At 57.8% G+C, this 57,671-nt stretch carries 44 protein-coding genes, 2 pseudogenes and 1 riboswitch (2 of these 47 running past the window's edge); of the genes and pseudogenes, 36 read left to right on the forward strand and 10 right to left on the reverse strand.

What is annotated here, in order from left to right:
• Window positions 1-545: the 5' portion of an elongation factor G gene (gene fusA / locus BVU99_RS15380; RefSeq protein ID WP_099817227.1), read on the reverse strand. It extends 1,561 nt beyond the left edge of the window; only the first 545 of its 2,106 coding nucleotides appear in the window; it begins with the start codon at window positions 543-545; its stop codon lies beyond the left edge, outside the window.
• A gap of 848 nt (window positions 546-1,393) precedes the next feature.
• On the opposite strand from fusA, the gene tssB reads away from it, so the two are divergent.
• The 28 genes and pseudogenes from tssB to BVU99_RS15525 all read left to right on the forward strand — a co-directional run bounded on the left by tssB (window position 1,394) and on the right by BVU99_RS15525 (window position 37,966).
• Window positions 1,394-1,891: a type VI secretion system contractile sheath small subunit gene (gene tssB / locus BVU99_RS15385; RefSeq protein ID WP_060447722.1), complete on the forward strand. Its 498-nt coding sequence runs from the start codon at window positions 1,394-1,396 to the stop codon at window positions 1,889-1,891.
• 31 nt (window positions 1,892-1,922) lie between these two features.
• Window positions 1,923-3,470 (forward strand): type VI secretion system contractile sheath large subunit, encoded by a 1,548-nt coding sequence (gene tssC, locus BVU99_RS15390; protein WP_060447721.1) that lies wholly within the window; start codon window positions 1,923-1,925, stop codon window positions 3,468-3,470.
• Window positions 3,471-3,487: 17 nt separating this feature from the next.
• Window positions 3,488-4,828: a type VI secretion system baseplate subunit TssK gene (gene tssK, locus BVU99_RS15395; protein ID WP_060447720.1), complete on the forward strand. Its 1,341-nt coding sequence runs from the start codon at window positions 3,488-3,490 to the stop codon at window positions 4,826-4,828.
• Window positions 4,825-5,514 (forward strand): type VI secretion system protein TssL, short form, encoded by a 690-nt coding sequence (gene tssL / locus BVU99_RS15400; RefSeq protein ID WP_099817228.1) that lies wholly within the window; start codon window positions 4,825-4,827, stop codon window positions 5,512-5,514. Before tssK ends, tssL begins: the two co-directional genes overlap by 4 nt.
• A pseudogene (locus BVU99_RS15405) lies at window positions 5,511-7,225 on the forward strand (OmpA family protein). Before tssL ends, BVU99_RS15405 begins: the two are co-directional and overlap by 4 nt.
• 4 nt (window positions 7,226-7,229) lie before the next feature.
• Window positions 7,230-7,721 (forward strand): type VI secretion system effector Hcp, encoded by a 492-nt coding sequence (gene hcp, locus BVU99_RS15410; protein ID WP_060447717.1) that lies wholly within the window; start codon window positions 7,230-7,232, stop codon window positions 7,719-7,721.
• A 171-nt stretch (window positions 7,722-7,892) separates the two neighbouring features.
• The gene (gene tssH, locus BVU99_RS15415) at window positions 7,893-10,547 is read left to right on the forward strand and encodes a type VI secretion system ATPase TssH (RefSeq protein ID WP_099817230.1); all 2,655 of its coding nucleotides are present in this window, start codon (window positions 7,893-7,895) and stop codon (window positions 10,545-10,547) included.
• A 518-nt stretch (window positions 10,548-11,065) separates the two neighbouring features.
• Complete coding sequence (gene vgrG, locus BVU99_RS15425; protein WP_099817285.1) at window positions 11,066-13,444, forward strand: type VI secretion system Vgr family protein; 2,379 nt, start codon at window positions 11,066-11,068, stop codon at window positions 13,442-13,444.
• A 6-nt stretch (window positions 13,445-13,450) separates the two neighbouring features.
• A complete protein-coding gene (locus tag BVU99_RS15430; RefSeq protein WP_244590508.1) occupies window positions 13,451-14,230 on the forward strand; it encodes a DUF4123 domain-containing protein in 780 nt (259 codons plus the stop codon).
• Between the two features lie 111 nt (window positions 14,231-14,341).
• Complete coding sequence (locus BVU99_RS15435) at window positions 14,342-14,875, forward strand: DUF3304 domain-containing protein (protein ID WP_099817232.1); 534 nt, start codon at window positions 14,342-14,344, stop codon at window positions 14,873-14,875.
• Window positions 14,876-14,983: 108 nt separating this feature from the next.
• Window positions 14,984-15,496: a DUF3304 domain-containing protein gene (locus tag BVU99_RS15440; RefSeq protein ID WP_099817233.1), complete on the forward strand. Its 513-nt coding sequence runs from the start codon at window positions 14,984-14,986 to the stop codon at window positions 15,494-15,496.
• A gap of 108 nt (window positions 15,497-15,604) precedes the next feature.
• Complete coding sequence (locus tag BVU99_RS15445) at window positions 15,605-16,138, forward strand: DUF3304 domain-containing protein (protein ID WP_099817234.1); 534 nt, start codon at window positions 15,605-15,607, stop codon at window positions 16,136-16,138.
• Window positions 16,126-18,576, forward strand: coding sequence for a DUF2235 domain-containing protein (locus BVU99_RS15450; RefSeq protein WP_099817235.1), 2,451 nt, complete (start codon window positions 16,126-16,128; stop codon window positions 18,574-18,576). Before BVU99_RS15445 ends, BVU99_RS15450 begins: the two co-directional genes overlap by 13 nt.
• A gap of 18 nt (window positions 18,577-18,594) precedes the next feature.
• Window positions 18,595-18,852, forward strand: a complete 258-nt coding sequence (locus tag BVU99_RS15455) for a PAAR domain-containing protein (RefSeq protein WP_060448531.1) — start codon at window positions 18,595-18,597, stop codon at window positions 18,850-18,852.
• A gap of 140 nt (window positions 18,853-18,992) precedes the next feature.
• The gene (locus BVU99_RS15460) at window positions 18,993-19,988 is read left to right on the forward strand and encodes a hypothetical protein (protein WP_244590503.1); all 996 of its coding nucleotides are present in this window, start codon (window positions 18,993-18,995) and stop codon (window positions 19,986-19,988) included.
• Complete coding sequence (locus tag BVU99_RS15465; RefSeq protein ID WP_099817236.1) at window positions 19,972-23,394, forward strand: ImcF-related family protein; 3,423 nt, start codon at window positions 19,972-19,974, stop codon at window positions 23,392-23,394. Before BVU99_RS15460 ends, BVU99_RS15465 begins: the two co-directional genes overlap by 17 nt.
• Before the next feature lie 206 nt (window positions 23,395-23,600).
• Window positions 23,601-24,128: a T6SS immunity phospholipase A1-binding lipoprotein Tli1-KP gene (gene tli1, locus BVU99_RS15470; RefSeq protein ID WP_099817237.1), complete on the forward strand. Its 528-nt coding sequence runs from the start codon at window positions 23,601-23,603 to the stop codon at window positions 24,126-24,128.
• 57 nt (window positions 24,129-24,185) lie between these two features.
• Window positions 24,186-24,713, forward strand: a complete 528-nt coding sequence (gene tli1 / locus BVU99_RS15475; protein ID WP_089180375.1) for a T6SS immunity phospholipase A1-binding lipoprotein Tli1-KP — start codon at window positions 24,186-24,188, stop codon at window positions 24,711-24,713.
• Between the two features lie 57 nt (window positions 24,714-24,770).
• Window positions 24,771-25,298, forward strand: coding sequence for a T6SS immunity phospholipase A1-binding lipoprotein Tli1-KP (gene tli1 / locus BVU99_RS15480; protein ID WP_099817238.1), 528 nt, complete (start codon window positions 24,771-24,773; stop codon window positions 25,296-25,298).
• A pseudogene (locus BVU99_RS25230) lies at window positions 25,286-27,736 on the forward strand (DUF2235 domain-containing protein). Before tli1 (BVU99_RS15480) ends, BVU99_RS25230 begins: the two are co-directional and overlap by 13 nt.
• Before the next feature lie 143 nt (window positions 27,737-27,879).
• A complete protein-coding gene (tssA, locus tag BVU99_RS15490) occupies window positions 27,880-29,475 on the forward strand; it encodes a type VI secretion system protein TssA (RefSeq protein ID WP_099817239.1) in 1,596 nt (531 codons plus the stop codon).
• Window positions 29,476-29,558: 83 nt separating this feature from the next.
• Entirely contained in the window at window positions 29,559-31,313 is a 1,755-nt protein-coding gene (gene tssF, locus BVU99_RS15495; protein ID WP_099817240.1) for a type VI secretion system baseplate subunit TssF, read from the forward strand.
• Window positions 31,277-32,362: a type VI secretion system baseplate subunit TssG gene (tssG, locus tag BVU99_RS15500; RefSeq protein WP_099817241.1), complete on the forward strand. Its 1,086-nt coding sequence runs from the start codon at window positions 31,277-31,279 to the stop codon at window positions 32,360-32,362. Before tssF ends, tssG begins: the two co-directional genes overlap by 37 nt.
• Window positions 32,340-32,885 (forward strand): type VI secretion system lipoprotein TssJ, encoded by a 546-nt coding sequence (tssJ, locus tag BVU99_RS15505; RefSeq protein WP_099817242.1) that lies wholly within the window; start codon window positions 32,340-32,342, stop codon window positions 32,883-32,885. Before tssG ends, tssJ begins: the two co-directional genes overlap by 23 nt.
• The gene (gene tssE, locus BVU99_RS15510) at window positions 32,885-33,340 is read left to right on the forward strand and encodes a type VI secretion system baseplate subunit TssE (RefSeq protein WP_099817243.1); all 456 of its coding nucleotides are present in this window, start codon (window positions 32,885-32,887) and stop codon (window positions 33,338-33,340) included. Before tssJ ends, tssE begins: the two co-directional genes overlap by 1 nt.
• 11 nt (window positions 33,341-33,351) lie before the next feature.
• The gene (locus BVU99_RS15515) at window positions 33,352-33,822 is read left to right on the forward strand and encodes a hypothetical protein (protein ID WP_099817244.1); all 471 of its coding nucleotides are present in this window, start codon (window positions 33,352-33,354) and stop codon (window positions 33,820-33,822) included.
• A gap of 45 nt (window positions 33,823-33,867) precedes the next feature.
• Window positions 33,868-35,238 carry a VasL domain-containing protein gene (locus BVU99_RS15520; protein WP_099817245.1) on the forward strand — a complete coding sequence of 457 codons (1,371 nt, stop codon included), beginning with the start codon at window positions 33,868-33,870 and terminating at the stop codon, window positions 35,236-35,238.
• A 52-nt stretch (window positions 35,239-35,290) separates the two neighbouring features.
• Window positions 35,291-37,966 carry an AAA domain-containing protein gene (locus BVU99_RS15525; RefSeq protein WP_210403909.1) on the forward strand — a complete coding sequence of 892 codons (2,676 nt, stop codon included), beginning with the start codon at window positions 35,291-35,293 and terminating at the stop codon, window positions 37,964-37,966.
• Window positions 37,967-38,199: 233 nt separating this feature from the next.
• Here the strand turns inward: BVU99_RS15525 and BVU99_RS15530 are convergent, their stop codons facing one another.
• On the reverse strand, window positions 38,200-38,448 hold the full coding sequence (locus BVU99_RS15530) for a CsbD family protein (protein WP_016927634.1): 249 nt from the start codon (window positions 38,446-38,448) through the stop codon (window positions 38,200-38,202).
• A gap of 221 nt (window positions 38,449-38,669) precedes the next feature.
• Here BVU99_RS15530 and BVU99_RS15535 point away from each other — a divergent pair, with 221 nt between their 5' ends.
• A complete protein-coding gene (locus BVU99_RS15535) occupies window positions 38,670-40,166 on the forward strand; it encodes an alpha/beta hydrolase (protein ID WP_099817246.1) in 1,497 nt (498 codons plus the stop codon).
• Window positions 40,167-40,196: 30 nt separating this feature from the next.
• Here the strand turns inward: BVU99_RS15535 and BVU99_RS15540 are convergent, their stop codons facing one another.
• The 3 genes from BVU99_RS15540 to BVU99_RS15550 are packed head-to-tail and all read right to left on the reverse strand — an operon-like array spanning window position 40,197 to window position 43,864.
• Complete coding sequence (locus tag BVU99_RS15540) at window positions 40,197-41,234, reverse strand: ABC transporter ATP-binding protein (RefSeq protein WP_025302920.1); 1,038 nt, start codon at window positions 41,232-41,234, stop codon at window positions 40,197-40,199.
• Window positions 41,231-42,814: an iron ABC transporter permease gene (locus BVU99_RS15545; RefSeq protein ID WP_099817247.1), complete on the reverse strand. Its 1,584-nt coding sequence runs from the start codon at window positions 42,812-42,814 to the stop codon at window positions 41,231-41,233. The genes BVU99_RS15540 and BVU99_RS15545 overlap by 4 nt, the downstream gene beginning before the upstream one ends.
• Before the next feature lie 33 nt (window positions 42,815-42,847).
• Entirely contained in the window at window positions 42,848-43,864 is a 1,017-nt protein-coding gene (locus BVU99_RS15550; RefSeq protein WP_043143486.1) for an iron ABC transporter substrate-binding protein, read from the reverse strand.
• A gap of 411 nt (window positions 43,865-44,275) precedes the next feature.
• On the opposite strand from BVU99_RS15550, the gene BVU99_RS15555 reads away from it, so the two are divergent.
• The 5 genes from BVU99_RS15555 to BVU99_RS15570 all read left to right on the forward strand — a co-directional run bounded on the left by BVU99_RS15555 (window position 44,276) and on the right by BVU99_RS15570 (window position 49,224).
• Entirely contained in the window at window positions 44,276-45,895 is a 1,620-nt protein-coding gene (locus BVU99_RS15555) for an ABC transporter substrate-binding protein (protein WP_099817288.1), read from the forward strand.
• Window positions 45,896-46,037: 142 nt separating this feature from the next.
• A riboswitch (M-box (ykoK) riboswitch) is annotated at window positions 46,038-46,211 on the forward strand.
• A 75-nt stretch (window positions 46,212-46,286) separates the two neighbouring features.
• Complete coding sequence (locus tag BVU99_RS15560; RefSeq protein ID WP_025302916.1) at window positions 46,287-47,309, forward strand: magnesium transporter; 1,023 nt, start codon at window positions 46,287-46,289, stop codon at window positions 47,307-47,309.
• 132 nt (window positions 47,310-47,441) lie between these two features.
• Complete coding sequence (gene mgtS / locus BVU99_RS25000) at window positions 47,442-47,534, forward strand: protein MgtS (RefSeq protein ID WP_004938109.1); 93 nt, start codon at window positions 47,442-47,444, stop codon at window positions 47,532-47,534.
• Window positions 47,535-47,641: 107 nt separating this feature from the next.
• Window positions 47,642-47,821 carry a hypothetical protein gene (locus BVU99_RS15565; protein ID WP_025302915.1) on the forward strand — a complete coding sequence of 60 codons (180 nt, stop codon included), beginning with the start codon at window positions 47,642-47,644 and terminating at the stop codon, window positions 47,819-47,821.
• Between the two features lie 26 nt (window positions 47,822-47,847).
• On the forward strand, window positions 47,848-49,224 hold the full coding sequence (locus BVU99_RS15570) for a cation diffusion facilitator family transporter (RefSeq protein ID WP_099817249.1): 1,377 nt from the start codon (window positions 47,848-47,850) through the stop codon (window positions 49,222-49,224).
• Here BVU99_RS15570 and BVU99_RS15575 read toward each other — a convergent pair.
• The 3 genes from BVU99_RS15575 to BVU99_RS15585 form a co-directional block, all read right to left on the reverse strand.
• Window positions 49,167-50,012 carry an inositol monophosphatase gene (locus BVU99_RS15575; RefSeq protein ID WP_025302913.1) on the reverse strand — a complete coding sequence of 282 codons (846 nt, stop codon included), beginning with the start codon at window positions 50,010-50,012 and terminating at the stop codon, window positions 49,167-49,169. The two genes, BVU99_RS15570 and BVU99_RS15575, sit on opposite strands and share 58 nt — an antisense overlap.
• 66 nt (window positions 50,013-50,078) lie before the next feature.
• Window positions 50,079-50,519 (reverse strand): GNAT family N-acetyltransferase, encoded by a 441-nt coding sequence (locus BVU99_RS15580; protein WP_099817250.1) that lies wholly within the window; start codon window positions 50,517-50,519, stop codon window positions 50,079-50,081.
• A gap of 47 nt (window positions 50,520-50,566) precedes the next feature.
• Window positions 50,567-52,297 (reverse strand): ABC-F family ATP-binding cassette domain-containing protein, encoded by a 1,731-nt coding sequence (locus tag BVU99_RS15585; RefSeq protein WP_099817251.1) that lies wholly within the window; start codon window positions 52,295-52,297, stop codon window positions 50,567-50,569.
• 450 nt (window positions 52,298-52,747) lie between these two features.
• On the opposite strand from BVU99_RS15585, the gene BVU99_RS15590 reads away from it, so the two are divergent.
• Window positions 52,748-55,177, forward strand: a complete 2,430-nt coding sequence (locus tag BVU99_RS15590) for a DUF3772 domain-containing protein (RefSeq protein ID WP_065424061.1) — start codon at window positions 52,748-52,750, stop codon at window positions 55,175-55,177.
• 48 nt (window positions 55,178-55,225) lie between these two features.
• Here the strand turns inward: BVU99_RS15590 and BVU99_RS15595 are convergent, their stop codons facing one another.
• Window positions 55,226-55,408, reverse strand: a complete 183-nt coding sequence (locus tag BVU99_RS15595; protein ID WP_025302909.1) for a hypothetical protein — start codon at window positions 55,406-55,408, stop codon at window positions 55,226-55,228.
• A gap of 114 nt (window positions 55,409-55,522) precedes the next feature.
• Here BVU99_RS15595 and BVU99_RS15600 point away from each other — a divergent pair, with 114 nt between their 5' ends.
• Window positions 55,523-56,338: an alpha/beta hydrolase gene (locus BVU99_RS15600; protein ID WP_099817252.1), complete on the forward strand. Its 816-nt coding sequence runs from the start codon at window positions 55,523-55,525 to the stop codon at window positions 56,336-56,338.
• Window positions 56,339-56,388: 50 nt separating this feature from the next.
• Here the strand turns inward: BVU99_RS15600 and BVU99_RS15605 are convergent, their stop codons facing one another.
• A protein-coding gene (locus tag BVU99_RS15605; protein WP_099817289.1) for a TonB-dependent siderophore receptor crosses the window boundary here: on the reverse strand, window positions 56,389-57,671 show its 3' portion. It continues 778 nt past the right edge of the window; 1,283 of the gene's 2,061 nt are visible here — the last part of the coding sequence; the start codon falls outside the window, past its right edge — the gene reads right to left on this strand; its stop codon occupies window positions 56,389-56,391.

Here is a 57,671-nt window from a genome sequence, read left to right on the forward strand (position 1 = left end):
ACGCCGCTGAAGCGGTCTTCGGCGCCGATAGGGATAACGATCGGCACCGGGTTGGCTTTCAGGCGCTCGATCATCATTTTGCGCACGCGGAAAAAATCCGCGCCGATGCGGTCCATCTTGTTGACGAACGCCAGCCGCGGCACTTTGTACTTGTTGGCCTGGCGCCAGACGGTTTCCGACTGCGGCTGCACGCCGCCCACCGAGTCATAGACCATCACGGCGCCGTCCAGCACGCGCATCGAACGCTCCACTTCAATGGTGAAATCGACGTGCCCGGGGGTGTCGATGATATTGATGCGGTGCTGCGGATAATTATGCTGCATGCCGTTCCAGAAGCAGGTGGTGGCCGCCGAGGTGATGGTGATGCCGCGCTCCTGTTCCTGCGCCATCCAGTCCATGGTCGCCGCGCCGTCATGCACTTCACCCAGCTTGTGGCTGACCCCGGTGTAAAACAGAATCCGCTCGGTGGTGGTGGTCTTGCCGGCATCGATATGCGCGGAGATGCCGATATTGCGGTAACGTTCGATAGGGGTGGTGCGAGCCATAATTAACCTTTCTTAGCCGCATGAAGGAGAGCGGCTTAAACAGCATGGATAATGATGATAATCCTCATAGGGTTATCCGCCGGATTGCAGAGCCTCGCTCTGGTCACAAACTAATCGTAGTTGAAGGCGTTAGTTTTTTTAAGCGATGGCTGTGATAGATGAAAGTTTGCGCGCATAACGGCTCGGGTAGAGGAAAGGGCGATAATGATCATACGGCAGCTACCTTTGTCGCGGAAATACAAAATCCATCGCGTGTATTCAGGCTAAAAAAAGTCAAATATATAAATTAAATTTACGATATCAAGTAAATATCATTTAAGTGAATAATAAAGAAAGTGACGACGTGGGTGGACATCAATTTTTCATAGGTATTAGTGATGGCCGAACGCTCATTTTTGATAAAAATAAAAAACCAGTTGGCTCACGCGATTGATAGTATTTAACCCATCTTTTAATTCCCATGTTGAATTGATCAACTTCCTAGCCGCCTTGCTCCACAAGGCCTGAAAGAGAAGTTGCAGGAAAAATCTTATAAATCATGGTGATGATCTTTTGTTGTTAAGTGCGTTTGATGTAATTTTTTGTTACAAATTTTTGTTTTTACTCGCTTAACTAATGTTTCTACACTCCCTGCTCATCGGTGTTTATCTGAATTTCTTCATTTCAGAAAACCTCCCGAAAATATCGTGTCATATCGCTAGTGAATGGAATGCGCTTGCTTTTTACTCCGGAAGTTTAATTCACGTCGGATAACGTGGCTCGGGGTGTTGTTATGGCAATATTAGCCTTTCTTATTTGTTTTTCACTGGCATTGACCGTATCTATTAATTCATAGAACAGGGACAGCCATGTCTAATTCCTACCAGTCCGAGATCCCCAAGGCTCGCGTCAATATCAAACTCGATCTGCACACCGGTGGCGCTCAAAAGAAGGTTGAATTGCCCCTTAAACTGATGGTCGTGGGGGATTACAGCAACGGTGCCGAACAGCGTACGGTGTCCGAGCGTGCCAAGATCAACGTTAACAAAAACAATTTTGACAGTGTGTTGGCAGAATTCGCTCCTGCCGTAAACCTCGCCGTTGAAAACACGCTGGCTGGCGACGGCAGTGAAGAAAACGTCAGCCTGACTTTCCGTGAAATGAACGATTTCACGCCGGAACAGGTCGCCCGACAAATTCCCCAGCTTAAAGCCATGCTCTCCATGCGTAATTTGCTTCGTGATTTAAAGGCCAATCTGTTGGATAACCAGGCTTTCCGCAAGGAGCTGGAAAAAATTCTTCTGGATCCGGCGCTAAGCGCAGAACTGCGCAGCGAACTGTCAGCCCTGGCGCCGAAACGGCCTTAACCATCAAAAAGTGATAACGGATTACCGAGGAATGCTCATGTCTGTACAAAATGAAAATACGGCGGGTGGCGAAAGCGTCATCCTGGAACGCCCTTCAGCGGATGGGGTTTACGTATCCCTGTTTGAAAAAATCAATCTGAACCCAGTGTCTGAACTCAGTGCGTTGGAGATCTGGCAGGATACGCAGGCGATGTCGGATGCGACGGCTGATGAGCGTTTAACGGCCGGGATGCAGGTGTTTCTGGAGTGCTTGACGAAATCAGGTTCGAAAATTGAAAAGCTGGATAAGACCCTGATTGACCACCATATCGCCGAATTGGACCACCAGATTAGCCGCCAACTGGATGCCGTCATGCATCATGAGGATTTCCAGGCAGTAGAGAGCCTGTGGTGCGGGTTGAAGTCGTTGGTGGATAAAACCGATTTCCGCCAGAACGTCAAAATCGAATTGCTGGATCTGTCGAAAGACGACCTGCGTCAGGATTTTGAAGACGCGCCGGAAATTATTCAGAGCGGGTTATACCAGCATACGTACACGGCCGAGTACGACACCCCAGGAGGAGAGCCGATTGCCGCGCTGATCTCCGCCTATGAGTTCGATGCGTCTGCGCAGGACGTTGCCCTGTTGCGCAATATTTCGAAAGTGTCTGCGGCGGCGCATATGCCGTTTATCGGCTCTGCCGGCCCGAAATTCTTCCTCAAGGCGTCGATGGAGGAGGTGGCGGCCATCAAAGATATCGGCAACTACTTTGACCGTGCCGAGTACATCAAGTGGAAGTCCTTCCGTGAGACGGATGATGCCCGTTATATCGGTCTGGTGATGCCGCGTGTGCTGGGCCGTCTGCCGTATGGCCCGGACACCGTGCCGGTTCGTAGCTTCAATTACGTCGAAGAGGTGAAAGGCCCGGAGCACGATAAATACCTTTGGAGCAACGCCTCATTTGCATTTGCGGCCAACATGGTACGCAGCTTCATCAACAACGGTTGGTGCGTGCAGATCCGTGGCCCGCAGGCCGGTGGAGCGGTTCAGGACCTGCCCATTCATCTGTACGATCTCGGTACCGGCAATCAGGTAAAAATCCCGTCGGAGGTGATGATCCCCGAAACCCGCGAATTTGAGTTCGCTAATCTGGGGTTCATTCCGCTTAGCTACTACAAGAACCGCGATTATGCCTGCTTCTTCAGCGCTAACTCCACACAGAAGCCGGCACTGTACGAGACTGCCGATGCGACAGCCAACAGCCGTATTAACTCTCGCCTGCCGTACATCTTCCTGCTGTCGCGCATTGCGCACTACCTGAAGCTCATTCAGCGTGAAAACATCGGCACCACCAAGGATCGCCGTCTGCTGGAGCTGGAACTGAACACCTGGGTTCGTAGCCTGGTCACTGAAATGACCGATCCGGGCGACGAGCTGCAGGCCTCTCACCCGCTGCGTGACGCGAAAGTGGTGGTAGAAGATATCGAAGACAATCCGGGCTTCTTCCGCGTGAAGCTGTATGCGGTTCCACATTTCCAGGTGGAAGGTATGGACGTCAATCTGTCGTTGGTTTCCCAGATGCCGAAAGCGAAATCGTAACGTAAAGCAGGAAGCCGATGAAAACGGAACAACCGTTATGGGGCAGGGGCCAGATGGTTTCTCCCCAGCACTTTCAGCAACAGGTCGCCTATGCGGCCTGGTCTGCGGAATGCATCGCCCAGATGGGCCTGGCCCACCCCTGGGGGGTGATTGATGCCACTTTCGAACCGGATATTCTGAAACTGAGCCGCCTGCAGGCCCGTCATCTGCACGTTCGTTTTCAGGATGGCACGCTGATTGATACCGACAATGCTGACTCACTGCCGCCGGCGTTATCGCTTGAAAATGAATCGCACGACGTGGTGGTTGTCTTGGCACTGCCGCTGCTGCGGGCGAACGGCGGCAACTGCCTGAAACCCGAGGAAGTGGCCGAGCGACCAGTGCGCTATCGCCAGCGCTGGCGAGATATCCGCAATACCTTTGGTGACGACACACGTCAGATCGCAGTGATGCAACCGGCGCTGACGCTGCGTTTTGCTCATCAGAACAACAGTGATTACCTGACCTGCCCGGTCGCCCGTCTGCGGCAAGATTCGCAGGGGCTCTGGGCGCTGGACGAAACCTTTCTTCCCCCTTTGCTGGCGGTGCAGGGTAGCCGCTGGCTGGTCGCCCAACTGGAGCAACTGATGACGCAACTGCGTGCCCGGTTGAGCCGCCTGATGGCGATGCGCCGGGAAAGTAACGAACGCATGGCTGATTTTGCCGTAGCCGACGTTTCTCTCTTCTGGTTACTCAACGCGCTGAACAGCGCAGAGCCGGTGCTGGGGCAGTTTCAGCGCAACTTGCAAAGCCCTCCCGAGCGGCTGTATCCGGAGCTGGCCCGGCTGGCCGGCAGTTTGCTGACGTTCTCGCTGGAGCATCAGGTGAGTGCCATTCCTGCCTGGCAGCATGAGCAACTCAATACGGTGTTTCCGTCGCTGTTTGATTTACTCGGTGACCTACTCGAAGCCAGCCTGCCGTCGCGGGTGGTGGCGATTGAACTTGAGCATGATGCCCGGCTTCACTTCTGGCAGGCTCGCCTGCATGACCCGCGTTTGCGCGAAGGGGCAGATTACTACCTCTCAGTGCGCTCCCCGATGCCGGTGGCGCAACTGCAGGAGCAGTTCCCGCGCCAGTGCAAAGTGGGCAGCCCGGATCACGTCAGGGGTATTGTCAACTCTTCCCGGATCGGGGTCCCTCTGACGCCCTTGCGGCACGTACCTGCAGCCATTCCGCTGCGCCTGGAAAACCAGTATTTCAGCCTGGATGTTGCGCATCCTCTGGCCATGGAAATGCTTCAGAGCGGCACCTGTATGTTTTACGTTCCCGGGATGCTCGGCGAGCCTGAACTTGAACTCTTTGCGGTACTGAGAACATGAGTGAGCGTAAACGCGGTACCGCCGCGTCCATTGATATCGATGCGCTGCTGCAGGATACCTGGCTGCAGGTTATCAGCCTACGCCACGGCCCGACATTTCAGGATGGGGAAGGGAGAAGGCTGTGGGAGCGTTGCATCGCCGATGTGGAACGCGTGCAGCGGGAACTGAAAGCGAGCGGGCTTGATGAGGCCGGCTGTCGGCATATCCTGACCGCGCAGTGTGCGCTGCTCGATGAAGCGGTCAAAGGCCGTGGCGTAGAGGATGATGCCTGCCTCCAATGGTATGACATTCCTCTACAGGGGCACTTCCTGGGCACCATGGATGCCGGTGACACGCTGTGCGATCGGATGCGTGATGTGCTGCGTGAGCCGGTGCCCGACAACGCCGTCGTCACCTGCTTCCAGCGGGTGATGATGCTCGGCTTCCTGGGGAGTTTCCACTCCCTGAACGCCCCGGAGCGTCAGGCGCTCATCAACGCCCTGAGTGAACATGTCATGCCCTTTAGCTATCCGCAGACCCATCCCGTATTGGCGGAAAACCGTACAGGGCGAGGCATGGGCGGCTGGCTGGTATCGTGGCCAGCACGCCTTGGACTGAGTGTGATCGTTGTCGTCGGCCTGTGGTGGGGGCTGAACCATTGGCTCGATCAGATGCTGCTGACCTTGCTGCCGGGAGCCGTGAAATGACGCCTGCACAACAGCGCGGGCTGGCGTTGTGGGCTGCTCTGTTGAGCGCGGTGGTTTGCCTGGGCTTTTTGCCGGTGTCCCGGCAGGTTTCCGTGCTTATTCTGCTGGCTGCCTTGGGGCTGACTGCGGTGTTCTGGTACATCACCGGCCGTGGTTCTGAAGACTGTGCCACTCTGCCGTTGGACGCCCTCCCGGAAGCCACATATCGCCGGCCGGTGGTTCTGGTCTGCGGCGATCTGCCGCTGGCCTGGCCACAGCAGTCACAGGTTATGACCGCCGCGCAAGGCTGCTGGATCCGGGTGGAAGATCATCAGGACCTGGAACAGGTGGCTCGCCGGCTCCTTTGGCAACGGCCGGAGTGGGGGCGTCAGCTGTCGGTGATGGTCAGTGTCTGCCCCCAAAAGCAGGCTGACACCGAAGCGCTGGCCCGCCGCCTGCTGGCACTGCGTTGGCAAATTAGCCGGCTGCGCAAGGCGATCGGCCATTGCGTGCCGCTGGTGCTGAGTGGCCAGATTGGCAGCGCGATGATGAGAGACAGGCTTTGGCAGGCGGCGATGCAGGGTGAAGGAGTGAGGGTTTGGCGTGAGTCAACGGCGCCTTGTTCGATAGCCACATGGGTCACCACCGGCGGGGCGCCTGCGATGCAGCAGCAGGTACTGATGAACAGCCTAATGAGCTGGTTCCATCAGCACGTAAAGGCGGTATTTATGGATGAAAATCCCGATGTGCCGGCCATGGCTCCCACCGCGGTGCTGTGGGGGATGGGGCCCATTCTTGTCGGGAGCCTGGCCTCTTCGGCCTGGACGACGTGGTTGTCCCACCACACGGCGATGCGGCAGGTGGCGGGCTGGCAGCCGGTGGGCACGGACAGCACGGTGATGCCCCTGTTTCCGGATTTTGTGTTGCCGCTGTTGCCTGAAGGGCAAGGATTAACGCCACGAGGCCGCGCCTGGCGCTGCGCCCTCAGGTTACTCACGCTGGCGGCCATCGCGGCGCTGCTCAGCAGTGGCTGGAACAATCGTCAGATGCTGCACCGGGTGAGTTTCGATATCGCCCGTTATGACCGGCTCTCAATGGATGATTCTGGCCCGAAGGCTGAGGCTGTCGCCGTTTTGCGAGAGGATGCCGCGCAGCTGGATAACCTGACGCGTAATGGCGCACCGATTCGGATGGGCCTGGGTTTGTATCAGGGAGAACGCCTGCGCATGCCGGTGCTGGATGCCATCCGTTCGTATGTGCCACCGCTATCGCTGCCACCTGAACCTCAATCAAAACCGAAGCTTGCACCGAAAATTGTGCGCCTCGACAGTCTGTCGCTGTTCGACTCCGGCCAGTCTGTGCTGAAGACCGGCTCCACCAAAGTGCTGATCAACGCCCTGGTCGATATTAAAGCGAAGCCAGGCGGGTTGATTGTCGTTAGTGGACACACCGATAACACCGGCAACCCGCAGCAGAATCAGACGCTCTCCCAGAGGCGCGCCGAAGCGGTGCGCGACTGGATGCGTGATACCGGCGACGTGTCTGAAAGCTGTTTTGCGGTCCAGGGTTACGGCGCAAGCCGCCCGATCGCCACCAACGAGACGTCGGAAGGGCGTGCGCTCAACCGCCGTGTCGAAATCAGTCTGGTGCCGCAGGCCGACGCCTGTCGGATGCCGGATACCCCCTGACGCCATCGCAGGATGATGGCGCATCACAACACAATGGAGAGTAATTTCATGGCAATTCCTGTTTATCTTTGGTTGAAAGACGACGGCGGTGCGGACATCAAAGGGTCTGTGGACGTTCAGGATCGCGAAGGCAGCATCGAAGTGGTGGCGCAGGCGCATAACCTGTACATCCCGACCGACAACAACACCGGCAAACTGACCGGTACGCGTATTCACACGCCATTCCTGTTCACCAAGGAAATCGATGCTTCCAGCCCATACCTGTACAAAGCGGTGACCACCGGTCAGACCCTCAAGTCTGCGGAATTCAAGTGGTACAAGATCAACGACGCCGGCCAGGAAGTGGAGTACTTCAACACCACACTGGAAAACGTAAAAGTGGTGAAAGTGAACCCCGTGATGCATGACATCAAGGATCCTGCCTACGAGAAACACAACCATCTCGAGCAGCTCGAACTGCGTTACGAAAAAATCACCTGGACCTACAAAGACGGCAACATCATTCATTCCGATTCCTGGAACGAACGCGCCACCGCGTAAACCCGATGCGGGCAGAGTCTCTCTGCCCGCTTTTTTGCTGAGCGCCTGCCTGGCACGGGTGTTGAGCAAAGAAACCCACTATCTGCCTGCCTGACCGTATGCGCTTTGGTCTCCCAAACGGGAAACAGCGAGGGGCGGTAGCGTGCCCGGAAGCCATCAAGAGAGAGAAAAATGGAAAACCCAGCCATCCTGTTACGTCGTTTGAATCCTTACTGTGCCCGCGCCCTGGAAGGCGCCGCCTCCCTGTGTCAGACCCGCGCCCATGCGGAAATTCTGCCGGAGCACTGGCTGCTTAAATTGCTGGAGCAGGGTGAGGGCGACTTGACGGTACTGGCGCGCCGCTATGAGTGGGATATGGATGCGTTATGGCAGGATTTGCTCCGTTGGCTGGACAAACAGCCGCGATCCGTGCGCCGCCGTCCGCAGTTATCTGACAGCATTCAACAGCTCATGCAGCAAGCCTGGCTGATTGCCTCGCTGAGGGGGGAGGAACAGATCCGCAGCGTCCATTTGCTGATGGCGCTGATTGATAAACCGCAGCAGGTGCGTTGCGATGGCCTGTGGCCGTTGCTGACGCTTGGGCAGAACCAGCTCGAACGTTTACGGCCATTACTGGATGCGCAGTCGGATGAACGCCCGGAGATGCAGCAAGAGGCTGCGCTGGCCCACCGTGGCGGGGAGGTGGAAAGCGCCGCACTTCCGGTAGCGGCCACTGCGTATAAAGAGGGCGAGCTGAGCCCGGCATTGCAGAGCGTGCTGGATAAATTCACCCTCGATGTGACCGCCAAAGCGAAAGAAGGCAAAATCGACCCGGTCTTTGGCCGCGATAGCGAAATCCGCCAGATGGTGGACATTCTTTCCCGTCGCCGCAAGAACAACCCGATCCTGGTGGGGGAACCTGGCGTCGGAAAAACCGCGTTGGTTGAAGGGCTCGCGCTGCGTATTGCCGAAGGCAACGTGCCGGAATCTCTCAAACCTGTCATCCTGCGCACCCTCGATCTCGGCCTGCTGCAGGCGGGGGCGGGCGTGAAAGGCGAATTCGAACAACGTCTGAAAAACGTCATCGAGGCCGTGCAACAGTCGCCGGTGCCGGTTCTGCTGTTTATCGACGAAGCGCACACCCTTATCGGCGCGGGCAATCAGGCGGGTGGCGCTGATGCGGCTAACCTGTTGAAACCGGCGTTGGCTCGTGGCGAGCTGCGCACCATCGCCGCGACCACCTGGAGTGAATACAAGCAGTACTTTGAACGCGACGCCGCGTTGGAGCGCCGTTTTCAGCGGGTGAAAGTGGATGAGCCGGATGACGATACCGCCTGTCTGATGCTGCGGGGCCTGAAATCTCGCTACGCGCAACACCACAACGTGCACATCACCGACGATGCGGTGCGTGCCGCGGTCACGCTGTCCCGCCGTTACCTGACCGGCCGCCAGTTGCCGGACAAAGCCGTGGATCTGCTGGACACCGCAAGCGCCCGCGTACGCATGAGTCTCGATACCGTTCCGGAGGCCATCGTTCGCCTGAAAGCGCAACTGACTGCACTGGAACTGGAAGAGCAGGCGCTGCTGGAAGATATTGCCGCCGGCAGTCGCCGTCAAGGTGACCGCCTGGGTGCCATTGCGCAGCAGCGGGCTGAACGGGAAGCGCGAATCCAGGAGCAGGAAGCCCGTTTCAGCAACGAAAAGGCGCTGGTGCAGCAGTTGATGACCAGCCGCCTGGACATCAGTCAGCAGGCTGACATTGCCGATTTGCAACAGCAGCTTGAGCAGGCGCAACAGGGTGATGTGCTGGTTCAGGCGGATGTGGATGCCCGCACTGTCGCGAATGTTATCGCCGACTGGACCGGCGTGCCGCTGTCCTCCTTGATGAAAGATGAGCAGACCGAACTGTTGAACCTGGAAAATGAAATCGGCCAGCGTGTGGTTGGGCAGGATGCCGCGCTCGACGCCATCGCTCAGCGCCTGCGCGCGGCGAAAACCGGGCTGACGGCGGAAAATGGCCCGCAGGGCGTGTTCCTGCTGGTCGGCCCGAGCGGGGTCGGCAAAACCGAAACCGCGCTGGCGTTGGCGGATGTGCTGTACGGCGGTGAAAAGTCCCTCATAACCATCAACCTCTCGGAATATCAGGAGCCGCACACCGTTTCCCAACTGAAAGGCTCCCCGCCGGGTTACGTGGGTTATGGCCAGGGCGGCATTCTGACGGAAGCGGTACGCAAGCGCCCCTACAGCGTGGTGCTGCTCGATGAAGTGGAAAAAGCCCACCGTGACGTGATGAACCTGTTCTATCAGGTATTCGACCGCGGTTTTATGCGCGACGGCGAAGGGCGCGAAATCGACTTCCGTAACACCGTTATTCTGATGACCTCCAACCTCGGCAGCGACTCCCTGATGCAGTGGCTTGATGAGCAGCCGGAAGCAACCGAAGGTGACCTGCACGAATTACTGCGCCCGATATTGCGCGACCATTTCCAGCCGGCCTTGCTGGCTCGCTTCCAAACCGTCATTTACCGGCCACTGGCGGAGACGGCAATGCGCACTATCGTCGGGATGAAACTCGGTCAGGTCAGCCAGCGTATGAACCGCCACTACGGTCTCAACACACATATCGACGAGAGCCTGTATGACGCGCTCACCGCCGCCTGTCTGCTGCCGGACACCGGCGCTCGCAATGTCGACAGCCTGCTTAATCAGCAAATATTGCCGGTGCTAAGCCGGCAGTTGCTGACTTATATGGCCGCGAAACAGAAGCCGCAGTCGTTACACCTTAGCTGGGATGAAGACGAGGGGATCGGGTTGGTGTTTGACGCTCTGCAACCGAACGTTTTGTGACGTGATATCAGACAGTTGCCACGCAATCGTAGTTCACCTCCACTCAGGAAAATAAAAATCATGAAAATGTTCAAAGCTCTATTTCTTGCCATGTTGATGACCGTACCAACGTTAGCGTTAAGCGGGTGTGGCACGCTGGACAGGGGAATGAGTTACCAATCGACATATCGAGGATTTGACAGGGATAAGACGGTGGGGAGTCAGGCTGTCCTATGGATATACACGTTAGGCGTTATACCTATTTTTTACATTGTGTCCATGCCCGTTGATCTCGTCGTTGATACGGTTCTGCTTCCTTGGGATCTTAATGCCAGCAGAGATAGCGATCGTAAAGCGCCAGCCTCAATAGTGACTCCCTTTCGGGAGTAGCAGGGAAGTAACGGTGCACTACAAATGATGCTGAACAACGCTGAGGTTTTGACGCGTTACGGAAACCGCCCGCGGTCTGATGGGCTCCGACTCAGCCGCAGGGAGTGGAAACGCCGGCGTACCGGCTGCAAAATAATAAGGACATCATCATGAGCGCAAACCCGATTTCTTTTTTCAGCCACAACCACCATCTGCTGACGGTGAAAGGCGGTGCGTCAGCGCTCGATGTGCTGGCGTTTACAGGCGATGAGGCACTAAGCCGGCCGTTCAGCTACCGTATTGAGTTCACAAGCTTTGACCCTGCCATCAGCAAAGAAATGATGCTGATGAAAGCCGCCTCCCTGACGCTGCAGGCCCCGGTGGACCAGGGCTGGGGCATCAAGGTGCAACAGCCGGTGCGCGTGGTGCAGGGGGTGATCACCGGCTTTGAGCGTTTTGGCACCTCCGCCGACCAGACCCACTACGCCGTTACCCTGCAGCCGCGCCTGGCGCTGCTCGACCGTTCGCACCAGAACGCCATCTATCAGGATATCTCCGTCCCACACATCGTGGAAAAAATCCTGCGTGAGCGCCACGGCATGCGCGGCCAGGATTTTCTGTTCTCGCTGACACGAGAATACCCGCGCCGCGAGCAGGTGATGCAGTACGGCGAAGACGATTTGCACTTTATTACTCGCCTGCTGGGCGAGGTCGGCATCTGGTTCCGCTTTACCACCGATACGCGTCTGAACATCGATGTGGTGGCGTTTTACGACAGCCGGCAGGGGTATGAGACAGGGCTGACGTTACCGGCGGTGCCGCCATCCGGCCAGCACTCAACCGGCGCGGACGCGGTCTGGGGGATGACATGCCACCACAAGGTGGTGCAGAAACAGGTCAGCACCCGCGATTACAACTACCGCCAGGCCACCGAAGACATGAATACGCAGGTCGACGCCACCCGGGGGGACACCACCACCTACGGCGATGCCTATCACTACGCCGACAACTACCTGACGCCGGGCAGCACAGACGATAACAACCCGGCCCCGGAGTCCGGGGCGTTCTATGCCCGTATTCGCCATGAACGCTACCTGAATAGCCAGACGCAAACGCAGGCCCTCACCAGTTGCCCGACGCTCTCCCCGGGCCAGCTACTCAACGTCACCGGCGGTGATGATGTGGCGGAGGTGTTTGCTCAAGGCGTAGTCATCACGGCGATGCACAGCCAGGCTCGCCGTGACCGGGATTTTGAGGTGTCATTCAGCGGTATCCCTGACGGCAACGATTTTAGCTTCCGCCCCGAGCCCGGCGCCCGTCCGGTGATGGCCGGCACGTTGCCGGCGCGGGTGACCAGTACCACCGAAAATGACACCTACGGTCATATCGATAAAGACGGCCGCTACCGCGTCAACCTGCTGTTTGACCGCGATAACTGGGAAACCGGCTTTGAAAGCCTGTGGGTGCGTCAGTCCCGTCCGTATGCCGGGGACACCTACGGTCTGCACCTGCCGCTGCTGGCGGGCACCGAAGTGGCGATTGGTTTTGAGGACGGCAACCCGGACCGGCCGTACATCGCCGGGGTGCTGCACGATTCGGCGCACGGCGACCACGTCACTATCCGCAACTATAAACGCAACGTGTTGCGCACCCCGGCGAACAACAAAATCCGCCTCGACGATGAGCGGGGGAAAGAGCACATCAAGGTCTCCACGGAATACGGTGGCAAGAGCCAACTGAACCTCGGGCACCTGGTAGACAGCGAGCGGCAAAAGCGCGGCGAAGGTTTTGAGCTCAGAACCGACGGGTGGGGGGCGATACGCGCGCAGAAGGGCCTCTTCATCAGCGCGGACGGCCAGGCAAAGGCGCAGGGGCAGGTACTGGCGATGGAGCCGGCCATCAGCCTGCTGAAAGGGGCGGTGAATCAGGTTGCAGAATGGGGAACGCTTGCCCAGACCCACTACAACTTTGCACCGGATGCGCAGCCTCTTCAGGCGCTTGCTTCAGCTGCCAGTGAGCTGAAAGAACCGACGGTGTTGCTCTCTGCGCCGAAAGGTATTGCCGCCGTCACACCGGAAACGGCATTGCTGCATACAGGGAAAGGTCTGTATCTGCAAAGTCTGGGCGAGGTGAATATCAGCGCGGCGCAGCGTTATTCAGTCAATGCCAGCCAGGCCATCTCCATACTGGCTCATCAGGAGGGCATGCGCCTGGTCTCTGCCAAAGGCCCGCTGGCGGTGGAATCCCACGCAGATACGCTGTCCCTGACGTCGATGAAAGATGTCACGGTACAGTCCACCCAGGGACATTTGCAACTGACGGCAAAGAATGGGATCACGCTTGCCTGTGGCGGTGCTTACATCCAACTGACCCCACAGGGCGAAATCAATGTGCATGGTCCTGGTCTGCTAAGCCTCAAAGGGCAGCACAAATTACAGGGCCCGACGAGTGAGGATTATCCGCTGCCTGAATTGCCTTCGTCGGTGTGCAAAGAGTGTCTGAAAAAGGCGCAGCAGGCTGCACAAGGCTTTGTGCCAAGGGAGGTATAAGTGAACATGACACGCATTGCTGACTGGGTGAATCTGCTGGAGCAAACCTGCGCTAATATTGAAATGGCCCACCTTGATTTTATTATCGACCAGTGCGGTATCGATTTTTCCGTCATTCCTGTACTCCGGAGTTTTTCACCGCCTTTAGCATGGCAGTCTCTCTACCAGGGGCTGCCGGAAGAGGCTTTACCCGATGAGTCGCCGCTGTTGATCAGGATTTCGCTGAATGATCCTCAGCAGAAACAGTGGTTTATTGAGTTAGCTCAGAAAATACAAAAGACCGCCCCGCTATTGGTTCTCGGTTCTCGTTGGCCTTTCGCTATTCTGGCTGAATGGTTAACGACCTGTACCGACGCGACCCATGAGGGGCGTGCCGGGCTGTTCAGATACTTTGATGCCCGTATTTTCCCTTATCTGTTTTCTCATATTTTGTCATCCGAACAGCAGGTTCAGTTGCAGCGTCCTGCACTGTTCTGGAGTTGGCTGGATCTTGACGAGAAGCCGGCATTATTGCTGGGGCAAGGGGCTCAACCCGCAATCAATGAGAAGTGCCAGAACATCGCTTTTAGCGATAGCCAGTTTGAATCCCTGATGTGCATCTGCGACGTAAAGTTGATGCTTCGCTATCGAGACGTTCCCGCTACTGGATTTACCTCTCAGGATGAACGGTTTACTGCCTGTTTCAACGGCATGCTTTCAGCCACTGCCGAAGGAATACTAGGGGATAAAGAGCGTCAAGACTGGGTGATAGATACCCTGAGCGAGCGGCCTGCTGAACAGGCCTAAACGCGGAGTTATGGTGCTGCTCATCTTCTGGAGGGGCAGCATTATGCCATCCCGAAAAGCCATGGCTAAGCAAAACGCACGTAACCTGTTAATTCATCAAAGGAATGGAAAATGAAAATACGGCATTACCTCGTGGTACTGGGTGCTCTGCTGCTGGCGGGCTGCAGCCAGCCGACGGCGAAAGCCAAAACCCGAAGCGGTGGCGGTGGGATTATTGTCGCCATCAATCACACCAAATGGGCGATCAACCATTTCAGCGTCGACGGTCAGTCGGGCATTGATGCTATTGGGCCCTATCAGGGCGGCGGTGGCGGCTGCTGCTATGGCGTGCCGGCGAAATGGCGACCGGGTATGACGGTAAAAGTCGACTGGGAAAGTGGTGAGGCATCTACAAAAGGGTTTCCGGGATTTGCAGATACGGAAAAGTACTTGGCTTGGGAAAAGAAAATGAGTGCGAATAACCAGCAGCACAGCACGGTGGTGCCGGTGCCTGACTATACGGGGCAAAAAAACTGTGGGATCACGGTGCATTTTATGCCCTGCGATGAGGTGAAAGTGACGACCAGCTGTGCCAACTACGGCCATCCGGAACATCCGATCAAAGAACCTCTTAAGATGCCGGAGCCAAAAGTATGTCCGAAATAATCACCGATCTGGCGTGGTTCCTCTTCTGCAATGCTTAGCCATGCCATCCCGAAAAGCCATGGCTAAGCAAGACGCACATAACCTGTTAATTCATCAAAGGAATGCAAAATGAAAACACGACACTACCTCGTGGCACTAAGTACGCTATTGCTGGCGGGGTGCTGCCTGCCGACGGCGAAGGCGGGAACCATAGAGGCAGTTAACCACACCAAATGGGCGATCAACCATTTCAGCGTCGACGGTCAGTCGGGGATAGACATTATTGGGCCCTATCAGGGCGGCGGTGGCGGCTGCTGCTATGGCGTGCCGGCGAAATGGCGGCCGGGTATGACGGTAAAAATCGACTGGGAAACCGGGGTTGGTGGCTCAAAGGGATTTCCAGGCTTTGCTGATTGGGAAAAGTACTTGGCCTGGGAAAAAAAAATGAAGGCCCAGAATAAGCAGCACAGCACGGTGGTGCCGGTGCCGGACTATACGGGCCAGGAAACCTGCGGGATCACGGTGCATTTCATGCCGTGCGATGAGGTGAAGGTGACGACCAGCTGTGCCAACTACGGCCATCCGGAACATCCGATCAAAGAACCTCTTAAGATGCCGGAGCCAAAAGTATGTCCGAAATAATCACCGATCTGGCGTGGCTCCTCTTCTGCAATGCTTAGCCATGCCATCCCGAAAAGCCATGGCTAAGCAAGACGCACATAACCTGTTAATTCATCAAAGGAATGTAAAATGAAAACACGACACTACCTCGTGGTACTGGGTGCGCTGTTGCTGGCGGGCTGCAGTCAGCCGACGGCGAAAGCCAAAACCCGAAGCGGTGGCGGTGGGATTATTGTCGCCATCAACCACACCAAATGGGCGATCAACCATTTCAGCGTCGACGGTCAGTCGGGGATAGACATTATCGGGCCCTATCAGGGCGGCGGTGGTGGCTGCTGCTATGGTGTGCCGGCGAAATGGCGGCCGAGTATGACGGTGAGGGTGGACTGGGAAACAGGGGTGGGATACTCGATGGATTTCCCTGGTTATGAAAATTGGGATAAATATTTGGTCTGGGAAAAAAAAATGAAGGCTCAGAATAAGCAGCACAGCACGGTGGTGCCGGTGCCGGACTATACGGGGCAGAAAACCTGCGGGATCACGGTGCATTTTATGCCCTGCGATGAGGTGAAGGTGACGACCAGTTGTGTGAGCCCCGGCCGACCGGGCTATCCGCTCAACGAGCCACTGCAGATGCCGGAGCCAAAAGTATGTCCGAAATAATCACCGATCTGGCGTGGTTTCCGCCGGCGTTTCCGGCTCAGGGGCGTTTACCTACTCAGGCTGCGCTGGTTGGAGCCAACTGCGCCCGGCAGGACAGCCATGAGCTGACTTACCGACAGGAGTTATGCCTGGCGGCCGGGCGGCGCGTGGCGCCCCCCTGCTGCAAGACCCTGCATATCAGCCTGTTTTTCGACGGCACCGGCAATAACCTCAATCACGACTTATATATTGCTAAGCCGAAGCACCCGACCAATATTGCCCGGCTGTTCCGCGCTACCATCGGCCAGGGCTACGCCGGGGGGTTGGCGGATAACACAGAGGAGCTACTGGATGCCATCGGCAGCGGCGAGGATAAATACTACAAATATTATATTCCCGGCGTCGGCACGCCTTTCCCCGAAGTGAACGATCTGGATTTCAGCATGATGGGGCTGGCGGCGGCGACCCACGGGGAGGATCGCATTAACTGGGGCCTGCTGCGGCTTATCGACGCGCTGAAGAGGACGATGGGGAGCGATCCCCTGTCGGACGACGAGAGCTGGAAGGCGGTGGACAAAATGGCGACCTCGATGGCGTCTTTTGGGCTGACCGGTAGCGCTAACCGTTTTGAGACCTTCCAACGCCTGCTGAAGGAGATGTCACCCGAGCTGCAAAAGGCGCTGATGCCCACCGGGCCCGACAAGCCGAAGCTCCTAGGGATCAAACTGTACGTGTACGGCTTTTCGCGCGGGGCGGCGGCGGCGCGGGCCTTTGTTCGCTGGCTCAGTGAGCTGCTGCCAAAGCCTGAGGAGGGGCAGGACAAGCCCGAACAGTGCCTGGCGGTGGGGGGGCTAAAAATCCCGCTCAGCGTCGAGTTTCTTGGCCTGCTGGATACGGTGGCCTCGGTGGGGGTGGCACATATCGCCCCGGTGGCGGAAGGGCACATGGGCTGGGCCGACGGAACCCAGGAGCTGCCGGCAGAGAAGACCTATGGCGGGTTGATCAAAAAGTGTGTCCACCTGGTCTCTTCCCACGAGCAGCGGCTGTGCTTCCCGCTGGATTCGATCCGCCGCCCGGATGGCATGTACCCGGCTCATAGCGAGGAAATCGTCTATCCGGGCATGCACTCGGATTTAGGTGGTGGCTACCCGCCGGGGGATCAGGGAAAGGCAAATGGTGATAACGATAGTTTACTGTTGTCACAAATTGCGCTGCATGACATGTATGCCTCTGCTTTTATTGCAGGCGCACCATTGAAAGTACCACCAGTTACATTACCTGAAGACTTGAGATCAAATAACTGGCGAATGATGCCTATGGATCTGCAAATTGAATTTGCAGTCGCACCTGAATTAATCAATCGTTTCAACGCCTGGCGGGAACTCACCCTCGGTTTGAGCACCTCCTCGGCCCCACTTTCCCCCGAACAGGCAGCAAAATACGATCCGCCGCGCGCGCCCGCCAGTCTGGAGAAAGCCATTGAAAATCAGCTGGGTTGGATCACGGCGTGGCGCATCAACCGCTATGCCGGGGGAAGCTACAAGACCCAGCGTTTTTATGTCGATTCGGCGGCGAATGGGCTGGATAAAGACAGCGATCCGCTGGTCAGAAAGCAGTCTGAGGCGGTCAGAAAGGCTTTACAGGAGGAAGTTGAGAAAAAGCGCAAGACCGATATTGCCAAACATAATCCGGATGATGGCTTCCTGAAGCTCCCGCCGGGGCTGAAGGATTTCGACGCGGCGCTGGGGCAGACGCAGCTGCGTCAGGCGGCGGAGGAGTTCAGAGAGGATTATCACGGCCTCTCGCGAACCAGTACCGGGAACTGGTATTTTAGTATTGCTGATTCAATGAGTAACGCTATTTTCCTGCTGAATAATGATAATGAGTACGGCGAGTGGCTGAGAATAAAAACGGCCGGAGACGATCGCGTAAAAGTGCTTTTCCCGCTTACCGGGGAAGCGAGTAATGCCACGCAGCCTGCCGGGCTGGTGCGGGCGCTGTTTGACGATCAGATCCACGATTCCCGCGCCTGGTTTATGCACAACGCCTTCGGCTCCCGTGAACCCTGGGGCAGCTATTTCCTCTACCGGATGATCTATTTCGGCAGCCGCAGCAGTAAACCGATGACGCCATTGATGATTGCCGGGGCGGTAGTGGGGGTTGCGACACTTGCAGCAGGCGCGGCCGTGATCATCAAACAGAAAAGCGCGAAGGGCAAACTGGCGGGCCTTGCCGGTACCGTAGGGGCTATTTATCTGGAAACTCAGGCGATCGATCTGCTTTCTGGTAAGCCTTTGCCTATGCTGCTCAATGCCGCACAGCTGCAGGCGCCGACAATGGAACCCGGTGTGATTGTCGCGCAGCAAACGCAGGCGATCGGTGAACAACGCTTGGCGCTGGCAAAGTCGCTGATTGAGTCCGGCTGGGCGGAAAAGCTTAAATCGACCGTGACGGCATAATTCATGGAGGGATGACGGATGAAAGCGATCATACGTGAGGGCGATACCCTGCGGGAGTACGGCGGGAAAGTGCTGGGCGGGCATTATCTGTGCTTCGGCAAAGGCATTGCCTGCAAAGGCGATGCGGTAAAGTGCAATAAGCATGGTATGACGGCCATCAGCGAAGGCAGTGCGTTATCGGAGGCAGACGGGCAGCCGGTGGCATTGCACGGCCACCGCTGCGCCTGTGGTTGCACGCTGGTGAGCTCTTTCCCTGATTGCGGCATTGCGCTGTGAGGCCGTTACCGAAGTATCCACCCTACCGGATCGCGCATCCGCCTGATGTTAAACGCTGGCTGTCAGTGGGTGCGCTGCTGGTACTGTTGTGCGCAGGCGGCGGTGCACTGCTTCATTCTGCCGGGAGCCGCGTTGGGCTGATGATTAAAGGGATGGCTGGCGCGGCGGTTCTGCTGGGCGTGCTCTGGTTAATGCGCTTGCTGTATTACCGGGTTTCGGCCTATAACGCCCGGTATTATGCGCAGCTGGTTGAACAGCAGCAGCAGGCCTGGTGGGAGCAGCATCAACGCCGTTTCGCGCTCAGTGAAATGGTGTTGCTGGGCCCGGCCGGAACCGATGCGCCACACTGGCTGCGGTTGTTACAGCGGGAGCATCGGGTTCCTGAGATAAAAAATGAGTCGAGCGGAAAAGCGCTGCGCATCGGCCGGACGTTGGTCGACTCGGTGGCTGAACGAGAGACTTTGTTGGCAAAAATGCTGGTGCTGCAGTGGCAGACGCAAAACGCAAATTCCCCCCTCCCGCACATACGGCGCTGCTACTGGCTGGGTTCCCTGGTGGCCTGGCGGGCATTTTGCGCGCAAATGCAGCTTTCGTTTGTTGACGCTGCGCTACCCGAAAAGCCGGAGAAATGGCAAGGCGAAGAGACGTTGTCAGTACTTGCCGCCGTCGCTCAAACGCTCCCGGAGACCGAAGCCATTCTGGTCGCCGGGTGCCATTCGATGACGGCCTCGTTTAACTCAGAGCAGCCTGCCGGTGAGTCTGCGGCTTTGTGTCTGGTGGCTCATAAAGGCCTGGTCAGCCTTACCCGAGGGGAGGTCTACGATCCCACCGGGAAAGAGGTTTTAACCGCAGTCAGCGAGCGAGCGGAGCAGCAAAGCGAAATCGAAAAGGCACCTGACGCTTGCATGCTGTTCTCACAGCCCACGTTACCCGTGCTGGCGCAAAGTGGCTGGAATGTGACTCATCACGTCCAAGATCTCAACTGGGGCAACCCGGGTGAGATGGAGATGCTCATCGTGCTGGTCCTGGCAGCCTTGTATGCCAAACAGTATCAAGAACCCTGCGGCTGGATAGCCAAAGATCCTCTACACACTCTCGCACTTGGAATTATTAAACCTTATGGAGAAGGAAAATAAACCCGCTGAATTTTCTGTGGTTTCCACAGCGGTGTTGTTTGTTGCTACTGTCACGTTGCTTGTGCTGGCAGGTGGATTGCTGTGGTGGTACTGGGAGAACGATCTCTCCACGGAATGGAATGTGCTACGCCAGATCATGACGGCCTGTTTTGTTGTCTGGGTAGCGTCGCTCTGTGTACTGGTACTGGGTTTTATCGCGTTTCATTTAGTGATTCGGGATAACGTGATGGGAGACGCTTCTTCCAGACCAGTGAAAAAGAAAAGCCCCTCCCGGTTGCCGCTCAAGGCAGACATCGCCAGTTATCTCCGCCAACGTTATACCTTCTTCTGGCGCCAAAAAGTCCGTCTCCTGCTTGTCACGGGCGATGAAGCCGTTATCGAACGGCTGGCACCGGGCCTTCAGCAGCAGCAATGGCTTGAAGGCAATCGCACGGTGCTGATTTACGGCGGCAGTCTGGCATTAGAGAGGGACAGTGATAAATACACCGCGCTGCGCAAGCTGCGCCGGGGCCGTCCGTTGGATGGCATCGTGCGGATGCTGGCTGAAGGCCAGGATCTTACCCCGCAGATGAGCGATAGCGATCTGCGGGGGCTGGAGAAAATTGGCGAGGCGCTACGCTATTCTGCCCCGGTCTATCTGTGGCAGCTGTGTGGCAGCAACTGGCCGCAGGCGGGGCGTAAATCTCAGCCAATTGGGGTGACGTTCCCGCCGCGAGCCGCGCCGGAAAATGTGGCTGCGCAGCTTAACGCGCTATTGCCGCAGCTGCGTGAACAAGGGCTTTCTCAGGTTGCGGAAAATCGCAGCTATGATTTTCTGCTGCGTTTGGCGCAACAGTTTGAACAGGGGGAAAGCGAACGCTGGAAAACGCGTCTGGCTCCCTGGCTCTACGGTTCCCAGCAGCAAGTCCCGCTACGAGGGCTGATGTTCAGCCTGAATGGCGAAGACGAACCGGCAATCGAGGCCGTTGGAATCGATGCTCGTCGCGCTCACCTGCATGCCCTGACCCTGCCGGTAACCTGGCAGGGCATCGTCGATGACTGTACCCGGGTTCGTGGGCGTCGGGTGGGGATGGCGTGGGAGCAGGCGCTCGTTTGGGCACTGTTGGGCATCATTGGCGTCTGGGGGACGGGGCTGTTGCTCTCCTTTGCGCTGAATTATAGCCAGATAACTTCCGTGGCAGGAAAAGCCCGCGTTTTGGTGGAACACCCTGCCATTTCCGATAGTCAACTGACCGCCCTGCATGATTTGCGTAATGAGGCTGGTCGACTGCAACAGCAGGTTGAGGATGGCGCCCCGTGGTACCAGCGTTTTGGGCTGGGCCACCATGCGCAGTTGCTGAATGCCATGTTGCCGTGGTATGGCGTGGCGAATAATCGTCTGATTCGTGACCCGGCGAATAATGCCTTGGCGCAGAAGCTCAGCGCCCTGGTCAATTCAGCGCCAAACAGCGACCAGCGCATCAAGCTGACGAAACCGGGTTATGACCAGCTTAAGGCCTGGCTGATGATGGCCCGTCCGGATAAAGCCGACGGTGCATTCTACGCGCAAACCATGAAAACGGTGCAGCCAACGCACAGGGGCATCTCAACCGGCCTGTGGCAAAGCCTGGCGCCGGATTTATGGGCCTTCTACATTTCCGAGCTGCCGAAGCAGCCCCAGTGGAAAGTTACCCCGGAGGCGCAACTGGTGAGCCAGGGGCGTCAGGTTCTGTTGCAGCAGATTGGTCGCCGCAACGCAGAAGGCGCGCTGTATGAAAACATGCTCAAGTCAGTACGCCGCAACTTCGCCGATGTGACACTGGAGGACATGACCGGCGGCACCGATGCGCGCCGCCTGTTTACCACCGATGAGGTGGTGCCGGGCATGTTCACCCGTCAGGCGTGGGAAGGCGGCGTTCAGCAGGCAATTGATAAAACGGCGAACACGCGTCGGGATGAGATCGACTGGGTGCTGAGCGACAACCGCAAAGCGCTATCCGCAGAAATCTCCCCGGAAGCACTGAAAGCGCGGCTGACCCAGCGTTACTTCGCCGACTTTGCCGGCAGCTGGCTGAACTTTCTCAACAGCCTGCGGCTGAACCCGGCGCATAACATCGCCGATGTGACCGACCAATTGACGTTGATGAGCGATGTGCGCCAGTCCCCGCTGATTGCGTTGATGAACACGCTGGCCTGGCAGGGGCAGACCGGGGAACAGGGGGAAGGACTGTCGGATTCCATCATTAAATCGGCAAAAGATCTGATCGGCAGTAAAGATAAACCGGTCATCGATCAACATGCTGCAGGCCCACAGGGGCCGCTGGATGAGACCTTCGGGCCGCTGCTGGTCCTGATGGGGAAAAACAAAGCCGGTAACGTGATGTCCGCGGATAACTCGCTCAGTTTGCAGACCTATCTGACCCGCATCACCCGCGTGCGATTGCGGTTGCAACAGGTGGCAAACGCGTCCGATCCGCAGGCGATGATGCAAACGCTGGCACAGACCGTTTTTCAGGGCAAAAGCGTGGATCTGACTGATACCCAGCAGTACGGCAGCCTGGTGGCGGCCAGCCTCGGGGAGGAGTGGAGCGGATTTGGCCGCACGCTGTTTGTGCAGCCGTTGACCCAGGCCTGGGAAACCGTGTTGCAACCGTCCGCCGCCAGCCTGAACGAACGCTGGCGCCGTTCGGTGGTCACGAACTGGCGCACGGCGTTTGATGGCCGCTTTCCGTTTAGCGTCGGCAAAAGCGATGCGTCCTTGCCGATGCTGGCCGAGTTCATCCGCAAGGATACCGGACGTATAGACCGCTTTCTGACGGCAGAGCTCGGCGGGGTGCTGCACAAAGAAGGCAGCCAGTGGGTGCCGGATAGCGCCCACAGTCAGGGCCTCACGTTTAACCCGGCGTTCCTTAAAGCCGTTAACCAGCTCAGCCAGCTGTCAGACATTCTGTTTACTGACGGTAGCCAGGGCATCAGCTTTGAGCTGCAGGCGCGCGCGGTGCCTCAGGTGGTGGAAACACAGCTGACGATCGACGGCCAAAAGCTGCACTACTTCAATCAGCTGGCCGACTGGCAGTCGTTCCGCTGGCCGGGGGAAAGCTACAAGCCGGGGACGATGCTGACCTGGACGTCAGTCCATGCCGGTGCGCGCCTGTTTGGGGACTATACGGGGACATGGGGGTTCATTCGCTGGCTGGAGCAGGGGAAACGTCAACAGCTTGACCGCAGCCAATGGATGGTGAGCTTTACGGCACCTGACGGAAGAACGCTGCAGTGGGTGCTGCGCACCCAGTTGGGCAACGGGCCGCTGGCGCTGCTGGGGCTACGCAATTTCAGTCTGCCGGATAGCGTATTCAGCGTAGAAACCTCAGCCGCCGAGCAGGCGCTGATCCGTTCGGAGTCCTCAAGCCTGGATGAGGAGGAATAATGGCCGCATTACAGAATGTACTTCACGCGTGTGGAGTGGGTGAAGATGCCTTGCTGAGCCAGGCCCGGGCGCGTAGCGCTGACTGGGCGAGCTGAGACATCGGGTTCGGGAGCCTGAGGATGAAGGGGCCAGAAGGCGGTTTGAGATAGCCTGTCTCCGGTTGTTGTTTCCCGATGAATGAACGCCACATCTACAAGGAAAGTCAGATGAAACATGCATTATTAAGCCCGCTGCTGGCGGGATTGCTGCTGCTAACCGGCTGCTCACAGCCTGCCGCTCAGGCAGGGGGCGGTGGTGGCACCATCGACGCCATCAACCACACCAAATGGGCGATTAACCACTTCAGCGTGGATAACCAGTCGGGCATCGACATTATTGGCCCGTTCCAGGGCGGTGGCGGCGGTTGCTGCTACAGCGTGCCCGCCCGGTGGACGCCGGGTATGACGGTGCGTATTGACTGGGAAACCGGGGTTGGTGATATGGATGGATTTCCCGGTTATCAGGACCGAGAAAAATATCTCGCCTGGGCTAAGAAAATGAAAGCCCAGAATCGCCAGCACAGCAAAACCGTCCCGGTACCCGACTATACCGACCAGGATGTCTGCGGCATCACGGTGCACTTTTTGCCTTGTGATGACGTGAAGGTCACGACCAGTTGCTACACCTACGGCAGTCCGGCCTACCCGATAAAAGAGCCCATCAGGATGAAGGAGCCAAAAGACCGTCCGAGATAGCCTGTCTCCGGTTGTTGTTTCCCTATGAATGAACGCCACATCTACAAGGAAAGTCAGATGAAACATGCATTATTAAGCCCGCTGCTGGCGGGATTGCTGTTGTTAACCGGCTGCTCACAGCCTGCCGCTCAAGCAGGGGGCGGAGGTGGCACCATCGACGCCATCAACCACACCAAATGGGCGATTAACCACTTCAGCGTGGATAACCAGTCGGGCATCGACATTATTGGCCCGTTCCAGGGCGGTGGCGGCGGTTGCTGCTACAGCGTGCCCGCCCGCTGGACGCCGGGTATGACGGTGCGTATTGACTGGGAAACCGGGGTTGGTGATACAGAAGGTTCCCCTGGATTTGGCGATGATGAAAAATATCTCGCCTGGGCTAAGAAAATGAAAGCCCAGAATCGCCAGCACAGCAAAACCGTCCCGGTACCCGACTATAACGGCCAGGATGTCTGCGGCATCACGGTGCACTTTTTGCCCTGTGATGACGTGAAGGTCACGACCAGTTGCTACACCTACGGCAGTCCGGCCTACCTGATAAAAGAGCCCATCAGGATGAAGGAGCCAAAAGACTGTCCGAGATAGCCTGTCTCCGGTTGTTGTTTCCCTATGAGTAAACGCCATATCTACAAGGAAAGTCAGATGAAACATGCATTATTAAGCCCGCTGCTGGCGGGATTGCTGTTGTTAACCGGCTGCTCACAGCCTGCCGCTCAGGCAGGGGGCGGTGGTGGCACCATTAAAGCCATCAACCACACCAAATGGGCGATTAACCACTTCAGCGTGGATAACCAGTCGGGTATCGATTCTATAGGTCCATTCCAGGGCGGCGGCGGCGGTTGCTGTTACAGCGTGCCCGCCCGGTGGACACCGGGTATGACGGTGCGTATTGATTGGGAAACGGGGGTGGGATATTCCATGGACTTTCCTGGCTATCAGAATAGGCAAAAATATCTTGCCTGGAAAAAAAACATAGATGCTCAAAAACGTCAGCACAGCAAAACCGTCCCGGTACCCGACTATAACGGCCAGGATGTCTGCGGTATCACGGTGCACTTTTTGCCCTGTGATGATGCAAAGGTCACGACCAGTTGCTGGTCACCGAGAAATGCCAACTACCCGATTAAAGAGCCCATCAGGATGAAGGAGCCCAAAGTATGTCCGAGATAAAGGAAACCGATTTAACCTGGGTGCCACCGCCGTTCCCAGCGCAGGGGCGCCTGCCGAACCAGGCGCTGCAGGTGGGGCAGAGCCTCTATCAGCAGGACAGCGCCGAGCTGCTCTACCGTCAGGAGCTGTGCCTGGCCGCCGGACGACGCGTGGCCCCACCGTGCTGTAAAACGCTGCATATCAGCCTGTTTTTCGACGGCACCGGCAATAACCTGAATAATGATTTACTTCTGTCAAACCCAAAACACCCGACCAATATTGCCCGTCTGTTTCGTGCCACTATCGGGAGCGGTACGGCAGGTGGGGTACCGACCAACGATCAGAACGCGCTGTTAGATGCTGCTGAAGAAGGTGAGGGGAAATATTTTAAGTTCTATATGCCTGGCGTGGGCACCCCGTTCCCGGAAGTGAACGACCCGGACTATTCCACTATGGGTTTGGTGGGTGCCACTAAAGGGGAGGAGCGGATTAACTGGGCGCTGCTGCGCATTATTGATGTACTGAAGTTTAGCGCCACGGAAAAGTGGCTGACTACTGCGGAGAGCCGCCGGTCTATCAACAACATGGGCACCAGCTGGAACCGCCTGTGGTTTGGTGGCAGCCACAACCGTTATGAAGAGTTCAGCCGCTTACTGAATGGTTTAGCCCCGCAGCTAAAGCCTTTGCTGACACAACCGGAGCCCGGTAAACCCAAGCTGTTGGGCATCAAGCTGTACGTCTATGGCTTTTCCCGTGGTGCGGCGGCGGCGCGTGCCTTTGTGCGCTGGCTGAGCGAGCTGCTTCCCCCGCCAAAGGCGGAAGGCGAAAATCCCCCGCAGTGCCTGCAAATAGGTGACATGCAGCTGCCCATCAGCGTGGAATTTCTCGGGCTGCTGGATACCGTGGCCTCGGTTGGAGTGGCGCACGTGGTGCCGATTGCCGAAGGGCATATGGGCTGGGCAGACGATTCGATGGAACTGCCGAGCGATGAAACCTATGGCGGGCTGATAAAAAAATGCGTGCACCTGGTATCCGGCCACGAGCAGCGCCTTTGCTTCCCGCTGGACTCGGTGCGCCGGGGTAACGGCAAATATCCGCTTTATGCTACCGAGGTGGTGTATCCGGGGATGCATTCAGATATCGGCGGTGGCTATCCGCCGGGAGACCAGGGGAAGGCGAATGGCGAGGATGATGCTTTATTACTCTCACAAATTGCCTTGCATGATATGTATGCTTGAGCATTTTCCACTGGTGCACCACTCAAAATACCTCCAGCGATGTTACCGCAAGAATTAAACCAGCAGCTTTGGCGAGCGATGTCACCAGACTTGCAGGCGGAATTTGTAATAGATTCACCATTAGTCCATCGCTTCAACGCCTGGCGCGAACTCACCCTGAACTTGACCACGCCAGAAAAAATCACTGCTGAAGAGGCCGCCAGCTACAACCCGCCGCGCGCCAGCAGCAGCCTGGAAAGCCTCGTCGACAATCAGATTGCCTGGATCACCGCCTGGCGTATTGACCGCTATGCCAAAGGGACGCTGGTGGAACAGCGGTTCTATAAAGCGGCGACGGATAAGGAAGCATTACCTGCTGCGCGCAAGGCGGCAGAAGAAGCACGGGATGCAAAGCAGCGAGAGGTGCTCAAAACGCGTCAGGGTCAGATAGCCAAACAGCCCGCCGACCAGATGGACGATCTGGTGCTCCATCCGGGCGTCAAGGATTTTGATCCGAAGATGGATAAGCCCCAGCTGTTCGAAGCGGCGAAGGAGTTTGGCAAGGATTACCACGACGGCTACCGCATTCCGGATAATCTGGCGCAGGCGGTGCTGGATACCGTGCTGCAACCGATGATTTTCGTGCTCAATACCGATGATGAACCGCAGGAATACCGGCGAATAAAGGCTGACGGAGATGCCCGAGTGGCTGTCCTGTTCCCCGCCGCCGGCGAGGCCAGCAATGCGCAGCAGCCCGCCGGGCTGGTCAGGGCGCTGTTTGACGATCAGGTGCACGACTCGCGCGCCTGGTTTATGCACGCCGCGCTGGGGACGCGCGAGATGTGGGCCGGCTACTTCCGTTACCGCATGATTTACTTCAGCGACCAGTGCAATAAATCGCTGTCGCCACTGGTGATCGCCGGGAACGTGGTCGGGTTCGCCACCCTTGTCACGGGTGTGGCGCTGAGCTTCAAGCAAAAGAGCCTGACCGGCAAGCTGGCCGGCCTGGCCGCCACCGGTGCGGTGCGTTCGCTGCAGGTCGAGGTGCTGGACAGGCTTACCGGCCTGCCATTGCCGGCGCTACCGGGGGGCGAACAGCTCAGGGCCTTTACCAACGAACCGGGCGTGGTGGTCGCTCAGCAAAAAGCCTTTGTGGCACAGCAGCAGCAACTGCGGCTGGCGCGGGCGCAAGCCGCGATCCCGGCCAGTTGGTTGGAACAAGCCCTGAAGACAATCACCTGAGATCACGGAAGGAGATCACGATGAGTAAAGTTATCCGCAAAGGAGAGCGCCCTGCGGGAATATGGCGGCGAGGGAAGAAGAATGCGCCAACGGTTTGACCGCGTGAGCTTTACGGCACACTCAACCCTGGATGAGGAGGAATAATGGCCGCATTACAGAATGTACTTCATGCGTGTGGGGTGGATGAACATGCCTTGCTGAGCCAGGCCCGGGCGCGTAGCGCTGACTGGGCGAACTGGCTGATGCCGGTGGCGGCGGATCGCCCTACGGGTGACGATCCCGGCTACGACGATGATTTCCAGCGGATCCGCGAGGAGGTTAATAAACTCTCCGGTATTGATACGGGATTGATTTGTGAACTGGCAGAAAAACTGCTGACCAACGTCTGTAAGGATCTGCGGGTGATCGGTTTTTACATCTGGGCGCGTCTGCACCAGGATGGGGAAATCGGGTTGGCGCAGGGGGTTGAACTGTTGGCGGCCATGCTTGAACGGTTTGGCAACGAGCTCCATCCTCTGCGCGCTCGCAGCCGTCAATCCGCGCTGGCGTGGTTGGCTAGCCGTCGCGTGACTGACAGCCTTGCTCTCTATCCTGAGGTGGATATGTCCGTCATGCAGCGCATCATGGGGGCGCTGTTATTGTCGGAACAGGCGTTTATCGCGCTGGATGAAGCCTCCCGCCCAGATCTTGGCGGGCTGTATCAGGCTTTAGATAACCGGCTGATCCAAAGCGGCGGGGCAAACACGCTGGTACCGCAAACCAGCCGTGAAGAGGGCGCGCCGGTTACCTCGGCGCTATCGTCAGCGCCGGCGTTGAATGCCGTGACGTCAGGGCGTGATTTGCTCGATCAGGCCAAAGTGTTGGCGAAATACCTGCGTGACCAGCCCGGTGGTTGGCTGGCCGGGCATCATTTGTTGAAAAGTGTCCGCTGGGACACGCTGACGGACCTTCCTCCTCTGGATGCCGCCGGTCGCACCCGCCTGGCCCCGCCCAAACCCGACAACAAAGCGCACCTCAAACGCCTGTTTTTGCAGAAAAACTGGTTAGAACTGTTAGAGCATACGGACTCGTTGTTGGCGCAGGGCGTTAACCACCTGTGGCTGGATGTGCAGTGGTATGCCTGGCAGGCACTGGCGAAACAGGATCATGACAGCGTGCGTGCAGACATTCTCTGCCGTGATTTGAAAGGCCTGCTGGCCCGCCTCCCAGGGCTGGAAGCGCTGGCTTTCAGTGACGGCACACCTTTCGCCGATGAAGTGACGCTGAACTGGATAAATGAAAGCGTGCTCGATGACATAGCCGGATGGAGAGAGGAGTCGGTATCCGTCGTGGCCAGCAGCCACGATGATGTGCTGGCACTGGAGCCGGAAGTGCTGGCGAAAGCCGACAGCGAGGGTATTGAAGCCGCGCTCAACTGGCTTCAGGTTCAGCCGGGTTACACCTCCTCCCGGGATCAATGGCTGATGCGCCTGCTGATGGCCCGGGTGAGTGAACAGTACGGAAAAAATGACATGGCGCTGCATCTGCTGCGCGAGCTGGACGACAGTGCCGGCACGCTTACGCTTGCGCAGTGGGCACCGGCGCTGATGTTTGAAGTCAAAGCCCGCCGGCTCAAACTGCTGAGAGGCAGATCCGGGCGCGGCGAAGTTGATAAAACCCGGCTGCAGACCGAAATGGATACGCTGCTTTCCGGGCTTATCGTGCTGGATCCCGCACGCGCAGTGGTGCTGTGCGGGTAACGCCTTTCATCCCGTTTTTCCCCTCTCGTCCGGTTCCGGTTTCCGCGATCCCCGACAGACATTCAGCCTCAAACAGAGACATTATGGACGACTTAACCCTGCGTTATTACGACGCTGAAATGCGTTACCTGCTGGAAGCCGGCGAAGAGTTTGCCCGCGCTCACCCGGAGCAGGCGGCAATGCTCAACCTCGATAAAGCGGGTGCGCGCGACCCGTATGTGGAGCGCCTGTTCGAGGGCTTTGCCTTCCTGATGGGCCGGCTGCGCGAGAAGCTTGACGACGATTTGCCTGAGCTGACCGAAGGGCTGGTCAGCCTGCTGTGGCCGCATTATCTGCGCACCATTCCGTCGATGTCGGTGGTGGAGTTCACGCCCGAGTGGCGCGAAATGAAAGAGACGATGCGTATTGTCAAAGGCTTTGAGGTGAACTCGCGGCCGATCGGTGAAAAGGGCACGCGCTGCCGGTATACCACCACCAAGGAAATAGATCTTCCGCCACTGGCGCTGGAATATGCCCGCCTGTCGACCGATGCGGAGGGCCGTTCGGTTGTTACATTGCGCTTTAACTGCAGCGAGCTGGCGGACTGGAGCCGTATCGATCTCCGCCATATTCCTTTCTATTTCAATGCCGATGCGCCGCTGGCCTGCGCCATGCATGAAGCGTTCACCCTAAATGTGGCCCGGATGGGGTTGCGGATGCCCGGCGATGTGGACTGCAGACCGCTGGAAGGGCATTTCACCTCGCTCGGGTTTGGCGAAAACGACACGCTTTGGCCGAGGAGCAACGGCAGTTTCAGTGGCTACCAGCTCTTGCTGGAGTACTTTACCTTCCGCGAGAAATTCATGTTTACCGGCCTGCGTGGGCTGGAAACCGTGGCTTTTCCGGCTGAACTTCCCTGGTTTGAGATTGAGATGGTGCTGGCCGAACGCTGGGCGCATGACTTCAGCTTTACCGAAAAGCATCTGCGTCTGAACTGCGTGCCGGTGATCAACCTGTTCCCGCTGGAATCCGATCCCCTGACGCTGAACTCGCTACAGACCGAATACATGCTGCGCCCAATGCGCGTGCAGGATGGCCATACCGAGATTTACGCCGTGGATTCGGTTATTTCTTCGAGTGGCCATAGTTACGTCCCGTTCTCGAGCTTCCGCCACAAAGGCGGGATGATGCGCCATGGGGCTCCCGAATATTACTACCACACCCGTGTGCGGCACGGCCCGTCCGGGTTGCATAACACCTGGCTCATCCTCGGCGGCGAAGCCTTTGATAACCACACCGTGCCCGAAGATGAGAGTCTGTCGTTGACGCTCACCGGCACCCACGGTCAGTTACCGCGGCGTGCGCTGCAAAGTACGGTGCTGGATACCGTGATGAAAACCACCTCGGTCAGTATCAGCGTACGTAACCTTTGCGCACCGACGCTCCCGTGTTATCCGCCGGCACAAGACCGCTTTCACTGGCGTGTACTGAGTCATCTCGGCAGTGGTTTTCTTTCGATGATGGATAACGCCGACGTGTTACGCGGCACGCTCGCGCTGTATGAATGGACAGACAGCGAAATGAACCGCCGCCGGCTGGAGGCCATCATCGACGTGAAGCACAGTGAAATTGAACGCTTTGAACAGGGCTACCTGGTGCGCGGTGTGCAGGTTGATGTGACCCTCGACAGCCACGGTTTTACCGGAAGAGGAGACATCTGCCTGTTCGGTGAAATGCTGAGCCGCTTCTTTGCGCTCTACACCGACATCTACCTGTTTAATCGCCTGATTATTATTCTGCAACCGACCGGAGAGCGTCTGGAATGGGAAGAGAAGCACAATCGCCGCATTCCCGGCTGACCCCACGGCTGGAAGCCGACCTTAACCGCATTAACTTCTACCGTTTCTGCCAACTGCTTGAAAAACTGAACCCGGACAGGCCGTTACTGGGCTCCACCAGCCACCCGGCGGACGATCCGGTGCGCTTTGCTCCCCATCCAGGGATGGGGTTTCCGGCCAGTGAACTGAAAACCGTCGAATATGACGAAGACGATGACAGTAAACCCCCGGTCATCCGCACGACCTTCATGGGGATGTACGGCGTCGATTCTCCGCTGCCGACCGCGTATCTCGATGATATCACCCAGCGCCGGGAAGGGCATGAGGCGCTGCAGGGCTTTTTGGATATCTTCAACCATCGCATCCTGACACAGTTTTATCGCATCTGGCGCAAATACTCCTACCCGGCCACGTTCGAACCCGGAGGGACCGACAGCCTCTCGCAGTCACTGTTGGGTCTGGTAGGGCTGGGCATTCCCGGCACCGCAGAACATATCGCCACGCCAGTGTCACGCTTTCTGTCATTGCTTGGCGTGCTGCAGCAGCCCGGAAAAACCCAGGAGGGTATGCAGGCTCTGGTGCAGTTGCTGGCGCCGGATACCACCGTGCATCTCAGCCCTTACTGCCTGCGGCCCGTGGAGGTCAGTAAACCATTGGGCTTTTACGATGATGAGGATGTTCTGCTGGATGGCAACATGCCGCTTGGCGACGAAGTCATGGATGCCGGCAGCCAATTGCTGATTGCACTCACGACAGAGAACGAGCAAGAGGCTCGAGGATGGAAACCGGATGGGCTGCTGTATCAGGATTTTCTGGTCATGCTCCGGGTCTATCTGGGGTGGCGCTTTAAGGCAAAAATCACCCTGACCACCCAGACCCACCTGCTGGCGCTCCCTCCGCTAGGCGAAGGGCCTTTCTGGCTCGGCATGAATGGGGTGTTGGGCGCCGATGAGAGTGAACTTCCTGACGATATCCCGCAGGCCTTTACCACAGAACTGGGTTATTACACCGGCCTGCAGTCTGCAACACCACAACAAGGAAACCGACGTGTTACATACAAGTTTGCCTAAATCGGCTTGCTGGTTGCCGGCGCTGCTGGCGTTGAGTCTGACAGGCTGCGGCCTGACTCAGGGCGTCAGTGACGGCACCAAATCGGCCTTCACCGCTGTATTCTATAAAAAAATCAAGGTACTGCATCTGGACTTCACGGCTCGCGAAGCGCTCAACACCGACTCCCGCGAGAGTCATTCGCTATCGGAACCGGTCATGGTGCGAGTTTACCAGCTGAAAGATCACAAAGCCTTCGACAAGACGGTGTACCAGCAACTGCTGAAAGACGATGAGAGGGCGCTCGAGGCTGACCTGTTGGCCACACGAGAGGTCGTGGTGAAGCCAGGTGGAGATGCAACCCTCGACATGCCGATGGCTGAAGAGGCGAAATATGTGGCCGTGGTGGGATTATTCCGCCATCCGGATACGGTGAAAAATACCTGGAGGTTGACGCTGAATCGTGAAGAACTCGATCCGGACAAGGCCCGGGTGGTTGAGGCCGGGGATAACCATCTGACGCTGCTGCCGGTAAAGGATAAATAATGTCCCAGTCTCACCACTCGCCCTCGCTATATGAAATGCTTGCCGGTAATTTCTCAGGCGGCCTCGATTTACATCAGGTCAGTGAAGAAAATCAGGTGATCCTCTCCGTCCTCGACAATATGCAACGTATTCTCAACTGCCGCGCCGGCACGCTGGCGCATCTGCCGGACTATGGTCTGCCGGATATGACCAAAATCCTCCAGGGAATGCCCGGTACCGCGCATGAGCTGATGGGGACGCTGTCGGCGGTGCTGCTCAAATACGAGCCTCGGCTGAAAAAGATAGCCGTGATACTTCTGGAGCAGGAAATTCCTGGGGAACTGCGTTACGCCGTCGACGCGGAACTCAACGGTATCGGGCTGGTGCGCTATGGCACGGAGTTTAGTCCCGAAGGACGGGTGCTGTTACGCCATCTGAAGCAACAGCAGCATCTCGACAAAGCAACACGGACGTAAGGCCAAACATCATGTCAGTAAAATCACAGTTCCTCAAAAAGCTACAGTCCCGACACCCTACATCCGCCGCTTCAAACAACAAAAGTCAGATCGATATCGCCACATTTCGCTGGGGAATGGAACAGCTTCAGGCGCAGATGGACACGTGGCTGATGGAGACTGGGCTGAATGCGCAAACGCTGACGGCCTCCATGATGGATTTGCTGGTGGAGGGCGGCGCTTTTGAGATCCCGGCTATTGTTCTGCATTATGAAGATCGGGTAATAAAATTTATGCCGATATTTCTGTACGGCCAGGGCGTGATGGGGTGCGTGGAGGCGACTCTCCATACGGGGAAAAGCGTTATCGCTTTGGGGCGCCTGTTCATGCGGGCAGGCCACGTGAGCGACTGGACGTTTACGCCCCCGGGCTCGTTGTCCCACACCGGGGACGTCTTCGATGAAGAGACATTTTATCACCTGATTGCCGGCCTCCTGCCATAACAATCACCGCCTATAGCGGTAGATACATCAGATGGACAATGGGTCATGAATGACAGTATCCCTCGTAAAATCAAAACCGGCGGCGACCCGCGCACCCTGCCGGACTATGTTGCTTTGCGCGATGAACTGAACAAACTGACACACCCGGCTCGCCCGGATGTGGATTGGCATTATGTCGAAAATCGCTGTCTCTCGCTGTTTGAGCAAAACGGTGTGGAACTGCAGACGGCAGCCTGGTACACGCTCGCCCGTACGCAACTGGCCGGGGTAGTCGGTTTGAACGAAGGCCTGACAATGTTGGAAGCCCTGATTGGCCATCAATGGGGCGTCTTCTGGCCTCAGCCTGCACATGCCCGAATGGAAATTCTCAGCAGTCTGAGCCGGCGATTGCAGCAACGAATGCGCATGCTTCCGCTGAATTACGGCGACCTCAGCGAGCTGTATCGGGCGGAGCAATTGCTTACCCGTCTGGGCAACGAGTTGCAGCGGCTGGAGCTTAAACACCTGAGCCAGATCGAGACATTGCGAACGGTGCTGCACAACAGTGCTGTCCGGCTGGAAAACAGTGACGATACATCCGGTTTTGACACTGCGGGTATCGTGCTGTCTACCACGGCGATGAATGGGCCGGAAATATCGGCTGATGCTCTGCCCGGTGTCGCGGCCAGAGAGAAAAATGCCCCGGACAGTACGGTGAGGTGGGAGTCTGTGCCACAGCCGGAACATCAGCCTAATGTCGACATCATCGCGGCGATCCCGGTGCCCGCAACAAAGTGGGCGTTCTTCGCCGCCGGGATGTGTACCATGCTGGTGCTCAGCGTGGCCGCGATGTGGGGCAGGCCTTATCTTCATCGGCCTGATCCGCTACAGGCCCAGCTTGCCGCCTCGCTGGCGCCATTACCTGCACCTCTCACGCCTGAACAGCTGAATATATTCCGCCAGCAATCGCCGTTACCGCAAACGACACAAACACAGCGGCAGATTACCCGCCTGAGTGAACTTCCTCCTGACTGGAATATCGTCTACAGCCGGCAGCTCGTCGAACAGGCTCAAGCGCTGTGGCCTGAACGTATTAACCCTCTGATACAACAGTGGCAGCAACAGATTAATCTCTCAGTACTGCCTGTTGATGCATTGAATGGTTGGCATGAGGGAATGATCCAGCTTCAGGCGCTGGCCGATAAACTGAATGCGCTTGACGGCCAGAAGGGAAGATACATCACCGTCAGTGAGCTTAAATCGCAGGTCTTTGGCATGATGACAAGTTTCCGACAGACCGTTCCGGTGGAAGAGCAGTTTCGACAGTTGAGACAGTTACCTGAAGATTCACCGCTGCGTCCGCAGCAGCTTCTGCAGGCTGAGCAACACCTCCGGGCACAAATCTATTCGCTGGTTCAGGAAAAACACCGTGACTGATATAAAGGTGCCTGGCGTGCCCTTTGTTAAACAATGATTATTGGGTGATAACATGGTTACGATTTGCGTCGAAGGGGAAAATAAAACCCACCAAATTACGGACTGGACTTTATGGCCAGGAAATGACACAGGCGAGATTATGCTGAGCTGTCACTTTCGTGGCGGAAAAAAATATACTCGCCCGCTTTCTGTCTGTCAGATAACACCGACCAGGCTCCTGCGAAATGTTTTTCTCGAGCGGGAGGGATGTTCTGTCACCTCATTGACTCAGAGGGTTATTATATATGGTAATAAATACGCAGTTGTTTATTATCCTGGAAGTAATAAGCCTTACGTTATGAGAACACTGGGGCTCGATTTCCAGGTATGCTCTGACTTTACGGATCACGCCGCTTTTAATTATTTTATTCGTGTGGCTAATGACCGCATTTTTCATGCTCGTGGAAACGACAGGAGTATCGCTGAGAATGTTCTTCGGCAGCTCAAGAGTGTTGTTCCTCATCCGGATACGGCTCTGCATGCATACTGTACAGGACAGAGTAAAAAACGCGAGTCTCCAGAGGGGATGATTTTTCCGTTTGGTCTTAATGAAAGCCAGTTACTTGCAGTAGAGCGGGCATTTTCTTCACAGGTTTCAGTTATCGAAGGGCCTCCGGGCACTGGCAAAACACAGACGATACTCAATGTTATCGCTAATATTTTGATTCAGAATAAAACGGTGGCAATTCTGTCCAATAATAACACTGCGGTCAGTAATATTTATGAAAAGATGGACAAGCAAGGGTTGGGGTATCTGATTGCCCGGCTGGGAAATGCAGAGAATAGACAACAGTTTTTTGCTACATCCGCTTCGCTTTCTGATGAGGCATTATCAGATTCGCCTCCGGCACGTGAAATTGATGATGTACTTCAGCAAGTGAAAAAACACCTGAATGCCATTAACCAGGTTGCTTCGCTGCAAGCCGAAATTAATGAGCTGAGTGTTGAATATGAATACCTGCAGCAATGGCAGGAACAGAATCCTTGGACGGAAGGTTCCTTTGCCGGCAGTTACCGCTTATCCACCCATAAAACAACCGATCTGATGGCTTACATTCATTATCTTTCCGATCGACGAATTGGGCTAAAAAATAGGATTGACTTGCTGTTGAATTTCAGGATTCTGAGAGTAAAGCCGTTGGGCAATCAGGAGAAAAGACGGGCGCTTTTTACCTTTCTTCAATTATCTTATTATGAAAGAGCTATCCAGGAAAAGAAAAAGGCTCTGACTGAATGCAATGCATTATTAGCGTCGGCTGATTTTACTTATTTACTGGGCCAGCTTACATCGTTATCCATGCTTTATTTAAAGAGACATTTGCGGGAGAGCATTTCAGCAACGTCCTCTTTTTCGGTGGATACATATCGGCATGACTTTGATAGTTTTATAAAACGCTTTCCTATTATCGGTAGTAGCACTCATTCGATTATTAACTCCATCGGTAAAGGTGCGATTTTTGACTATGTCATTATCGATGAGGCCTCGCAACAGGACATTGTTCCCGGCATCCTTGGGCTGGGGTGCGCACGTAATGTGATTATTGTCGGCGATCGCAAACAGCTCCCACATGTTCCGATATTACACCCGAACATACCACCGGCCCAGCACTATGATTGCGTAAAATACAGCCTACTTGATTCTCTTTGCATGCTATTCGGTGAAACGGCTCCGGTAACGCTTTTGAAAGAACACTATCGCTGCCATCCTAAAATTATTCAGTTCTGTAATAAGCAATTTTATGACAATGAATTGATCCCGCTGACGACAGATTCAGGCGAAGCCTCATTATCTTTAGTGGTCACGGCAAAAGGAAATCATACCCGTAACTTTTCAAACCTCAGGGAACTTGAATCCATTGAAGGGCATTACTGGGATGAGGAAAGCAGCAGAGGATACATTGCCCCCTATAATGCACAGGTTAATTTGGCTGAGACGGTGCTGCCGGCCGATTTTGTGAAATCGACGGTGCATAAATTTCAGGGGCGAGAGTGCGATGAAATTGTGTTTTCTACCGTGCTGGATAAGAAATGCGCTAGCCAGCAAAGTCGGAACATCGCATTTGTTGATGATCCTAATTTGGTGAACGTGGCTGTTTCCAGGGCCAGAAACAAATTTACGCTGGTGACCGGCGATGATGTTTTTGCAAATCACGGCAGACACATTGCCGCTCTGATTCGTTACATCAAATACTACGCTAACGACGGAGACGTTTTCGAGAGCCCGGTGATCTCCGCGTTTGATTTGTTATACAGCGAGTATGATAAATCATTGGAGCGGCTGAATAGCCGGTTGAATCCGGAGGATTCACGTTTTAAGTCAGAGCAGATCACAGCCAGTTTGTTGAGGGATATCCTGTCGCAGGAGAGCTACCGAAGTATGATGTTCCACTCACAGATAGCACTTAACCAGTTGGTATCATTGGAACAGGGAGATTTTTCCCCCAGAGAACTTTCCTTTATGCGTAACGGGGCCAGCTGTGATTTTGTGATTTACTATAAGGTCGGAAAGACCCCGGTAGGTGTTATCGAGGTGGATGGCGGCTATCATCGGGAAAAAGCTCAGATTGAGCGTGATGAACTTAAGAACAGCATACTGAAGAAATGTGATCTGCCATTGCTTAGGCTTCGCACGATAGACAGTGATATCACAGGAAAACTGGGTTCATTTCTATCAGGCCTGTCGGAGTAATCGGAGCAAAAGCTCAAGACGCCAATATCGTGTTCGGTATTACACGGCATTCTGTCGTTATTGATGAAAAGGGGCTAAAACCCCACAGAAAAGTTTGTGGTAAGATACACGAAAAGGCATAGAGGTGATCATATTGATTTTGTTAGCATAATCAGCAGATCGAAAAACTCTATGCCGGTCTTTTCTTGGGGCCTTAGCCAGTACGTCCTGTTGTCGTAGGGCGCATTCGCCGCTTATTTGCGTCCCAGCAGGAAGCCGAAAACGATGCCGACCGCTGCTGCAACGGCTACGCCGGCCAGCGGGTTGGCTTCCACCTGCGTTCTTACGCTGTCCGCTGCGTCACGGGCGGCATAGCTGGCCTGGGAGGCGTATTTGCGCGCCGCGCCGCGCACCTGATGCTCCGGCGAATCAACGGCTTTGCCGAACGCTTCTTGTACCGCGCCTGCGGCTTCATTGGCTTTGTCTTCCGCTTTACCAAACATGCTGCTCTCCTGTTCCTTGTGGGTTAACGAACACTAAGCCTAGCAGGTGAATGGCATTTTTTGCAGCATTCTGTGCGTTATAAGATCAATCTGAGCAAAGAAAAGTCTTTCCATACGCACGGCGTCGGCTTCACCCGCGCGTTTTTTTATGTTCTATTGGCTAGCGGTTTAACCGAGTATCTTTACCCTTTGACCGATTCGTTGAGTTGAAAGGACTCCCCATGTCAGTACTGCGTATTCTGGCGCTGTTCGCCGCGACCGCCGCCGCGTTGCCCGCCCTGGCCAAGCCGGCGGCTCACGGCATGGCGGTCGAGAACGGCATTCGTTGGCAATCTTGTCTCAACAGCGGTTTTCAGCGCTGGTTCGATGAGGCGCCACCGCCGGGGCTGCGCTGCGGTTACCTCGAGGTGCCGTTAGCCTACGCCACGCCGCACGCCCATGCGGCGCAGGCGGGCGAACAGACCGTGCGTCTGGCACTGACCCTGCAGCCCGCTACCGGGCCGAAAAAGGGCAGCGTAGTAATGATCAGCGGGGGCCCAGGCCTGCCGGGCATCAACCCCTATCTGGGCAACGACGCCCACGTCGCCAGACTGCGAAAATCCTACGATATCATCGGTTACGATCCGCGCGGCGTCGGTCAGTCGACGCCGAAAATTTCTTGTCAGCTGGCCGAAGGCGACGAAACCCCGACGCCGGACGATAACGACGTTGCCGGCGCGGAGAATCAGACGCGCACCCTGATTGCCGCCTGCATCAAACAGACCGGCGCGGACGTGTTGCAACACATCGGCACCGACGAGGCGGTCAACGATCTGAACGCGATCCGCCACGCGCTGGGCGAACCGGGGCTGACGGCGGTGGCATACTCTTACGGCACCAAGGTGGCGGCGCTGTATGCCGAACGTTTTCCGAAGAAGACGCGCGCGCTGGTGCTGGACGGGGTGGTGGATCTGGCGGAGGACGACTTCACCCAGCGCATGAACCAGGAGCGGGGCTTCCAGCAAAGCTTCCTGCGCTTCGCCGCCTACTGCGGCAAAACCGACAGCTGCCAGCTGGGCGGCGGCGCTAATCAGGCGCTGCAGCGCTATCATGCCTTACTGCGCAAGCTGCACGATCAACCGTTCGTCACTGCGGCGGGCTATGAAATCTCCGCCGACGATGTGCTGACGGTCACGCGTTCGCTGCTGCTGTGGCCGGAGCGCTGGCATGAGCTGGCGACCGTGCTGCGTCAACTCGATGCCGGCATCGCCGGGCAGCAGGTTTCCGATCTGATTGACGAAAGCTATTCGCCGGATGCCGATGATGCCCTGAACGTCATCACCTGCGCCGACGTCGCCAACCCGACGGCCGATCCGCAGCAGTTGCGCAGGCAGCGGCAGGAGATCAATACCGCCGCTTTGTACGCTCACTACCTGCCGCTACACGAGTATCCGCTGGAAATGTGCGATCTATGGCCGTACCGCGGCAAAGATCGGCCGCACACCCCGGTGGCGTCCGCCGCGCTGCCGCCGCTGCTGTTCGTCGCCCAGCGCTACGATCCGACCACGCCGTACCGCAACGCCCAGGTGATGGCCGCCGCCTTTAAAAGCCCGCTGATCACCCGCGAACGCGACGGACATACGCTGGCGCTGAACGGCATCGACAGCTGCGTTGACGAAAGCGTGGTGGAGTATCTGCTGGCGCCGAAAAAGCCGCGCCGCGACAAGGTTTGCCGCTGAGGAGGCCGGGGCAGCCCGGCCACAAGAGAGTCAGCCGGCGAAAATATGCGCCTGGCCCATCACGTTGAGATTGACCTGTGCACCGGGCCGCAGGCCTTCGCGGCTGACGGTTTTGATCTCGAGCTGTGCGCCGGTGGCCGCCATTTGCAGATTGAGGGTGGAGACGAAGCCGGCGAAATCGATGCCGGTGATCACCGCCTGGCCGCGCTGCGCCGGATCGGATAAACCGATTTGAATCTGCTCCGGGCGCAGCATGATGCGCGCTGAGCCGCTGCGTTGGCGATCGTCGACGGCGATGCGCCCCAATGCGCAGTCTGCCCAGCCCTGCGCCAGTTCGGCGGTCAGCACCAGCGTTTCGCCAAGGAAACTGGCGGTCGGTTCATCGACCGGGCGCAGATAGAGATCTTGCGGCGCGCCCACCTGCGCCAGCCGGCCGTTGCGCATCACCGCCACCTGATCGGCGAACGACAGCGCCTCGCTCTGATCGTGCGTAACCAGAATCGACGCCACTTTGGCCTCCGTCAGCAGTTCGGCCACCGCTTTGCGGGTGGCGGCGCGCAGGCCGGTATCCAACGCCGAGAACGGCTCATCCAGCAACATCAGCCGAGGTTGTTGCGACAAAGCGCGCGCCAGCGCGACCCGCTGCTGCTGTCCGCCGGACAACTCGTGCGGCCACAGCGCGGCCAGGCGGCGATCCAGCGCTACCATTTCCATCAGCGCCTCAATACGGTGCTGTTTCTCGCGTTTGCTTCCTTTAAGGCCAAAACCGATGTTGCCGGCAACGGTAAAGTGCGGGAACAGTGCGCCATCCTGCGGGACGAAGCCGATGCCGCGCAGATGCGCCGGCACCCAGCCGCCGCCGTTGCCCATGGCTTGCCCTTGCAGCAGGATCTGGCCGCCGTCGGGGATTTCAAAGCCGGCGATGATGCGCAGCAGGGTGGTTTTGCCGGAGCCGGAAGGGCCGACGATCGCCGTGCGGCTGCCGGCGGCAACCTGCAGGTCGATGTGTTCCAGCACCCTGATGGCATTGTAAGATTTTCCGATACCGTGCAGTTCGAGCGTGCTCATAGTCCCGCCGTACGTTTAGATTGAGAGTAAAGAAGCCAGGTGAGCGGCAGCGACAGCGCCACCATAATCAGCGCATAAGGCGCGGCGGCGACATAGTCTATCTCGCTGGTCAGCGCCCAAAATCCGGTGGCCAGCGTGCGGGTGCCGTTCGGCGCCAGCAGCAGCGTGGCGGTCAGTTCATTGGCGATCGCCAGAAACACCAGCGCGGCGCCCGCAGCGGCGCCCGGCGCCGCCAGCCGCAGCGTGGTGCTCCACAGCGCCTGCGCCGGCGATTTGCCGAGGCTGCGCGCCACGTTTTCCAATTCCACCGGCGCCTGTGCGATACCGGCGCGCAGATTGATCAGCGCCCGCGGCATAAACATCAGCAGATATGCCAGCAGCAGGGTGATTTCGGTCTGGTAAATCGGCCGGAAGCTGTGAATGGTGATGGTCACCAGCGCCAGCGCCACCACGATACCAGGCAGCGAGCTGGTCACGTAGTTGCAGCCTTCCAGCACCCGATACAGCCGGGCCGGATAGCGTACCGACAGCCAGGCCATCGGAATGGCGCACAGCGTAATCAACAATGCGCCAGCGGCGGACAGCGACAGCGTTTGCCACAGCGCGGGCCACAGCTCGGCGTTACGCCACACCTCGAATCCACCCAGCCAAAGCCAGCGGGCCAGGGTGATGAAAGGCACGCCCAGCGCCAACGCGGTCAGCGCGATCGGCAGCAGCAGCGCCAGTGCGGCGAACGGCGCTGACAGGCGACGCGGCGTTTGGCTGCGGGCGCTGCCGGAACCGACGCGGGCATAGCGCGCGCGGCCGCGGCTTATCGCCTCAAGCAACAGTAACCCCAGGCAGCACAGCACCAACACGCCGGCCAGCATGTTGGCCGCCGGGCCGTTGAAGGTCGACTGGAACTGATCGAAGATCGCGGTGGTAAAGGTATCGAAACGGATCATGGCGTACAGGCCATACTCCGCCAGCAGGTGCAGCGCGATCAGCAACGAACCGCCCCAGACCGCCAGCTTCAGCTGCGGCAGCACCACGCGGAAAAACACCGCCGGCGGCCGGGAACCAAGCGAGGTAGCGACGTCTTCGATACCGGGATCCAGGCGGCGCAGCACGGCGGCGGCCGGCAGGTAGATAAACGGGAAATAAGCGAGCACCGAGATGAAAACGCCGGCGCCCAGGCCGTGCATCGACGGCACCAGGCTGATCCAGGCATAGCTTTGCACGAAGGCCGGCACCGCCAGCGGCGCGGTCGCCAATACCGCCCAGAGACGGCGGCCCGGCAGCGTGGTGCGTTCGGTCAACCAGGCCAGGGCCACGCCCAGCACGGCGCAGATCGGCAGCGTCAACACCACCAACAGCAGGGTGTTCAACAGCAGTTCCGCCACGCGTGGGCGGAAAACCAGTGCTTTGACCATTTGCCAGCCGGTTTCAAACGCCACGCCGATAACGAATCCCAGCGGCAACAGCGCCAGCAGCGACAGCAGCACGGCGCTGGCCACCACGATCGCCCCTGGCCGCGGGTGACGGGGGACAACAGAATAACGCCGCGCGGTCTGCGCGGCGTGGGTACTCAGGTTTGACATAACGATCAAAAACTCTCGGTTTGCCGGCGGGCCTTACAGCAGGCCGGCCTCGGTCATCAGTTCGACCACTTTTTTACTGTTCAGCTGCGCGGCGTCTACTTTCGGTGCGTCCAGATCTTTCAGCGGCACCAGTTTCGGGTTGGAGGCCGCGCCGACGCCGACGGCGTATTCGAAGGCGTTGTTGGTGCGGAGAATCTCTTGGCCCTGTTTGCCGGTGATCCACTTGATGAACGCCTGCGCCTGCTGCTGATGCTTGCTGGAAGCCAGCACGCCGCCGCCGGAGATGCTGACGAACGCGCCCGGATCCTGATGTTTGAAGTAATACAGCTTGATGTTGTTGCTGTTCTCGCCGGTTTTCGCGCCGTCAACGAACGGGTAGTAATGATAGATCACGCCGCTGTCGATCTGGCCGGCATTGACCGCTTTCATCACCGTGCTGTTGCCTTTATAGGCGGTAAAGTTGGTTTTCATCGCTTTCAGCCACTCCAGCGTGGCTTTCTCGCCTTTCAGCGCCAGCAGCGCGCTGACGATCGCCTGGAAATCGGCGCCCGATGGCGAAGCGGCCCAGCGGCCTTTCCATTCCGGCTTGGCCAGATCCAGCAGCGACTTCGGCAACTGCGCGTCGGTCAGTTTGGCCGGGTTGTAGACGAACACGGTAGAACGGGCGGCGATGCCGGTCCAGCGGCCGTGGCTGGGGCGATATTGCGGCTCTACCTGGGCCAACGTCGCGGCGTCCAGCGGGGCGAACAGCTTGGCGTTATCCACCAACACCATCGCCGGGGAGTTTTCCGTCAGGAACACGTCGGCAGGCGAGGCGCTGCCTTCCTGCACCAGCTGATTGCCCAGCTCGCTGTCGCCGCCGTTGCGCAGCGTGACTTTGATGCCGGTGTCTTTGGTAAACCCGTCGACCCAGGATTTCACCAGATTTTCATGCTGGGCGTTGTAAATAACGATGCCCTGGTCGGCGGAGGCCGCCTGAGCGCCAAAGGCCAGCATCATCGAGGAGGCGAGCAGGGCGACGGGGCCGAGAGATGAAATACGCAGCTTCATGCAGTTATCCTTTTTAGCGTTCGAATGAAGAAAACGAATATCGCCTGGCAAGCGCAAGCAGGCCGATTTTAGCCAAGAACATCAATAATGATAGTGAAAACGATTCGTATTAAATTATTTTTGACGATCGCTCACAAAATGAATTGCCCTAAGGATACGTTAAGCTTCGGCTGGAATAATCTATATTGATTGCCTGAATTTATGTCACCGCCGATTCACGGCGTTCCCGGCGGCAATGCCGGTCTCCGCGTTTATCCTCGTGTTCTTTATCGTTCCGTCACCAGTACTCCTTTGATAATGAAAGAAATTCAACACCGCTTTTGGTTATGACTCATAGCGATTAATGATTTAATTTATTCCACTGCCTCATTGCATATTGAACGCGATAAAACACTCATCAGGGATATCGACGTGAAATATTCATTCAATGGCAAGAAATTGGCTGGTTTAATCATCCTGGCTTTTAACACGACGGTCGCACAGGCGGCCGAGGTGCCGGCGGGCGCTAAACTGGCGGCGGCGCAAGAACTGGTGCGCGCCAACGGGTATGAACCGGCGACGCTGGATCCAAACCTGGCCGAGAGCAATGTGGAGTTCTACATCTTCAACGATCTGTTCGAAGGCTTGCTGCGCGTCGGAAAAGACGGCGAAGTGATCCCGGCGCTGGCACAGAAGTGGGAGCACCAGGGCAACGTCTGGACTTTCCATCTGCGGCCGCAGGCCAAGTGGTCGAACGGCGATCCGGTCACCGCCGACGATTTCGTCTACAGTTGGCAGCGCCTCACCGATCCGAAAACCGCGTCGCCGTACGGCAGCTATCTGGCTTCGGCCTACGTGCTGAACGCGGCGGCGATCAACGCCGGCAGCAAGCCGCCGAGCGAGCTGGGCGTCAAGGCGCTAGATGCGCACACCCTGCAGGTGACGCTGTCGGAGCCCAACTCCTATCTGCTCAAACAACTGGTGCATTTTCCGGTCTTGCCGGTTAACCGCAAGGTGGTGGAGCAGTACGGCAAAAACTGGACTCAACCGGCGCATTTTGTCGGCAACGGCGCGTTCCGCCTCAGCCAGTGGGTGGTGAACGAAAAGGTGGTGGTGGAACGCAATCCGCAGTATTGGGATAACGCCAACACCGTGCTCAACAAGGTGACGTTCTTGCCGATACAGGGATTCCCGGAAGTGGCGCGTTTTCGCGCCGGCGAGGTGGAATTGGGGTATACCACGCCGCCGGAGCTGTATCAGCAGCTGAAAAAAACGCTCGGTGAGCAACAGCTGGTGACCTATCCGCTGCTCTCCACCAGCTATTTCGCCTTCAACAACCGCCAGGCGCCGTTCAACGACGTGCGGGTGCGTCAGGCGCTGAATCTGGCGCTGGATAAAGAGATCATCGCCGGCAAGGTGCTGGGATATGGCCAGCAGCCGGCCTGGACCTTTACCCCAACGGGGGCGGGCGGCTACCGCCTGCAGCCCGGCGCCGCGGCCGGCTGGACGCCGGAACAACGGCACGCCCAGGCGAAGCAACTGCTGGCGCAGGCCGGTTTCAACGCCGAGCATCCGCTGCGCTTTACCGTGCTGTACAGTAACGACGCCACCATCAAGAAGATCGTCATTGCCGCCGCCGCCATGTGGAAAAAGAACCTCGGGGTAGAGGCCACCTTGCAAAGCCAGGAGCGTAAAGTGACGCTGGATAATATCAACCGCGGGCAGTACGGCGTGGCCTTTACTCGATGGCTGGCGGATTACAACGATCCGTCTACTTTCCTGAACGTGTTCCGTTCCGACAGCAGCGAAAACAGCCCCAAATACCGCAATCCGGAGTACGATCGCATTCTGCATCAGGCGACGGCGGCGCCGACACCGCAGCAGGTGCAGCAGTATTTCCAGCAGGCCGAGGCGGTGCTGGCCGTCGATACGCCGGTCGCGCCGGTGTACTACGAAGCCAACGCCACGCTGGTCAAACCTTACGTGAAGGGGATCGACTTTACCCGTCAGGGCGCGCTATACGATAAAAACGTCTACATTCTCGCGCACTAAGAAATAAAAAAACGGCTGATTTATATCAGCCGTTTTTATAGATTCACATTTAATAAAATTATCCTAAATACTCCATAAACGACGGGCAATCTTTTCTTCCCGCCGGATAAAACAACGCCTATACTGCGCCGGTAGTTTATATGCAGTATCTCGTTTGGCGAGGCTCCTATACAAACACAGGTTACTGATCTGACGACATCGAGAGATGCCCAAGGTTAAGACAGGCTTTATCGGATTAAGGTTCAGCCCAAAGTAACTTCCGAGCAACAATTCGGATACGTTGTATAGTGCTAAAACCTGGACGCGGAGATAGGCAGTCTGCACTCCCTCTGTGGTTACGCCCCTATGCGATTCGCTGTTGAAGTTCACAACAGAAATAGGGACTGACAAAATGATCAAGTCACATCAATACTCTTCTTCTCCGGCGCTGCGCGCGACTGAAACTCTCGATGAAACTTCAGTTGCCGGTTATATGAACGCCGATTTTATTACCGTTCCCGCGACGATGACGGTCACGCATGCCCGGGAATATTTACTTTCGCAGCTAAAAACGGACGAAATTCCCACCCGGGTCTTTATTACCGCGGACGACTATCATTTGCGCGGCACGCTGTCGGTGAAAAAACTGCTGCAGTGCGACGATGAGGATAAAGCGGTCGGCGTAATGATGGATTACAGCTATTTCCAGGTTTCACCCGACGACGATCGCAATGACGTGGCGCATCTGCTGGGCAAAGGCGGTTTGGACGTGGTGCCGGTCGTGGCGAACAACACGCTGGTCGGCGTGCTGGGCGAGCGCGAGATCGCTCGGCTGGTCGAAGATGAAAACACCGAAGACGCGCAGCGTCAGGGCGCGAGCCTGCCGCTGGACAAGCCTTATCTGGAGACCAGCCCGTGGGCGCTGTGGCGCAAACGCTCGGTGTGGCTGCTGATGTTGTTCGTGGCCGAAGCTTACACCGGCAACGTGCTGAAAGCGTTTGAAGATCAGCTCGAAGCGGCGATTGCGCTGGCGTTCTTCATCCCGTTGCTGATCGGCACCGGCGGCAACAGCGGCACCCAGATCACCTCGACGCTGGTGCGTGCTATGGCGCTGGGCGAGGTCAGCCTGCGCAATCTGGGCGCGGTGATCCGCAAAGAGGTCACGACCTCGCTGCTGATCGCCGTCACCATCGGTCTGGCGGCCTGGGTGCGCGCCTGGATCATGGGCGTCGGCATGGAGGTGACGCTGGTGGTCAGCCTGTCGCTGGTGGCGATCACCGTATGGAGCGCCATTGTTTCGTCGATCATCCCGATGCTGCTGAAACGGCTCGGTATCGATCCAGCGGTGGTGTCGGCGCCGTTTATCGCCACCTTTATCGACGGCACCGGCCTGATTATTTATTTCAAAATCGCCCAGCACGTCCTGGGAATTTAAACGGGTCCCGCGCTTGAAAGCGCGGGAATGTTGCCAAAAAGAGGAGGACGTTAAAAAACCATGGATACCGACCAACCCCGATATTTAACGCAAGGGGCTTTTATCGATAACATTTAACCTGAGGACAAAATAATGGGAAACATGACTATTTTTATGGGATTCCTGGCAATGATCAGCTCGCTGGGCCTGTTGGCGGCCTATATGAGCACCAAATGGGATGATTGATGAACGCTAAAGATCCGCCTAGATGCATCCTCCCCGTAACCGCTATTTATTATGGGGAGGATTTAGTGGCGCGCTGAACGCGCGGCCTGATACGGGAGTTGATAATAATGACGATTCTTATTTTGGGATTGCTCTACGCCATTTTAATGATCTCGGTGGGCGTTAATGAGATTTATTTTTATTCCACCGGAAAATCCAATTTTCTTACTAGCCTCATGCTGACATTCTCTGGCAGTATGCTGCTGATCGCCTTTGTCTGGCAATTATCCGCTAAAGTAAAAAAATAAATCACCGTCTGAATGTGAGCAGCATCATGCAGAATGAAAAACAGGCCGTGGCCAGAAACTCGATGATTGCCAGCGGGGTGCTGGCCACGGGCAAATTCGTCGCCGGCATTTTTACCGGCAGTATTGGCCTGATATCCGAAGGGATCCACTCTTTCACCGATTTTATCGCCACCAGCATCACCTGGCTGGCGGTGCGCATCAGCGATAAACCCGCCGATGACGATCACCACTTCGGCCACGGCAAAGTGGAAAACCTGGCGGCGCTGTTCGAAGTGCTGTTGTTGCTGGGCGCCGCCGGTTGGATTGTCTATGAGGCGGGCAGCAGCCTGCTCGGGCAACCGCATGAGATCGTCGCGGCGCCGGTGGTGATCGCGGTGTTGCTGATCTCCATCTGCGTCGATTTCTTCCGCGTGCGGGCGCTCAACCGCGTCGCCAAAGCCACCGACAGCGCGGCGCTGGAGGCGGATGCGCTGCATTTCTTCTCCGACATGCTTTCATCCGGCGTGGTGCTGCTGGGCACGGTGTTTGTGCTGCTAGGCTTTGGCCGTGCGGACGCCATCGCCGCGCTGATCGTCGCCGGTTTTATCTTTGTCGCCGCAATCAAGCTCGGTAAACGCTCCTTCGACTCGTTGATGGATACTGCGCCCGCCGGAGCCACCGAAGCGATTCGCGCCACGCTGGACAGCTTTCCGGCGGTGCTGGCCTGCGACAGCGTGCGCATTCGCAACGCCGGCGCCGTAATGTTTGTCGAGATCACGGTGGCGGTGTGCCGCACCTTGCCGCTGGAGCGCATCGATACGTTGAAGCGAGAAATCATCGAACGGCTGCGGGAGCAGTACGCCAGGGCGGAATTCACCGTCATCGCGGTGCCGCAGACCCGCAGCGACGAAGACATGGCGACGCGCATTCGGGCGATTGCCGCCAACCACGGCGCGCAGGTGCAGAATGTGACCTTGCAGCAGTTGCCGACGCGTATGGCGATCGGCATGGATTTGGCGGTGCCGGCCCACGTCAGCGTGGCGCAGGCGCATGACATCGCCACGGAAATAGAAGGGATCCTGCGCCAGGCGATCGGCGAAGACACTGAAATAGAGACGCACCTGGAGCCGCAGACGCCGCACTGGCTGACCAGCGAGGATGTCGATGCGGCGGAGCTGGCTGCTATTCGCCGCATCCTGCAATCGGCGCTGGAGCAGGGGGAGAATGTGCAAGACGTACACAACATCCGTGCGCGCAAGACCGACGGCGGCATCATCGTCAACTTCCACTGCCGCGTGTCGCCGGCGGTAACCATCGCCGCCGCGCACGATGCGGTCGATCGGGTCGAGCGGCGGCTGCGCGCGCTTTATCCGGCCATAACGCGCGCGATAGGGCACGTCGAGCCGATCAAGCCCGGCATTTGAATCAGCTCGGCCAACTGCGGATAGAGCACCGCGTTGGCCAGCAGCAGCGGGTTGCCGCGCCGCAGCCCGTTGTTGTGCATAAAGTCATTCGCCACGCCGCCGGCTTCGCGCGTCAGCACCAGTCCAGGCAGACTGTCCCAGGCATTCATGTGCGGTTCGTAATAGCCCAGCAGCCGTCCGGCGGCCACCTGGGCGGTCATCAACGCGCCGGAGCCGCTGCGCACAAACATTCCTCCCGCCTGCAGCAGGCGACAGAGAAAGCCGCTGAATTCCGCCGCCGAGGCGCGCGGTGATATCCCGACGCCCATCACGCCATCCGCAACGCTGCGACCGGCATGCACGCCTATCGGTTCCCCGTTGAGGAAGGCGCCGCCGCCGCGGCAGGCGCGGAACATCTCGCGGTGGTTGGGATCGTAGACCACACCGATCGTCGGCTCGCCGTCGATCACCACGCCTATCGCGATACACCAGGTATGCAATCCGTTCAGGAAGCAGGCGGTGCCATCGATAGGATCGACGACCCAAACGCAGGCGGCGTGCTCGCCGCTGCTGCCGCTCTCTTCGCCGAGAAAGCCATCCTGGGGAAACCGGCGATTGATCATGCGGCGGATCAGCGCTTCGACGCGGCGGTCGGCTTCGCTGACCACGTCCTGCAGCCCCTGTTTAAAGTCGACCGCCAGGCTTTGCCGCCGTTGATAAAAACTGAAAGCGAGATCGGCGGCGGCGCGGGCGATCTCACGCGCGAAGCGGTAGCGCGCCTCGATGTCCCGTGGGGAAAGTGAAGTCATGACAGGCTCGATAGCAAAGAACGAATCGATTTACCCTGCCATAAAAGGATGAAAGTAATGTGTCGCTCAGGGCGGCGGGGATGAAAAGCGCAGCTGCATCATGGCATCGGGGGCCGAAAGTGGTTGAGTCATGGTCCCAGCCGGTATTACCGAGCGCCAAAACGCCAGCCCGCGCGGATTATCCTGGCTGACCGACAGCGACCAACCGCCGGGATGCTGCACGAACAAGGCGCGGGCAGCCCGTTGTCCCAGCCCGTTGCGTCGCCATTCGGGTTTGATGTAGAACTCCGCCATTTCGACGGTGGCGCTATCCAGGCGCCTGACCAACGCGAAACCGGCCGTTTGTCGATCGCTCAATATCAAATAAGGGTAGCGGCCGACCTCGCGCCAGTAGAGCGGCAGATAGGGGTAATCTCCATCGGCGCCCAACTCGCGAAGGCAATCGGACAGCATGGCCGCCAGCAGTGGCCGCTGCGAGAGTGAGGCTTGCTCAAGGGAAAATGCCATGTCGCACTCCATCAAAAAACAGGCCGCCGGATGGCGGCCTGTCAAGGTTAGCCCAGATGCAACCGGGCGGTGATGTCGGCAATCTCGCGGCGCCAGCGCGCCTGAAGCTCCGGTTTCTGATGCTTCGGCTTGCGCGCCAGGTCGGCCTCCAATTTGCTTTCGAGGGCAAACAGAGCGGTCAACAGCGCTTCTTCGCCTTCCAATCGATCGTCCGGCGTCGGGCCATCAGCATTAGCCCTGTCCGCCGTCGGCAGTGCCGGCGCTTCGCCCGCCAGGCGCTGATACACCGGCGCCAGATCGTGCCACTCCTCCAGTTTTTGCTGGTCGATCAGCCAAAAGCGGTTGCAGCTCTGTTCGATCAGCATCCTGTCGTGGGTAACCAGCATGACGGCGCCGGGGAACTGGCGCAGCGTTTCCGCCAGCTCCTCTTTGCCCGCCATGTCCAGGTGGTTGGTGGGCTCGTCCAGCAGCAGCAGCGAATGGTTGGCCAGCGTCAGACCGACGAACAGCAGCCGCGAACGCTCGCCACCGCTCAGCGAACGGATCTGCTGATGGTGGCGCAGGTAAGGAAAACCGGCGCCGATCAGCGCCAGTTTCCGCTGTTCCTCGGTCAGCGGTGCAAACTGCGCCAACGCGTCGCTCAACGTGTCTTCATCGCGCAGCTGTTGCAGGCTCTGATCGTAATAGCCGATGCGCACGCGCGGATGGAACAGCGCCGGGCGCTCTGTTTGTTGCTGATACTCACGCCACAACAGGCGCAGCAGCGACGATTTACCGCAGCCGTTGCGCCCGACGATGGCGATGCGATCGCCGCTTTTCACGCGCAGATGTTCGAGGCTGAACAGCACCGGCGCATCCGGCGCCGGGCGCACCGCCCAGTGCGGCAGCGCCAGCAGGCGATCGGCATCCAGCGCTTCTCCCTGCAGCCGCAACCGCCACGGGCTGCCGGCGGTCAGGGTGGTCTGTTCTTCCTTCAACCGATCGACGCGCTTCTCCATTTGCTTGGCCTTGCGCGCCAGATCTTCGTTGTCGTAGACCTTGCCCCAGGTCGCCAGGCGTTTGGCGCTTTTTTCCACCCGGTCTATCTCTTTCTGCTCGGCGTAGCGCCGCTGTTCGTCCGCGGCGTCCTGTTCCGCCAGCGCGGTGCGCGCCGCAGAGCAGGGCAAACGGAAGAACTGCAGCGTTTTGTCGCGCAGGATCCAGGTGCAGTTAGTCACCTGATCGAGCAGGTAGCGATCGTGCGACACCAGCACGAAGCTGCCGGCCCAGCTGCGCAAGAACTGTTCCAGCCACAGCAGTGTGGGCAGGTCCAGGTGGTTGCTGGGTTCGTCGAGCAACAGCAGATCGGGTTGGCGGATCAACGCGCGCGCCAACAGCAGCCGCGTATGCTGGCCGCCGCTGAGGGTGCCGGCGGTCAACGTCCAGCTCGCCGGTTCAAACCCCAGCTCGGCCAGTAACGCTTCACAGCGCCAGCGTTCACTGAGGTGTTGGCCCGCAGGCAGCCGCGCCAGCACCGCATCCAGCAGGGTGCAGGCGTGCAGCTCCGGCGGCAGGTGCTGCTCGATGCGCGCCATCAGACATTGGTGTGACAATGTCACTGAACCGGTGTGCGCAGGTAGGTCGCCGCTGAGAATTTGCAGCAGGGTGCTTTTGCCGCAGCCGTTATCGCCGATCAAACCGATGCGATCGCCTTTTTTCAGGCTGAAGGATATCTCGCTCAGCAGGACGCCGAACGCGTTGTCGTAACCGACAGATTGTGCAGACAGTAATGTGCTCATTGCTTACTCAAGAGTTACAGGCATGACAATGCCTATCGTCAAACATCGCTGACGACAACCCGGTAAGCCGGAGGGAAGATCCTGGATTTTAGTAAGCTTCGCTCAAGCTGGGTTATCGCAGCACGATACCGGTAATGCTTGAGCGGCGACGATTACCAAAGAAGTGTGAGTGAAAAACCAATTCACACGTCAGCATAGTAAGTCTCCTTTTATTGGTTGCAGGTTAATCGGTGGCTGGAGTATAGAGCGCTTCATGCCGTATCGCCAGTGTAAAAGCGCCTGAATAATCAGCAGGCTAAGGCGAGCACGGGCGCGTGGCACACAATGGGAATAATTACTGTATTTCGGCCGACATTAAGCAGCTATTATAATTAGCGTTTATGGTTAAGCGACGGTTCATCCGCCGCCTTTTCGTCTGTCTATCAGATAATGATGCTGAGCACTGAATTTATGTTAAAGCCCCGTTCGTTCCTGCTGTTGTTGTTATTGCTGTTGGGTTTGCAGCTGACGCCGCTCGGCGCCGTCGCCGCCCCCCAGGATGATCCCACCGCCGAAAGCGCGCCCGATCCCGCTACGCAGCTGAAAGCCGCGCAAAAGCAGTTGGACAGCATGAAGCAGCTGGTTTCAAAGGCTACCACCGACACCCAGCTCAGCAAGCTGCGGCTGGCGACCGACGATCTGGTCGCCAGCATGGATAAATTGTCTGCCGATCTGCAGCCGCTGCAGGAAAAGCTGCAGGCGCAGTTGGACGTGTTGGGGCCGGCCCCGGCGGCCGGCGCGCTGCCGGAAACCCCGGCTGTCGCCCAGCAGCGTAATGCGCTGAACAGCAGCAAGAAGCAGCTGGACGATGCGGTAAAACGTGCGCAGGCCATCAAGACCAGCGCTTTCGACCTGGGGCAGCAGATCAGCGATCTGCGCCGGGTAGCGTTTAAAACCCAGCTGGCGCTGAACACCGGCAGCATTTTGGGCGTCAAGTTCTGGACGCCGGTGGTGCAGCCGTCAGCGGATGACGTGCAGCGGCTGGACCAGTTCAACGCCGAGATGAAAGCGGCCTGGGACGCCAGTTGGCAGGACGAATGGCGGTACGGCACGCTGGCGTTGCTGGCGCTGGCGGTGATCGTCTGGTCCTGGGGGCGCTATTTGTCCGAGCGTTTCCTCGCCTGGGTCAGCATTCGCTTCCTGCCGGACGGGCGCCTGCGCCGCAGCTTTATGGCGATCATCACCGTGGCCGTGACGGTGTTCACTACCTCGATCGCGCTGAATTTGCTGTATTACGTTTTTATCCGCGTGCAGCCGCTGCCGGTGATGCTGGAAGACTTCGCCGAAGGCTTTAACCGTCTGGGGATTTTCTGCGCGCTGATCGCCGGGCTGGGGCGTGCGGCGCTGTCGCTGAATCGTCCGTCGTGGCGTTTGGCTTCGCTGGACAATGAAGTGGCCGCCGGGCTGCGTTACTTCTCGCCGCTGCTGGCCGGTCTGGCGCTGGCGTTCGGCACCGTTGAGCTGATCAACAACGTCGTCAGCGCCTCATTGGCCACCACCATCTTCGGCAACGGCCTGGTAGCGGGATTGATCGGCATGGTGCTGCTGGCGGCGCCGCTGCGCGGCCAGCGCATTCGTCGCCGTCTGGAGCAGCAGGGCGCGCACCTGGAAAAACGCACGCTGGTCGGCGGGCTGGTGCACATCGTCACCCTGGTGTGTTCGGTGGTGATCCTGCTTTCCTTGCTTGTGGGTTACATCGCCTTCGCCCGCTTCCTGACCTACCAGCTGATCTGGGTGGTGCTGGTGCTGATGGCATTCTACTTCATGGTGTTGTTCGCCACTGACCTGTGCGCCGCGCTGTTTTCGCCGCAGACCGTCAGCGGCAAGATGCTGAAGAAAACGCTCAGCTTCAAGGATCGCCATCTCGAACAGGTGGCGATCATCACCACCGCGCTGGCCAAATGTTCGCTGTTGCTGTTGATGATCGTCGCGTTGTTCAACGGCTCGTTCGGCAGCACCACGCCGGGGTCGTTGATGGAGAAAATCGTCTCGATCCTGACCGGCGAAGGCTTGCAGCGTTTCAACATCGTGCCCGGCAACCTGCTCAACGCCGTGATCTGTCTGGCGATCGGTATCTACATTCTGCGCGCGGTGCGGCGCTGGCTGGGCTCTGAGCTGCTGCCGAAAACCATTTCGGACGTCGGCATCCGGGCCTCGCTGGTGACGCTGTTCAGCAATATCGGTTATGTGCTGGTGATTCTGATCACCCTGGCGGCGCTCGGCATCCAGTGGAGCAACCTGGCGTGGATCGTCAGCGCCTTGTCGGTCGGTATCGGTTTCGGTTTACAGGAGATCGTGAAGAACTTTATTTCCGGCCTGATCCTGCTAACCGAGCGCCCGGTGAAGGTCGGGGATATGATCGGCATCGGCGGCGTGGAAGGCGACGTGCGGCGCATCAACGTGCGCGCCACCGAAATCCAGCTCAGCGACCGCTCCACCATGATCGTACCGAACTCGCAGCTGATCTCGCAGAACGTGCGCAACGCCACCATGGGCAACGCGCAAGGGGTAGTGACCATCGCGCTGACGTTCCCGACCTCGATCGATCCGGAGCAGGTGCGCAATATCTTGCTCAGCGCCTATAACGAGTACGAAACCATTCTGGAGACGCCGGCACCTTATGTGCGCTTTAGCCAGCTGGGGCCGGACGGTATTATCCTGAGCGTGACTGGCTACGTGCCGAGCCCGCGCATGGTCGGCGCCACCAAGAGCGAACTGCTGTTCAATATCCTCAAGCTGCTGCGCGCGCAGGAAGTGAGCCTGTCCAGCCCGCAAGAAGTGGTGTTTATGAAACAGCAGGCGACGCGGTATCAGGCCAACGAAGAGGAACACTCCTCCTAACTCAGCCCTGAGGCGGCGGGCCGTTAAGTGACGGCCCGCCGAACGTGGCTAGTACATCGACGGCTCCACCGATTGCGAGCAGTCGCTGTTGGCGCTGGATTTGGTGCAGGTGTAAGGTTCATTCGGCGATGCCGAAGGCGCATTCGATGGGCCGCCGCCTCCGCCGATACAACCGCTCAACATCAGCATCAAAAACACGAGAATTATCTTCTTCATCTCACCGTCCTCCATTGCGATTCCTCCCTTAAGTATATGTCGGGAAAGCGAACGGCACCGCTCACCGGTGCAATCTATACTCCTTTGATAACGTTTCGGCGCACAACGGCGGCGAACGAGGAGGGAAAGATGCAAACCGACGACGATTTGACCCACTTTGCCGCGCAGGGTGCGCCGCCGTTGCCGCCCTGTACCAAGCAGGGTGATGTCGAACATGACGGCGCGCGCATCTGGTATGCGGCCTATGGCGCGGATCCGACGGTGATCCTGCTGCACGGCGGCCTGGGCCACAGCGGCAACTGGGGGTATCAGCTGCCGACGCTGCTGGCCGCCGGGTACGGCGTGCTGGTCATCGACAGCCGCGGGCACGGGCGCAGCACTCGCGACGCCCGGCCGTATCGTTACGCTCGCATGGCCGATGATCTGTTGGCGGTGATGGACGCGTTGCGGATCCCGCACGCCGCGCTGGCGGGCTGGAGCGATGGCGCCTGTGTTGCGCTTATCGCTGCCCATCGGGCGCCGCAGCGGGTGGACGGCGTTTTTTTCTTCGGTTGCAATATGGACGCCAGCGGCGTTAAACCGCCCGCGTCCAACCCCATCGTGGAGCGCTGTTTTGCGCGTCATGCGCAGGACTATGCCGCCTTGTCGCCGACGCCGGAGGAGTTCGACGCGTTCGTCGCTGCCGTGAGCCTGATGATGAGCAGCCAGCCAGACTACCGCGTACAGGAATTGGCAGCCATTCGCGTGCCGGTGACGATCGTTCATAGCGAGCACGATGAGTTTATCCGCGTCGAGCATGCCGTCTACTTGAGCCGCAGCATCCCTGGCGCCCGTCTGGTGATGCTGCCGGGTGTCAGCCACTTCGCGCCGCTGCAGCGGCCGGCGGTGTTCAACCGCGCGCTGTTGGATTTTCTCGCCGATGTGATGTGTCGCAAGGCGTTTTGAGGGCCGCCGCAAAGAAAACGGGCGCCAAACGGCGCCCAAGGCGTGACAGGTTAGAAATCGACCGTCGCCTGCAGGCTCAGGCTGCGCGGCTCACCCTCAATCACGCGTAAATTACCGGCGCTGGAAGCATAGTATTCGCGGTTGAACAGGTTTTTCACATTCAGTTTCAGCTGAGTATGTTTCCCCAGCAGCTTGCTGTCCCAGGCGACAAAGGCATCCGCCACGGTATAGGCCGGCATGGTGAAACTGTTCTCCGGATCGCCGGCGCGGCGACCGACGTAGCGCGCGCCGCCGCCAATGCGCACCTCGCCGGGCACCACCGGCAGCGTCATGCGGCGGCTGAGGTACAGGCCGCCCATGTTGGTCGGGGCGTTGACCAGCCGATTGCCGACGTTGGTCGGATTGAGGTTGTCTTCGACGATCTCGGTTTTATCGTAGCTGTAGTTGGCGGTGAGATCCCAGTTGGGCGCCACTTCGCCGTTCAACTCCAATTCCGCACCGGTGGAGCGCGCTTTGGGAATGCTGCGGGTCACGCCGTTGATAAAGATCGACATATTGCTTTCATCGATGCGATAGAGCGCCAGCGTGGCGTCGAACGCCGGAGTGATCTGCCATTTTCCGCCCACCTCATAGGTGGTGCCGGTTTCCGGCGTGGCGACGTCGCCATTGTCGTCGATGGCGGTGGACGGCGTGAACGAACGGCTGTAATTGCCGTACAGCGACAGGCTCGGCGTCAGCTTATACACCAACCCCGCCTGCGGCAAAAACTGGTCGTCTTTGTCATTGAGCGTATTTTTCGGTTTCTGGAAACCGTTGCTGTTGTTCTGGTAATACGACTGATAGCGCGCGCCCAGCACCGCGATCCATTGATCGGTGAGATGAATGCTGTCCTTGGCGTACAGGGAACGGCTGAACAGCGTGGCGCGCAGGTTGCTTGACGCGTCACTGTAAGTGGTGCTGTCGGTGACCGGCGTTTCGCCATACACCGGATCGTACATGTTGAAGGTCTTCGAGACCTTGCCGCGGTAGGAATAGGCCTTGTAGGTCTGATTTTTCTCGTAGTCCACGCCCAGCAGCAGGTCGTGCTGCATGCCGAACAGCTGCGGCGAACCGGTCAGATCCCAGGAGTAATAGTGGGTTTGATGATTGAAACCGCGATTGGCGTCGGCGCGGCGCGAGACGATGCCGGTCGTGGTGTCGACCGCGGTGGCGCGCACTTCGTTGCTGTCGTAACGGCGTTGCAGCCAGGCGTAGTTGAAGCGGGTCGTCCAGATCGGATCCAGCGCGTACTCATAATGGGCGTTCAGACGTTTGTTCTTGCCCCAGGCATGGT

The organism is Serratia sp. OLAL2 (assembly GCF_002752475.1).
Classification (GTDB): Bacteria; Pseudomonadota; Gammaproteobacteria; order Enterobacterales; family Enterobacteriaceae; genus Serratia; species Serratia bockelmannii.

What these genes read in the sequence shown, in the direction of transcription:
- tssB (WP_060447722.1), top strand. Translation starts at nt 1,394, where the DNA reads ATGTCTAATTCCTACCAGTCCGAGATCCCCAAGGCTCGCGTCAATATC.
- tssC (WP_060447721.1), top strand. Translation starts at nt 1,923, where the DNA reads ATGCTCATGTCTGTACAAAATGAAAATACGGCGGGTGGCGAAAGCGTC.
- tssK (WP_060447720.1), top strand. Translation starts at nt 3,488, where the DNA reads ATGAAAACGGAACAACCGTTATGGGGCAGGGGCCAGATGGTTTCTCCC.
- tssL (WP_099817228.1), top strand. Translation starts at nt 4,825, where the DNA reads ATGAGTGAGCGTAAACGCGGTACCGCCGCGTCCATTGATATCGATGCG.
- hcp (WP_060447717.1), top strand. Translation starts at nt 7,230, where the DNA reads ATGGCAATTCCTGTTTATCTTTGGTTGAAAGACGACGGCGGTGCGGAC.
- tssH (WP_099817230.1), top strand. Translation starts at nt 7,893, where the DNA reads ATGGAAAACCCAGCCATCCTGTTACGTCGTTTGAATCCTTACTGTGCC.
- vgrG (WP_099817285.1), top strand. Translation starts at nt 11,066, where the DNA reads ATGAGCGCAAACCCGATTTCTTTTTTCAGCCACAACCACCATCTGCTG.
- BVU99_RS15430 (WP_244590508.1), top strand. Translation starts at nt 13,451, where the DNA reads ATGACACGCATTGCTGACTGGGTGAATCTGCTGGAGCAAACCTGCGCT.
- BVU99_RS15435 (WP_099817232.1), top strand. Translation starts at nt 14,342, where the DNA reads ATGAAAATACGGCATTACCTCGTGGTACTGGGTGCTCTGCTGCTGGCG.
- BVU99_RS15440 (WP_099817233.1), top strand. Translation starts at nt 14,984, where the DNA reads ATGAAAACACGACACTACCTCGTGGCACTAAGTACGCTATTGCTGGCG.
- BVU99_RS15445 (WP_099817234.1), top strand. Translation starts at nt 15,605, where the DNA reads ATGAAAACACGACACTACCTCGTGGTACTGGGTGCGCTGTTGCTGGCG.
- BVU99_RS15450 (WP_099817235.1), top strand. Translation starts at nt 16,126, where the DNA reads ATGTCCGAAATAATCACCGATCTGGCGTGGTTTCCGCCGGCGTTTCCG.
- BVU99_RS15455 (WP_060448531.1), top strand. Translation starts at nt 18,595, where the DNA reads ATGAAAGCGATCATACGTGAGGGCGATACCCTGCGGGAGTACGGCGGG.
- BVU99_RS15460 (WP_244590503.1), top strand. Translation starts at nt 18,993, where the DNA reads ATGATTAAAGGGATGGCTGGCGCGGCGGTTCTGCTGGGCGTGCTCTGG.
- BVU99_RS15465 (WP_099817236.1), top strand. Translation starts at nt 19,972, where the DNA reads ATGGAGAAGGAAAATAAACCCGCTGAATTTTCTGTGGTTTCCACAGCG.
- tli1 (WP_099817237.1), top strand. Translation starts at nt 23,601, where the DNA reads ATGAAACATGCATTATTAAGCCCGCTGCTGGCGGGATTGCTGCTGCTA.
- tli1 (WP_089180375.1), top strand. Translation starts at nt 24,186, where the DNA reads ATGAAACATGCATTATTAAGCCCGCTGCTGGCGGGATTGCTGTTGTTA.
- tli1 (WP_099817238.1), top strand. Translation starts at nt 24,771, where the DNA reads ATGAAACATGCATTATTAAGCCCGCTGCTGGCGGGATTGCTGTTGTTA.
- tssA (WP_099817239.1), top strand. Translation starts at nt 27,880, where the DNA reads ATGGCCGCATTACAGAATGTACTTCATGCGTGTGGGGTGGATGAACAT.
- tssF (WP_099817240.1), top strand. Translation starts at nt 29,559, where the DNA reads ATGGACGACTTAACCCTGCGTTATTACGACGCTGAAATGCGTTACCTG.
- tssG (WP_099817241.1), top strand. Translation starts at nt 31,277, where the DNA reads ATGGGAAGAGAAGCACAATCGCCGCATTCCCGGCTGACCCCACGGCTG.
- tssE (WP_099817243.1), top strand. Translation starts at nt 32,885, where the DNA reads ATGTCCCAGTCTCACCACTCGCCCTCGCTATATGAAATGCTTGCCGGT.
- BVU99_RS15515 (WP_099817244.1), top strand. Translation starts at nt 33,352, where the DNA reads ATGTCAGTAAAATCACAGTTCCTCAAAAAGCTACAGTCCCGACACCCT.
- BVU99_RS15520 (WP_099817245.1), top strand. Translation starts at nt 33,868, where the DNA reads ATGAATGACAGTATCCCTCGTAAAATCAAAACCGGCGGCGACCCGCGC.
- BVU99_RS15525 (WP_210403909.1), top strand. Translation starts at nt 35,291, where the DNA reads ATGGTTACGATTTGCGTCGAAGGGGAAAATAAAACCCACCAAATTACG.
- BVU99_RS15530 (WP_016927634.1), bottom strand. Translation starts at nt 38,448, where the DNA reads ATGTTTGGTAAAGCGGAAGACAAAGCCAATGAAGCCGCAGGCGCGGTA.
- BVU99_RS15535 (WP_099817246.1), top strand. Translation starts at nt 38,670, where the DNA reads ATGTCAGTACTGCGTATTCTGGCGCTGTTCGCCGCGACCGCCGCCGCG.
- BVU99_RS15540 (WP_025302920.1), bottom strand. Translation starts at nt 41,234, where the DNA reads ATGAGCACGCTCGAACTGCACGGTATCGGAAAATCTTACAATGCCATC.
- BVU99_RS15545 (WP_099817247.1), bottom strand. Translation starts at nt 42,814, where the DNA reads ATGTCAAACCTGAGTACCCACGCCGCGCAGACCGCGCGGCGTTATTCT.
- BVU99_RS15550 (WP_043143486.1), bottom strand. Translation starts at nt 43,864, where the DNA reads ATGAAGCTGCGTATTTCATCTCTCGGCCCCGTCGCCCTGCTCGCCTCC.
- BVU99_RS15560 (WP_025302916.1), top strand. Translation starts at nt 46,287, where the DNA reads ATGATCAAGTCACATCAATACTCTTCTTCTCCGGCGCTGCGCGCGACT.
- mgtS (WP_004938109.1), top strand. Translation starts at nt 47,442, where the DNA reads ATGGGAAACATGACTATTTTTATGGGATTCCTGGCAATGATCAGCTCG.
- BVU99_RS15565 (WP_025302915.1), top strand. Translation starts at nt 47,642, where the DNA reads ATGACGATTCTTATTTTGGGATTGCTCTACGCCATTTTAATGATCTCG.
- BVU99_RS15570 (WP_099817249.1), top strand. Translation starts at nt 47,848, where the DNA reads ATGCAGAATGAAAAACAGGCCGTGGCCAGAAACTCGATGATTGCCAGC.
- BVU99_RS15575 (WP_025302913.1), bottom strand. Translation starts at nt 50,012, where the DNA reads ATGACTTCACTTTCCCCACGGGACATCGAGGCGCGCTACCGCTTCGCG.
- BVU99_RS15580 (WP_099817250.1), bottom strand. Translation starts at nt 50,519, where the DNA reads ATGGCATTTTCCCTTGAGCAAGCCTCACTCTCGCAGCGGCCACTGCTG.
- BVU99_RS15585 (WP_099817251.1), bottom strand. Translation starts at nt 52,297, where the DNA reads ATGAGCACATTACTGTCTGCACAATCTGTCGGTTACGACAACGCGTTC.
- BVU99_RS15590 (WP_065424061.1), top strand. Translation starts at nt 52,748, where the DNA reads ATGTTAAAGCCCCGTTCGTTCCTGCTGTTGTTGTTATTGCTGTTGGGT.
- BVU99_RS15595 (WP_025302909.1), bottom strand. Translation starts at nt 55,408, where the DNA reads ATGGAGGACGGTGAGATGAAGAAGATAATTCTCGTGTTTTTGATGCTG.
- BVU99_RS15600 (WP_099817252.1), top strand. Translation starts at nt 55,523, where the DNA reads ATGCAAACCGACGACGATTTGACCCACTTTGCCGCGCAGGGTGCGCCG.